General features: G+C 69.4%; 33 protein-coding genes. 20 read left to right on the top strand and 13 right to left on the bottom strand.

From position 1 onward, the window contains the following. Positions 1–1221, bottom strand: a 1221-nt coding sequence (locus HV824_RS14720; RefSeq protein WP_255208042.1) for an ABC transporter permease, incomplete at its 3' end; no start/stop codon positions are given. A gap of 194 nt (positions 1222–1415) precedes the next feature. Here HV824_RS14720 and HV824_RS14715 point away from each other — a divergent pair. The 7 genes from HV824_RS14715 (at position 1416) to HV824_RS14685 (ending at position 12781) form a co-directional block, all read left to right on the top strand. Next, a complete protein-coding gene (locus tag HV824_RS14715) occupies positions 1416–2501 on the top strand; it encodes a nitronate monooxygenase family protein (RefSeq protein ID WP_176423550.1) in 1086 nt (361 codons plus the stop codon). 129 nt (positions 2502–2630) lie between these two features. Continuing rightward, positions 2631–3272, top strand: a complete 642-nt coding sequence (locus tag HV824_RS14710) for a DsbA family protein (protein WP_176415953.1) — start codon at positions 2631–2633, stop codon at positions 3270–3272. Between the two features lie 55 nt (positions 3273–3327). After that, positions 3328–4095 carry an RNase H family protein gene (locus HV824_RS14705; RefSeq protein ID WP_176415952.1) on the top strand — a complete coding sequence of 256 codons (768 nt, stop codon included), beginning with the start codon at positions 3328–3330 and terminating at the stop codon, positions 4093–4095. A gap of 80 nt (positions 4096–4175) precedes the next feature. Then, a complete protein-coding gene (locus HV824_RS14700) occupies positions 4176–6065 on the top strand; it encodes a methylmalonyl-CoA mutase family protein (protein ID WP_176423549.1) in 1890 nt (629 codons plus the stop codon). Continuing rightward, on the top strand, positions 6065–8257 hold the full coding sequence (gene scpA, locus HV824_RS14695) for a methylmalonyl-CoA mutase (protein ID WP_176423548.1): 2193 nt from the start codon (positions 6065–6067) through the stop codon (positions 8255–8257). Before HV824_RS14700 ends, scpA begins: the two co-directional genes overlap by 1 nt. Next, a complete protein-coding gene (meaB, locus tag HV824_RS14690) occupies positions 8254–9237 on the top strand; it encodes a methylmalonyl Co-A mutase-associated GTPase MeaB (RefSeq protein WP_176415949.1) in 984 nt (327 codons plus the stop codon). Before scpA ends, meaB begins: the two co-directional genes overlap by 4 nt. Positions 9238–9313: 76 nt before the next feature. Then, the gene (locus tag HV824_RS14685) at positions 9314–12781 is read left to right on the top strand and encodes a methylmalonyl-CoA mutase family protein (protein ID WP_176415948.1); all 3468 of its coding nucleotides are present in this window, start codon (positions 9314–9316) and stop codon (positions 12779–12781) included. Between the two features lie 94 nt (positions 12782–12875). Here HV824_RS14685 and HV824_RS14680 read toward each other — a convergent pair whose 3' ends face one another. Beyond that, positions 12876–14678, bottom strand: coding sequence for a DUF4215 domain-containing protein (locus HV824_RS14680; RefSeq protein WP_176423547.1), 1803 nt, complete (start codon positions 14676–14678; stop codon positions 12876–12878). A 130-nt stretch (positions 14679–14808) separates the two neighbouring features. Continuing rightward, positions 14809–16560, bottom strand: a complete 1752-nt coding sequence (gene ybaL, locus HV824_RS14675) for a YbaL family putative K(+) efflux transporter (RefSeq protein WP_176423546.1) — start codon at positions 16558–16560, stop codon at positions 14809–14811. 317 nt (positions 16561–16877) lie between these two features. Here ybaL and HV824_RS14670 point away from each other — a divergent pair, with 317 nt between their 5' ends. Together HV824_RS14670 and HV824_RS14665 are read left to right on the top strand one after the other, a co-directional pair. Further along, positions 16878–18539 carry a hypothetical protein gene (locus HV824_RS14670; protein ID WP_255208040.1) on the top strand — a complete coding sequence of 554 codons (1662 nt, stop codon included), beginning with the start codon at positions 16878–16880 and terminating at the stop codon, positions 18537–18539. A 91-nt stretch (positions 18540–18630) separates the two neighbouring features. Continuing rightward, the gene (locus HV824_RS14665; protein ID WP_176423545.1) at positions 18631–21630 is read left to right on the top strand and encodes a DEAD/DEAH box helicase; all 3000 of its coding nucleotides are present in this window, start codon (positions 18631–18633) and stop codon (positions 21628–21630) included. 43 nt (positions 21631–21673) lie between these two features. Here the strand turns inward: HV824_RS14665 and HV824_RS14660 are convergent, their stop codons facing one another. Together HV824_RS14660 and HV824_RS14655 are read right to left on the bottom strand one after the other, a co-directional pair. After that, positions 21674–22846, bottom strand: coding sequence for an FHA domain-containing protein (locus HV824_RS14660; protein ID WP_176423544.1), 1173 nt, complete (start codon positions 22844–22846; stop codon positions 21674–21676). A 2-nt stretch (positions 22847–22848) separates the two neighbouring features. After that, entirely contained in the window at positions 22849–25146 is a 2298-nt protein-coding gene (locus HV824_RS14655) for a thioredoxin domain-containing protein (protein ID WP_176423543.1), read from the bottom strand. A gap of 512 nt (positions 25147–25658) precedes the next feature. On the opposite strand from HV824_RS14655, the gene HV824_RS14650 reads away from it, so the two are divergent. From HV824_RS14650 to HV824_RS14640, 3 genes are all read left to right on the top strand, one after another. Beyond that, positions 25659–27092 (top strand): serine/threonine-protein kinase, encoded by a 1434-nt coding sequence (locus HV824_RS14650; RefSeq protein WP_176423542.1) that lies wholly within the window; start codon positions 25659–25661, stop codon positions 27090–27092. Between the two features lie 219 nt (positions 27093–27311). After that, the gene (locus HV824_RS14645; protein ID WP_176423541.1) at positions 27312–29174 is read left to right on the top strand and encodes a S28 family serine protease; all 1863 of its coding nucleotides are present in this window, start codon (positions 27312–27314) and stop codon (positions 29172–29174) included. A gap of 236 nt (positions 29175–29410) precedes the next feature. Further along, positions 29411–30436 (top strand): phosphagen kinase, encoded by a 1026-nt coding sequence (locus HV824_RS14640; RefSeq protein ID WP_176423540.1) that lies wholly within the window; start codon positions 29411–29413, stop codon positions 30434–30436. A 27-nt stretch (positions 30437–30463) separates the two neighbouring features. Here the strand turns inward: HV824_RS14640 and HV824_RS14635 are convergent, their stop codons facing one another. The 5 genes from HV824_RS14635 to HV824_RS14615 form a co-directional block, all read right to left on the bottom strand. Continuing rightward, positions 30464–31375 carry a glycine betaine ABC transporter substrate-binding protein gene (locus tag HV824_RS14635; RefSeq protein WP_255208039.1) on the bottom strand — a complete coding sequence of 304 codons (912 nt, stop codon included), beginning with the start codon at positions 31373–31375 and terminating at the stop codon, positions 30464–30466. A gap of 14 nt (positions 31376–31389) precedes the next feature. After that, positions 31390–32223, bottom strand: coding sequence for a proline/glycine betaine ABC transporter permease (locus HV824_RS14630; RefSeq protein WP_176415938.1), 834 nt, complete (start codon positions 32221–32223; stop codon positions 31390–31392). Between the two features lies 1 nt (position 32224). Continuing rightward, positions 32225–33409, bottom strand: a complete 1185-nt coding sequence (locus HV824_RS14625) for a glycine betaine/L-proline ABC transporter ATP-binding protein (protein WP_176423539.1) — start codon at positions 33407–33409, stop codon at positions 32225–32227. A gap of 8 nt (positions 33410–33417) precedes the next feature. Further along, the gene (locus HV824_RS14620) at positions 33418–34512 is read right to left on the bottom strand and encodes a hypothetical protein (protein ID WP_176416031.1); all 1095 of its coding nucleotides are present in this window, start codon (positions 34510–34512) and stop codon (positions 33418–33420) included. 325 nt (positions 34513–34837) lie between these two features. Then, on the bottom strand, positions 34838–35398 hold the full coding sequence (locus HV824_RS14615; protein WP_217917395.1) for a TetR/AcrR family transcriptional regulator: 561 nt from the start codon (positions 35396–35398) through the stop codon (positions 34838–34840). A 109-nt stretch (positions 35399–35507) separates the two neighbouring features. Here HV824_RS14615 and HV824_RS14610 point away from each other — a divergent pair, with 109 nt between their 5' ends. Next, the gene (locus tag HV824_RS14610) at positions 35508–35951 is read left to right on the top strand and encodes an isoprenylcysteine carboxylmethyltransferase family protein (protein WP_176423537.1); all 444 of its coding nucleotides are present in this window, start codon (positions 35508–35510) and stop codon (positions 35949–35951) included. 173 nt (positions 35952–36124) lie between these two features. After that, positions 36125–36601, top strand: coding sequence for a hypothetical protein (locus HV824_RS14605; protein WP_176415934.1), 477 nt, complete (start codon positions 36125–36127; stop codon positions 36599–36601). Between the two features lie 53 nt (positions 36602–36654). Here the strand turns inward: HV824_RS14605 and HV824_RS14600 are convergent, their stop codons facing one another. Continuing rightward, positions 36655–38736 (bottom strand): WD40 repeat domain-containing protein, encoded by a 2082-nt coding sequence (locus HV824_RS14600; protein WP_255208037.1) that lies wholly within the window; start codon positions 38734–38736, stop codon positions 36655–36657. Between the two features lie 355 nt (positions 38737–39091). On the opposite strand from HV824_RS14600, the gene HV824_RS14595 reads away from it, so the two are divergent. From HV824_RS14595 to HV824_RS14580, 4 genes are all read left to right on the top strand, one after another. Continuing rightward, positions 39092–40447: an FAD-binding oxidoreductase gene (locus tag HV824_RS14595; RefSeq protein WP_255208036.1), complete on the top strand. Its 1356-nt coding sequence runs from the start codon at positions 39092–39094 to the stop codon at positions 40445–40447. A gap of 99 nt (positions 40448–40546) precedes the next feature. Next, positions 40547–41731: a bifunctional 2-polyprenyl-6-hydroxyphenol methylase/3-demethylubiquinol 3-O-methyltransferase UbiG gene (locus tag HV824_RS14590; RefSeq protein WP_176415931.1), complete on the top strand. Its 1185-nt coding sequence runs from the start codon at positions 40547–40549 to the stop codon at positions 41729–41731. A gap of 150 nt (positions 41732–41881) precedes the next feature. Further along, entirely contained in the window at positions 41882–44056 is a 2175-nt protein-coding gene (locus HV824_RS14585) for a methyl-accepting chemotaxis protein (RefSeq protein WP_176415930.1), read from the top strand. A gap of 329 nt (positions 44057–44385) precedes the next feature. Further along, positions 44386–45783, top strand: coding sequence for a hypothetical protein (locus HV824_RS14580; protein ID WP_255208035.1), 1398 nt, complete (start codon positions 44386–44388; stop codon positions 45781–45783). 44 nt (positions 45784–45827) lie between these two features. Here the strand turns inward: HV824_RS14580 and HV824_RS14575 are convergent, their stop codons facing one another. Next, positions 45828–48233, bottom strand: coding sequence for a helicase-related protein (locus tag HV824_RS14575; protein WP_176423533.1), 2406 nt, complete (start codon positions 48231–48233; stop codon positions 45828–45830). A gap of 263 nt (positions 48234–48496) precedes the next feature. Here HV824_RS14575 and HV824_RS14570 point away from each other — a divergent pair, with 263 nt between their 5' ends. After that, positions 48497–49537 carry a linear amide C-N hydrolase gene (locus HV824_RS14570; RefSeq protein ID WP_176423532.1) on the top strand — a complete coding sequence of 347 codons (1041 nt, stop codon included), beginning with the start codon at positions 48497–48499 and terminating at the stop codon, positions 49535–49537. A gap of 122 nt (positions 49538–49659) precedes the next feature. On the opposite strand, the gene HV824_RS14565 is transcribed toward HV824_RS14570, so the two are convergent. Then, positions 49660–50637, bottom strand: coding sequence for an NADP-dependent oxidoreductase (locus HV824_RS14565; protein ID WP_176415926.1), 978 nt, complete (start codon positions 50635–50637; stop codon positions 49660–49662). 171 nt (positions 50638–50808) lie between these two features. Here HV824_RS14565 and HV824_RS14560 point away from each other — a divergent pair, with 171 nt between their 5' ends. Beyond that, positions 50809–51108, top strand: coding sequence for a hypothetical protein (locus HV824_RS14560; RefSeq protein ID WP_176415925.1), 300 nt, complete (start codon positions 50809–50811; stop codon positions 51106–51108). Positions 51109–51132 lie beyond the last annotated feature (24 nt).

Raw genomic sequence — 51132 nt, 5'->3', positions numbered from 1 at the left:
CACCACCCGCTTCAGCCCATGAACCAGGTCCAGCCGCCCCGCCTGGAGCGCGGGCACCAGTCCGAACAGCAGCGTGGTCAGCACGGCCAGTCCCGCGGTGAAGGCCAGCACGGGGCCATCCAACGACACCTCGTCGATGCGGGGAATGTCCCGAGGCCCCCACGTGGCCAGCGCATCCAATGCCCACATCGCCACCAGCAACCCCACGGCCGTGCCCAGGCCGGCGAGCACGCCGCACTCCACCAACAGCTCGCGCGCGATGCGGCCACGGCTCGCGCCCAGGGCGATGCGCACGGAGACCTCCCCCTCACGCGAGGCCGCGCGCGCCAGGAGGAGGTGCGTGAGGTTCGCGCACGCGATGAGCAACACCAACCCCACCGCGCCCAGCATCAACAAGAGCGATGGACGGACGTTGCCCACCAGCATGTCGCGCAGCGGCTCCACGCGCGCGTCCTTGTCTTCGTTCGTCTGGGGGTACTGCTCCGCCAGACGGTGGGCGATGGCGGAGAGTTCGGTGCGCGCGGACGCCAGCTCCACGTCTGGGCCCAGCCGGCCGTACACCTCCAGCCAGTGCGCCCCGCGCCCCTCGGGCTTCGTCATGCCCTCTTCCCAGCGCAGCGGGAGCCACAGCTCAGAACGGGAGGGGAAGTCGAAGCCAGGCGCCATCACCCCCACCACCGTCCACGGCTCGGGAGTGCCCAGGTCCACCGAGCGCCCCAGCACGGCGGCGCTCCTACCGAAGCGCCGCTGCCACAGCGCATGGGAGAGCACCGCCACCTTCGGCGCGCCGGGCTGGACGTCATCGGGATGAAGCGCGCGTCCCATTTCCACGCGCGCGCCCAGCAGCGGGAAGAAGTCGCCCGTCACCATCCCCGCCTGCACCTTCTCCGGCGAGGTGTCCGCGCTGTCCGCCGCCAGCGTCAGCGTCACGGACGACACCGCGGACAAGCCGTCCAACGTGCGGCTCTGCTCCCGCAGGTCCATGAAGTCCAGCACGGAGGTGGGCCCCGGCCCCTGCTTCCGCTGGCTGTACACGTGCACCAGGCTCGCGTCGTCGTGCATGGGCAGCGGACGCAGCAGCACGGCATTCACCACGCTGAAGATGGAGACGTTGGCGCCAATCCCAAGCGCGAGCGTGACCACCGCGACCAGCGTGAAGGTGGGACTGCCACGAAGCCGACGCAGCGCGAAGCGGAGGTCCTGGCCCAGGGTCATCGTCATGTCCAGGACGCCTGAGCATGCCGCGTGCCACCCCCGGCGTACAGGCCCTCTGGACGAAGTGAGAAGTCCGGTTGCGCGTGCGTGGGAATCGGAGTCCCGTATCCGGACATCCCGCGCGCTTCCACGTGTCGTTTCTCCCACCGTGCCCCGCGCCCGCGGTTATCCCTCCGCCATTGCCGACCCAAGGAGCCGCGATGAGCACGCACCGACCGAACGAAGCCCTCCAGAAGCTGGGCATCCACCACCCCATCATCCAGGGCCCCTTTGGAGGCGGGCTCTCCACCGAGCGCCTCGCGGCGGCGGTGTCGAACCTCGGAGGGCTGGGCTCCTATGGGGCCTATCAGCTCCCCCCGGAGGAGCTCGGCCGCGTGGCGGACCGGATTCGGGCGCTGACGGACAAGCCCTTCGCGCTCAACCTCTGGGTCTCCGACCATGACGCGGGCGGGGACGCGCTCAGCCCGGAGGCGTTCGACCGCGTGTACCGCCTCTTCGAGCCGTACTACCGCGAGCTCGGCGTGGAGAAGCCGGCCATGCCCGAGCGCTTTCACCATCGCTTCGAGGACCAGGTGGAGGCGCTGCTCGAAGCACGGCCGCCTGTCTTCAGCTTCGTGTTCGGCGTGCCCTCTGCCTCCATCCTGGCGGAGTGCCGGCGCAGAGGCATCCTCACCTCTGGCGCGGCCACCACGCTGGCCGAAGCCGAGGCCCTGGACGGGGCCGGTGTCGACCTCATCGTGGCGACGGGCTTCGAGGCCGGCGGCCACCGTCCTTCCTTCCTCGCGCGCGCCGAGGACTCGCTGATGGGAACGCTGGCCCTCACGCCGCTCGTGGCCGACCGGGTGAAGGCGCCCGTCATCGCGGCGGGTGGCATCGCGGATGGCCGAGGCCTCCGCGCCGCGCTCACGCTGGGGGCCCAGGCCGCGCAACTGGGGACGGCGTTCCTCGCCTGTGAGGAGTCGGGAGCGACGGACACCCACCGCGAGCTGCTCTTCAGCGACCGCGCGAAGCACACCACCTTGACGCGGGCCTTCACGGGCCGGCTGGCGCGAGGCATGCGCAATCGCTGGACAGACGAGCTGGCCGCTCAGCAGGAGGCGCTCGCGCCCTTCCCCATCCAGAGCTGGTTCCTGTCGAAGCTCAAGCCCGCGGCGGTCAAGACGGGCCGCACGGACCTCGTGTCGCTCTGGGCAGGCCAGGCCACGCCCAACCTTCGGCACCGGACCGTGCCCGCGTTGATGGCGTCCCTCATCAAGGAACTCGCGCCCCTCTCTGCCACGCACTGAGCCACGCGGCATCGGGCCCGCACGCCCGGCCGGAGTCCGGGAGGGCTGGCGTCACCGGCTCCCGTGCCCGCACGAGGATGGCCAGCATCAGGGGATGTCCCTTGCCGGGGACCGCAAGGAGCCTCGCCCATGGCCCCATCGGACACGCCGGTCCGCCTCGACGTCTGGAGCGATTACGTCTGCCCCTTCTGCTACCTCGAGCTCCCCGTCCTCGAGCAACTGCACGCCCGGCTGGGCGCGGCGCTCGACATCCACTGGCGCGCGTTCGAGCTGCGCCCGGCGTCCGTGCGCCCCCTCGCCCCGATGAGCGAGCTGCCGCGGTCGGCCTGGCCCCGCGCCGTCTACCCGATGGCCGAGCAGCGGGGCTTGAAGATGCAGCCGCCGCCGCTTCAGCCGAGGAGCCGGCTGGCGCTCGAAGCCGCGGAGTTCGCCAAGGACACCGGGTCCTTCTCCGCGTTCCATGAGGCCCTCTTCCGCGCCTTCTTCAAGGACGGCCGGGACATCGGAGACCTGGGCGTGCTGGGGGACCTGGCGGAGGACGTGGGCCTGGACCGCGAGTCCATGACCCGCGCACTGGAGGCGAGCCGGTACACCGCGCGCGTGCTCGCGGACGAGGAGGAGGCCCAACGACTGGGCATCCGCGGCGTCCCGGCCATGCGGCTCGCGGGCAAGGGGCCCGTGCTGCTGCTGAACGGCGCCCAGCCGGAAGAAGCCGTTCGCGCCGCCTTCGCGCGCGTCCGGCCGGGCCCCTCCCCGAGTGCCATGCACTGAGCGCGCGGCCACCGCTGTCCTGGCGGCGGCACTTCGCGCCGAATAGGGTGCCGACATGGAGCACCGCCCGACCCTTGTCTTCGCTGATGGCGCCTGTTCAGGAAACCCCGGCCCGGGTGGTTGGGGGAGCCTCATCGTCACGCCCGACGGACTGGTGACGGAGCTGGGCGGCCACGAGCCGGAGACCACCAACAACCGGATGGAGCTGACGGCCGTGGGCAAGGCCCTGCGCCACCTGGAGCGCACGCCGGGCCCCATCCACGTCCACACGGACTCCACGTATGTGATTCAGGGCGCCACCAAATGGGCGTTCGGCTGGAGCCGGCGCGGGTGGAAGACGGCGGAGGGCGGCGAGGTCGCCAACGCCGTCTATTGGAAGCGGCTGATGGCGCTCCTGGCGCAGCGCAAGGAGCACCACGCCGCCGAGGCCGCCGCCGTGGCGTGGTTCTACATCCGGGGCCACGTGGGCGTCCCCGGCAACGAGCGCGTGGACGCCATCGCCGTGGCCTATTCGAAGGGGCGCGACGCGCGGCTCTACACCGGCCCGCTCCAGGGCTACGGCGTGGCGGTGCATGAGCTGCCGGAGGACATGTCCCTGCCACCGGAGAAGCCCAAGGAGCAGCGCGAGGCCTCGGCCAAGGCGTACTCCTACCTGAGCCAGGTGGGCAGCGCCGTGAAGCGCCACGCCACCTGGGCCGCCTGCGAGCGCCGGGTAAAAGGGGTGTCCGGCGCCCGCTTCAAGAAGACAAAGAACGCAGTGGATGAAGCCAAAGTGCTGGAGGACTGGGGCTTCAAGGGACAGGACGTCCCTTCGGAAGACTGAGGCAGCCCCTCCAAGCCCATTGCCCCGCCGGTCCATTGCGCCTATGGGTCGGGGCCACTCCCCTCCCGCGAGGACGCAGCATGGCTCAAGAGCCTCTCCATATCGCCTCGGAGTTCCCGGCCCCGTCGGTGGAAGACTGGCGCCGGCTCGTGGACAAGGATTTGAAGGGCAAGCCCTTCACCGCGCTCCAATCGCAGCTGGAAGGCGGCCTGTCGCTCCAGCCGCTGTACACGCAGCAGGACGCCGCTGCCTCGCCGCCCGAACCGCCTGGCGTGGCCCCCTACGTGCGCGGCACCCAGGCCCTGGGCCTCACCGAGGGTGGATGGGTGGTGTGCCAGGAGTACAGCGAGCCGGACGTGTCACAGGCCGCCGAGGCCATCCGCACGGACCTCGAGCGCGGCGGCTGGGGCGTGTGGCTCCACCTGGGCGACCCGCACGGCGTCCGCGTACCGGATGCAGAGGCGCTGCGGCGGCTGCTCGCCCATGCGCCGCTGGATACGACCCCCGTCTACCTGGAGCCCGGGTCTGACCCGCTCGCCTCCGCCCAGCACCTGCTCCACGTCGCGGAGCAGGCGGGGGTGTCCCGCGCGGCGCTGAAGGGCAGCCTCGGCGTGGATCCGCTCGGCGTCCTGGCTCGCACCGGCGCGCTGCCCGCGGGGCTGGACGCGACGCTGTCCCAGGCCGCGCCGCTGGTCACCTCGCTGCGTGAAGCCGCGTCCGGCCTCCGGGTGCTGCTCGTGTCCACGCGGGCCTACGCGGACGCGGGCGCCACGTCGGTACACGAGCTGGCCTGGGCCATCGCCACGGGCGTGGCGTACCTGCGCGGGTTGGAGCGCGCGGGCGTCTCCCCCGACGTCGCGGCGCGCTCCATCCAGTTCGCGGTGTCTGTTGGCGGACAGTTCTTCCCGGAGATTGCCCGGCTGCGCGCGGCGAGGCTCTTGTGGTCCAAGGCCGTGGCGGCGTGTGGCGGCTCACCGGAGGCCCAGGCCATGGCGCTGCACGCGCGCACCGCGAGCACCACGAAGACGCAGCGGGACCCGTGGGTGAACATCCTCCGCGCCACCGCGGAGTCCTTCGCCGCCGTCGTCGGTGGTGCGGACAGCGTCAGCACCTCGCCCTTTGACGAAGCCCTGGGCACGCCCGACGCGTCCGCCCGCCGGCTGGCGCGCAACACGCAGCTCATCCTGCGCGACGAGTCGAGCCTCAACCGCGTCGCCGACCCCGCGGGCGGCAGCTACTACCTGGAGCAGCTCACGCAGGACATCGCCCGCGCGGCGTGGGCCGAGCTGCGGCGCATCGAGGCGCTGGGCGGCATGGCTCAGGCGCTCACGAGCGGCGACGTGACCCGCGTGCTCGCGGAGACGCGCGCGGCGCGCGACAAGGCCGTGCGCACCCGCCGCCTGCCCATTGTCGGCGTGAGTGAGTTTCCCCACCTGGGCGAAGCGCCCGTCCAGCGGCAGTCCCGCGCCGCGGCGTCCACTGCGCCCGACACGTCGGGCCCCCTGCCCCTGCGCCCGGTGCGAGCCGCCGAGCCCTTCGAGACGCTGCGCGACGCGAGCGACCGCCACCTCGCCGCGCACGGTGCGCGCCCCAAGGCCTTCCTGGCCAGCCTGGGCACGGTGGCGGAGCACACCACCCGCTCCACCTGGACGGCCAACGTCCTGGCCACGGGGGGTATCGAGCCGGTGGACGCGCACGGCTTCGCGGACGTCGCCGACGCGGCGGCCCGCTTCGCGGCGTCGGGCGCGACGCTGGCCGTCATCTCCGGACCGGACGCGCTGTATCCCGACTGGGTGCCCGCGCTGACGGCGGCGCTGAAGGCGAAGGGCGCGCGCGCGGTGGCGGTGGCGGGCCGTCCCAGTGACCACGAGGCCGCCTTCCGCGCGGCGGGCGTGGACGCCTTCTTCTACGCGGGAGCGGATTTGTTCTCGCTCTTGTCCTCACTGCACCAGCAGCTCGGAGTGGCCTGATGCGCCCCCACGTACCGGACTTCTCGGGCATCGACTTCGACGCCCCCGAAACGCACTCCGCCGCGCCCGCGCGCGACCAGCAACTGCGTCAGGCCGCCGAGGCCACGCGCGGCGCCGAGCGCTGGGACACGCCCGAGGGCATCCCCGTCAAGCCGGTGTACACGCGCGAGGATTTGGCGGGCGTGGAGCACCTGGGCTCGCTGCCGGGCCTGCCGCCCTTCGTGCGCGGCCCCTACTCCACCATGTACGTGCAGCAGCCGTGGACGGTGCGGCAGTACGCCGGCTTCTCCACGGCCGAGGCCTCCAACGCCTTCTACCGCCGCAACCTCGCGGCGGGGCAGAAGGGCCTGTCCATCGCCTTCGACCTCGCGACGCACCGGGGCTACGACAGCGACCATCCTCGCGTGGCGGGTGACGTGGGCATGGCGGGCGTGGCCATCGACTCCATCAAGGACATGCGCATCCTGTTCGACCGGATCCCGCTCGACCAGATGAGCGTGTCCATGACGATGAACGGGGCCGTGCTCCCGGTGCTGGCGCTCTACGTGGTCGCCGCCGAGGAGCAGGGCGTGCGGCCCGAGCAGCTCAGCGGGACCATCCAGAACGACATCCTCAAGGAGTTCATGGTCCGCAACACGTACATCTACCCGCCCGGCCCATCGATGCGCATCATCGGCGACATCTTCCGCTTCACTGCGGAGAAGATGCCGCGCTTCAACAGCATCAGCATCAGCGGCTACCACATGCAGGAAGCCGGGGCGACGCAGGACCTGGAGCTGGGCTACACGCTGGCGGACGGCGTGGAGTACGTGCGCGCCGGGCTCTCGGCGGGCCTGGGCGTGGACGCCTTCGCGCCGCGCCTGTCCTTCTTCTGGGCCATTGGCATGAACTTCTTCATGGAAGTGGCCAAGATGCGCGCCGCCCGCCTGCTCTGGGCGAAGCTCATCAAGGGCTTCTCCCCGAAGACGGACAAGAGCCTGGCGCTGCGCACCCACAGCCAGACGTCCGGCTGGAGCCTCACCGCGCAGGACGTCTTCAACAACGTCGTGCGCACCTGCGTGGAGGCCATGGCCGCCACCCAGGGCCACACGCAGAGCCTGCACACCAACTCGCTGGACGAGGCCATCGCGCTGCCCACGGACTTCAGCGCGCGCATCGCCCGCAACACCCAGCTCTATCTCCAGTTGGAGAGCGGCACCACGCGCGTCATCGACCCGTGGGGCGGCAGCTACTACGTGGAGCGCCTCACGCACGAGCTGGCGCGCAAGGCGTGGGCCCACATCCAGGAGGTGGAGGCGCTGGGCGGCATGACGAAGGCCATCGAGGCCGGGCTGCCCAAGCTGCGCATCGAGGAGGCCGCGGCCCGCACCCAGGCGCGCATCGACTCCGGCCGCCAGGCCATCATCGGCGTGAACAAGTACCCGCCCGAGCGCGAGGACTCCATCGAGATTCTCAAGGTGGACAACTCGGCGGTGCGCGAGGCGCAGATCGCGCGCCTGCGCGAGCTGCGCGCCGAGCGCAACGCGGACGATGTCCGCCGCAAGCTGGACGCGCTCACCGAGGCGGGCCGGCGCGGCGACGGCAACCTGCTGGCGCTGGCCATCGACGCGGCCCGCGCCAAGGCGACGGTGGGCGAAATCAGCGACGCGCTCGAAAAGGTGTTCGGGCGCTACGAGGCCACAGTGCGCAGCGTGTCAGGTGTGTACTCCAGCGAGGCGGGCAAGGACGCCCAGGGCATCATCGAAGCGCGCGCGAAGGCGGACGCGTTCCTCGCGCGCTTCGGCCGTCGGCCGCGCATCCTCATCGCGAAGATGGGCCAGGACGGGCACGACCGCGGCCAGAAGGTCATCGCCACCGCGTTCGCGGACCTGGGCTTCGACGTGGACATCGGCCCCCTGTTCCAGACGCCCGAGGAGTCCGCGCGGCAGGCCGTGGAGAACGACGTGCACGTCGTGGGCGCCAGCTCGCTCGCCGCTGGGCACCTGACGCTGGTGCCGCAGCTCAAGCAGGCCCTCAAGGCGCTGGGCCGCGAGGACATCATGGTCGTCGTGGGCGGCGTCATCCCCGCGCAGGACTACGACGCGCTGCGCGCCGCGGGCGCCGCGGCCATCTTCGGCCCCGGCACGGTCATCTCCAAGGCGGCCATCGAGCTGCTCGACAAGCTGGCCGCGTCGCTGGAGGAAGAGGCGTGAAGCTGCTGCCCGCGGACGCGTATGTGGACGGCGTGCGCGCGGGCGACCGTGCCATGCTCGCGCGCGCCATCACCCTGGTGGAGAGCGAGCTGCCACGCCACGCCGCGCTCGCCCAGGAGGTCCTCACGCGGCTGCTCCCCGCCACGGGGGGCAGCCGGCGCGTGGGCATCAGCGGCGTGCCGGGCGTGGGCAAGAGCACCTTCATCGACGCGCTGGGCATGCACCTGGTGAACGCCGGGAAGCGCGTGGCGGTGCTGGCCATCGACCCGTCCAGCACCGTGTCCGGCGGCAGCATCCTGGGTGACAAGACGCGCATGGCGCGGCTGGCGCGGGAAGAGGCCGCGTACATCCGCCCCAGCCCCTCCAGCGGCACCCTGGGCGGCGTGGCGCGCAAGACGCGCGAGACGCTGCTCTTGTGCGAGGCGGCGGGCTTCGACGTCGTGTTGGTGGAGACGGTGGGCGTGGGCCAGTCGGAGACGGTGGTGGCCGACCTGGTGGACTTCTACCTGGTGCTCATGCTGGCGGGCGCCGGAGACGAGCTGCAGGGCATCAAGCGCGGCATCCTCGAGGTGGCGGACATGCTCGCCATCAACAAGGCGGACGGCGACAACAAGCCCCGCGCCGAAAGGGCCCGCTCCGAGCTACGCGCCGCGTTGCACCTGATGCGGCCGGGCGCCGAGCCGGAGATCACCACCTGCAGCGCCCTGGAGGGCAGCGGCGTCGAGAAGCTGTGGACCTCCATCGAGGCGCAGCTCGGGCGGAGCGTGGCCTCGGGCGCGCTGGAGCGCCGCCGCAAGGCGCAGCAGGTGCAGTGGATGTGGACCATGGTGCAGGACGGCCTCCGAGCGGCCCTGCGTGCGCACCCCGAAGTGTCCGCGCTGGTGCCCACGCTGGAGGCGGACGTGCGCGAAGGGCGCGCGACACCGACGTCGGCCGCACTGCGGGTGCTGGGCGCGTTCCTGCCTGAAACGAGGGCCTGACGGCCCGCGTCGTGGAGCGGTCAGTCGCGCTCCAATCCCTTGCCTCGACGTAAACGGCGCTCTTACTGTACGCGCCGTGCGAAACGTCCAGCAGACCCCCGTTCCCCAGCCCTACAAGCCTCGTTTCCACGTCCGCATCGTGACGGCCGCCTCCCTGTTCGACGGGCATGACGCCGCCATCAACGTGATGCGCCGCCTCATGCAGGCCTCGGGCGCGGAGATCATCCACCTGGGGCACAACCGCTCGGTGGCTGAGATTGTCGACTGCGCCATCCAGGAGGACGTGCAGGGCATCGCCATCACGTCCTACCAGGGCGGTCACGTCGAGTTCTTCAAGTACATGATTGACCTGCTGCGCGAGCGGAAGGCCAACATCAAGGTCTTCGGCGGCGGCGGCGGCACCATCCTCCCCTCGGAGATTGAAGAGCTCCACCGCTACGGCGTCACGCGCATCTACTCGCCGGACGACGGCCGGGCCATGGGCCTGCAGGGGATGATTGACGACCTCATCTCCCAGTGTGACTTCGAGAAGCGGCCAGAGGACTTCGCGCCCCTGCTCGACACGCCGTCGCCGCGCGACCCGTCCCGGATTGCCCCGCTCATCACCATCGCGGAGAACTTCGCCTCGAAGGGAGCGGAGCTGCGCGAGGCCATGTCGCACATCCAGGCGAAGGGGCCGCGCGTGCCCATCCTGGGCATCACCGGCACCGGCGGCGCGGGCAAGTCCAGCCTTGTGGATGAGCTGGTGCGCCGCTTCCTGACGGACTTCCCGGACAAGACGCTCGCCGTGCTCTCCGTGGACCCGTCCAAGCGCAAGTCCGGCGGCGCGCTGCTGGGTGACCGCATCCGGATGAACGCCATCGACAACCCGCGCGTGTACATGCGCTCGATGGCCACCCGCCAGAGCAACCTCGCCCTGTCCAAGCACGTCGGCGACTCCATCGAAATCTGCAAGGCCGCCGGCTTCGACCTCATCGTGGTGGAGACCTCCGGCATCGGCCAGTCCGACACCGAAATCACCGAGCACTCCGACGTGGCGCTCTACGTGATGACGGCCGAGTACGGCGCGGCGACGCAGCTCGAGAAGATCGACATGCTCGACTTCGCGGACGTCATCGCCATCAACAAGTTCGACAAGCGCGGCTCGCTGGACGCGCTGCGCGACGTGCGCAAGCAGTGGAAGCGCAACCACAACGCCTTCACCACCGCCGATGACGCGGTGCCCGTGTACGGCACCATCGCCTCGCAGTTCAACGACCCGGGGATGAACCAGCTCTACCGGGCGCTCATGGACACCCTCTCCGCGAAGACGGGCGCGCCGCTGAAGTCCGGCTTCGAGCTCACGCCGGGGATGAGCGAGAAGAAGTGGATCATCCCGCCCGAGCGCACGCGCTACCTGGCGGAGATCGTCGAGGCCTGTGAGTCCTACGACGGCTTCGTGAAGGCCCAGGCCGCCATCGCCCGGCGCATGTACCAGCTCCACGGCACCATCGAGGCGCTGCGCACCAACGTGGGCAGGAAGCGCCTGGAGATCGTCGAGCCCAAGGACCCCTCGGACACGGTGCAGGTCACCGAGCACGTCGAGGGCGAGCCCGCCTACCTGAGCGAGCTGGTGGAGCTGTACAAGGACTTGGAGTCGCGGCTCCACGCCGACTGCCGCCGGCTGCTGGCTGAGTGGCCCGCGACGAAGCGCCGCTACGCCGCGTCCAAGTACCAGTTCCAGGTCCGCGACAAGGTCATCGAGCTGGACTTGTACGCGGAGACGCTCTCCCACCTGCGCATCCCCAAGATCGCCCTCCCCCGTTATGAGGACTGGGGTGACATCCTCATCTGGCTGCTGCGGGAGAACGCCCCGGGCGCCTTCCCCTTCACCGCGGGCGTCTTCCCGCTCAAGCGCGAGGGCGAGGACCCCGCGCGCATGTTCGCCGGCGAGGGCGGCCCGGAGCGCACCAACAAGCGCTTCCACTACGTGTCGCGCGGCCTGCCCGCCAAGCGCCTGTCCACGGCCTTTGACTCGGTGACGCTGTATGGCGAGGACCCGGACCACCGGCCGGACATCTACGGCAAGGTGGGCAACTCGGGCGTGTCCATCGCCAACGTGGACGACGCGAAGAAGCTCTACTCCGGCTTCGACCTGGCGGACCCGTCCACGTCCGTGTCCATGACCATCAACGGCCCCGCGCCGATGCTGCTCGGGTTCTTCCTCAACGCCGCGGTGGACCAGCAGTGCGAGAAGTGGATCCGGGAGAACGGCCAGGTCGACGAAGTCGAAAAGAAGATGGACGCCCTCTACCGCGAGCGCGGCCTGCCACGGCCCCGCTACCAGGGGGACCTGCCGCAGGGCAACGACGGGCTGGGCCTGCTGCTGCTCGGCGTGTCCGGCGACGAGGTGCTCCCGCGCGACGTCTACGAGCGCATCCGCGCGAAGACGCTCCAGTCGGTGCGCGGCACCGTGCAGGCGGACATCCTGAAGGAGGACCAGGCGCAGAACACCTGCATCTTCTCCACCGAGTTCGCCCTGCGGGTGATGGGCGACATCCAGCAGTACTTCATCGACCAGAAGGTGCGGAACTTCTACTCGGTGTCGATTTCGGGCTACCACATCGCGGAGGCCGGGGCGAACCCCATCTCCCAGCTCGCCTTCACCCTGGCCAACGGCTTCACCTTCGTCGAGTACTACCTGTCGCGGGGCATGGACATCGACGACTTCGCGCCCAACCTCTCGTTCTTCTTCTCGAACGGGATGGACCCGGAGTACGCCGTGCTGGGCCGCGTGGCGCGCCGCATCTGGGCCAAGGCCATCCGGGACAAGTACGGCGGCAATGACCGCTCGCAGAAGCTGAAGTACCACATCCAGACGTCTGGCCGGAGCCTGCACGCGCAGGAGATTGCATTCAACGACATCCGGACCACGCTGCAGGCACTGCTCGCGCTCAACGACAACTGCAACTCGTTGCACACCAACGCCTACGACGAGGCCATCACCACGCCCACCGAGGAGAGCGTGCGCCGCGCGCTCGCCATCCAGTTGGTCATCAACAAGGAGTTCGGGCTCTCCAAGAACGAAAACCCCAGCCAGGGCGCGTTCATCATCGAGGAGCTGACCGACCTGGTGGAGGCGGCGGTGCTGGCGGAGTTCCGCGCCATCTCCGAGCGCGGCGGCGTGCTGGGCGCCATGGAGCGCATGTACCAGCGCTCCAAGATTCAGGAAGAGTCCCTCTACTACGAGACGCTGAAGCACGACGGGACGCTGCCCATCATCGGCGTGAACACGTTCCTGGACCCCAAGGGCTCTCCGACGGTGACGCCGCCCGAGGTCATCCGCGCGACGACGGAGGAGAAGAACTACGCCATCACCGCGCGCGACGCCTTCTGGAAGCGGAACGAGGCGACGGCGCCCAAGGCCCTGGAGGCCGTGCGCCGCGCGGCGCTGGACAACGGCAACATCTTCGCCGCGCTGATGGACGCCTGTAAGGTCTGCACGCTCGGCCAGCTCTCCCGCGCGCTGTACGAGGTGGGCGGGCAGTACCGGCGCAACATGTAGCCCTGACGCCGCGCCCCCATCCGGGCGGACGCGGCGATGAGACTCACGGGCCGAGGCGCTTGCCGCGCCTCGGCCTTTTTCATGTCACGACGCCTCAGCCCAGCTCCAGCATGCAGGTCGCGCTGCAGCCGTCGCGGCTGGTGGTGTTGCCGTCGTCGCACTCCTCTCCCTCGATGTACTGGACGACGGAGTCGCCGCAACGGGGCGCCAGCATGCATCCAGGGGTGCATCCGCCGTAGACCCCGTCGTTCACGCCGTCATCACACGCCTCGCCCTCGTCAATGATTGCGTTTCCACAGAGCGAGCGGCACTCCGTCCGGCGCGTGCCGAAGCTGTTGAGCGTGAGCTGATAGGAAGAGCCCGTCGTGTGGCGCTCTGCCTGGAAGAGGGCGACCTCATAGCTTCGGCCAGGCACCAGCCCCAGCTCCTCGGCCCGAGCGGAGAGCGTAACGGCTCCCGCCTCCGCCCCATGGATGCCGCCCAGGTCCAAGGCCAGGCGGCCGTTGATGAACACCCACACGTCATCGTCGCCGCGGAACGACAGTACTTCCGTGCCCTTGTATTCGAACCAGGAGCGCGTCTCGCTGGTGAAGTGGAAGTTGCGCGGTGCCGAATCGGAACCGGGGCGCGTCGGCTCGAATCCCGCGGCCACCCAGCCCAGCGCATCCAGCGGGAAGAAAGTCGGGTCTTCGAACCGGTAGGCGCCATTGCCCGTGTGCGCCAGAGTCATTGAAGAGACCACTGCGCGGTTCACCCCATGGGCGTCGCGGTACCACTGGTCGAACGCAGTCCGGCCGTGGGTCGTCGCGGAGCTCTGCCCCTCCTTCGCGTAGACGGGCTTTCCGTCCACGCCGAGCGCGCTCTGGACGATGCCCCGCTCCACGCCACTCTTGTTCTGGAAGTCGATGTGTCCACGCGGCAGCCCCTCCCCGGCTGGCAGGTCGTACCCTCGGAAGTCCCGGTAGACGATGGGGAAGGAAATCTCCTGGGGCGGCTCCTCCTCGATGCTCACACAGGCGAAGCCCGGCTCGAGCTTGCACTCCGGCGAACAGCCATCATTCGCGCGGAGGTTGCCGTCGTCGCACTCCTCCGTGCTGCCCGGCAGGATCACCCCGTCGCCACAAACGTCCTCGCAGCTGCCGTCGCTGCAACGCGGCTCGCGTCTGCAGTCGGGCAGACAGCCGTCACCAAAGTCGTGATTGCCGTCATCACAATGCTCGGTGCCCTGGACCTGAAAGTCACCACAGACGGTGCGCGAGCAAAGCGCGCCTACCGCGGGGCAGTGCCAGCCATCTTCCAGTCGGCACGTGGAGTCGCAGCCATCACCATTGATGATGTTTCCGTCCTCGCACTCCTCGGCACCAGCGGTGACGCCATCACCACACATGGCCGCGGAACAGGGCCCACCCGCGACCGGACAGGTCCACCCGGGTTCAATGTCCTGGCAGGTGGCAGAGCAGCCATCGCCGCTCTCGACGTTGCCGTCGTCACACAGCTCCGAGCCCAGCACCACGCCGTCACCACAGACGAGCGAGCCCGCATCAAGCTCGGTGCCCGCGTCAGGCTCCGTCCCTGCGTCGGACTCGGTGCCAGCATCAGGCTCGGTGCCCGCATCGGGCTCGGTGCCCGCGTCAGGCTCCGTGCCCGCATCGGGCTCTGTCCCTGCATCACCCTCCGACCCGGAATCGGGCTGGGCACCCGCATCCGGCTCGGCGCCAGCATCGACGTCAGCGCCTCCATCCTCCGGCTGTTCGCCAGCATCGGCGGGGATGGACGCATCCGGCGTCGCACCGCCGTCTGGCTCCGGGGACGTGTCTCCACCACACGCCGAAAGGACCAGGGCCAAGACCGCAAGCATTCGCTTTGCGGCCGACAATCGACTCTCGCTGTTCACCATGGAACCGATGGTGAAAGCAGCCCATACGGAATGTCAATGACAGCGGCTGACGGTCAGCGACCACACGCCGGGCGGGGCGCCTGCACGCCCGACGTCTCGAGTGGGAACAGCGCCCCAGTTCCCGCGGGCCTCAAGGAATCACGGCGTCCGCGGGCGCCGGCAGCAGCGGCCGGGCCTTCAGCGCGGCCAGCCGCTCCAGCACGTAGTCCAACATGCTCCGCGCCAGCGCGTGCTCGCCCATCACCACCCGGGCAACGCCCAGCGACTCCAGGTAGTCCCGCTCCTCGTCGCCGTGCGTGCGCACCACCGCGGGGAGGGACGGATTCACGCCCTTCACCTGCTCCACGATGGCGCGAGCCTGCAGTGCGTCCGGCGTGGCGATGATGAGGATGGACGCCGTGTCCAGGTGCGCGTGCTCCAGGATGCCGGGCACCGCGGCGTCCCCGTAGATTGCGGGCACACCCTCCTCACGCAGGCGCTCCACGTACTCGCGGTTCTGTTCAACGACGACGAAGGGAATCTTGCGCTCCGCCAGGCTCTGGCCAATCACGCCGCCCACGCGCCCGTAGCCAATCAATACCGCGTGCTCGCGCAGTTGCACGTCCCCCATGCCAATGGGCAACTCAGACAGCTCGTCCTCCTCGGGGTCCATGCGCGCGGCGAACCGTGGCTGTCGGCGCAGCCACGCCAGCAGCGGATCAATGGCCTTGAAGACGAGCGGGTTGAGGGTGATGGACAGCAGCGCCCCCGACAACACCAGGCTCTGCCCCTCCTTTGGCAGCAGCCCGAGCGTGACGCCCAGCCCCACCAGGATGAACGAGAACTCCCCAATCTGCGCCAGGCTCGCGGACACCGTGAGGGCGGTGTTCACCGGGTAGCGGAACGCCAACACGATGAAGAAGGCGGCCAGCGACTTGCCCAGGACGATGATGCCCAGCACGACGAGGACCTGGAGCGGCTGCCGCACCAGCACCATCGGGTCGAAGAGCATCCCCACCGACACGAAGAACAGCACCGCGAACGCGTCCTGGAGCGGGAGCGAATCCTCCGCCACCCGGTGGCTGAGCTCCGACTCGCTGACGACCACGCCCGCGAAGAAGGCGCCCAGCGCGAAGGAGACGCCGAAGAGCGCGGCGGCCCCGAAGGCAATGCCCAGCGCCACCGCCAGCACCGACAACGTGAACAGCTCGCGGGAGCCCGTCTTGGCCACCTGGGTCAGCAGCCAGGGCACCAGCCGCTTGCCAGCGACCACCATCACCACCACGAAGAGGCAGACCTTCCCCAGCGTGACGGCCAGGGTCCAGACGAGGCCGTCTCCAGCGGCCGCCGTCGCGGGCGTCTGCGTGTCGGCGGTGCCAAGGACGTTGCCCAGCGCGGGGAGGAGGACCAGGGCGAGCACCATCGCCAGGTCCTCGACAATCAGCCAGCCCACCGCGATGCGGCCATTCACCGAATCAAGGGCGCCCCGCTCCTCCAGGGCGCGCAGCAGCACCACGGTGCTGGCGGTGGACAGCGCCAGGCCAAACACCAGGCCCGCGCCCAGGCTCCAACCCCACCAGTGCGCGACCGCGGTCCCCATCACGGTGGCGGCGGCGATCTGCACGATGGCGCCCGGCACCGCGATGTTGCGCACGGCGAGCAGATCCTTGATGGAGAAGTGAATCCCCACGCCGAACATCAACAGGATGACGCCAATCTCCGCCAGCTGCCCGGCGAGGCCCCCATCCGCGACGAAGCCCGGCGTGAACGGCCCCACGGCCACGCCCGCCAGCAGATAGCCCACCAAAGGTGGCAGCTTCAGCCAGCGAGCGACGAACCCACCGACGAAGGCCAGTCCGAGTCCAACGGCGATGGTGGCGATGAGCGTGGTGTCGTGAGGCACGGCGGAATCTCCCTGGGCGCTACGCGGAAGGGGGTATGAAAAAAGCGGCGCGGCGAGGAATCCAGCCGTGGGGGCAGGAGCCTCGAACACCTTTCGTTCATGGGTGGTCTTGAGCGGACGCTCGCGCTGATGCAGTGAGCTTGCGCCGGGCGGCAATCTACTACGCGGCGCGCCCGTTCCCAACCTTCATTGGCACGCGGTGAGCGATGTGCTCGCCAAGCATCACTTCGAGCGAGCGACGCGCCATGTCACCCCGTGGGCGGTGCCTCACCGCGTCCCCAGCTTGAGGAAAGAGCACATTTTCGCGGAGGTCCCTCATGCGTGCTCCCCTGCCCTTTGTCTTGATGTTGGCCCTGGCGCTCGCCGGCACGTCCGCCGCTGCCGCGGAGCACTCGGCCCCGACCCTGGATTCCCTGGCGGACGGCGCGCTGCTGCTCGACGGGCTGGGGACGCACGAACGCCAGGTCACCACGGCCTCCCCTCAGGCCCAGGCCTTCTTCAACCAGGGCCTGCGGCTGGCGTATGGCTTCAACCACGATGAGGCCGCGCGCTCGTTCGCCCGAGCCACGCAGTTGGACCCCACCTGCGCCATGTGTTTCTGGGGCGTCGCGTTGGTGCTGGGCCCCAACTACAACATGCCCATGCTGGCGGAGAATGCGCCCGCCGCCTGGGACGCCCTCCAGCGCGCTCGGCAACTCGCCCCCCGCGCGACGCCGGTGGAGCAGTCACTCATCACCGCGCTCGTCCAGCGTTATCCCGGCCCGGAGGCCCTGCCGCCGGAGAAGATGGCCCCCTTCAACGAGGCCTATGCCAATGCCATGGCGGGCGTGGCCAGGCGCTTCCCGGAGGACCTGGACGTGCAGACGCTCCACGCCGAGGCGCTCATGGACCGGAACCCCTGGAAGCTGTGGTCGCTGGACGGGGCGCCGGCTCCCGGCACGGAGCAGATTGTCGCCACGCTGGAGTCCGTGCTCGCCAGGGACCCCCTGCATCTGGGCGCGAACCACTATTACATCCACGCGGTGGAGGCCTCGCCGCATCCAGAGAAGGCGGAGCCTTCCGCGGACCGACTGGGCGCGCTGGCGCCCAATGCGGGGCACGTCGTCCACATGCCGGCCCACATCTATCAGCGCGTGGGCCGCTACGCGGATGCCTCGGAGAGCAACCGGAAGGCGGCGGCGGCGGACCTGGCCTACCTGAAGCAGGCGAAGCCGCGCGGCCATGTCTATCCCATGTACACGTCCCACAACTTCGGCTTCCTGGCGTTCTCCGCGTCCATGGAGGGGCGGAAGCAGGAGACGCTGGAGGCGGCCCGGGACTCGGCGAAACACTTCCCGCCGGAGCTGCTCACGATGATGCCGGGCATGGACTTCTTCGTGGCCCAGCCGCTCTTCGCCATGGTGCGCTTCGGGGACTGGGAGCGCCTCCTCGCCGAGCCCCGCCCGGATTCGAAGTACCCCGTCCAGGAAGGGCTCTGGCTCCACGCGCACGGCATGGCGCTGGCTGCCACGGGGCAGGTGCCACAAGCCCGCGCGGAGCTGGCCGAGCTGCGGCAACTGGCCCGCACCGTGCCTCCGACGATGGCCGCGAACCTCAACACCGCGAAGGACGTGCTGGGCGTCGCGGTGCGTGTGTTGGAGGCCCGCGTGGCCCAGGCCGAGGGCCGGCCCCAAGCCCTGACGCTGTGGCGGGAAGCCGTCGACGCCGCGGACCGGCTCTCCTACGCCGAGCCCGCGGACTGGTTCTATCCGGTGCGCCATTACCAGGGCGCCGCGCTGCTGGAGGCCGGGCGCAGCGAGGAGGCGGAGGCCGTCTACCGCGAGGACCTGCGGCGTAACCCGAAGAATGGCTGGGGCCTGTTTGGCTTGACGCAAGCGCTCGAAGCGCAGGGACGTCAGGAGGAAGCGGCTCGCACCCGCGCCGCTTTCGAGACGGCCTGGGCGCGCGCGGACTTTCCGCTCACGACGACCGCGCCCTGAGGGCCAGGGACACACCCTGACACCCCGCCGCACCTGGAGCGAGGCCCGGGTTGCACGAGGCTCCGCATGGGGATAGGGAAGCAGGCCTCGTATGTCTGCGACCGCGGAGCTGCTCGATGCCGTCCGGGAGGAAGCGCGCCCGGACACCTGGTCTGCCGGCACGGGGCTCGCTCGCGCGGGCGCCGTCTCGGTGCAGTCCGTGGATGAGGAAGAGGCCGTGCTGCGGGTGCGCATCCCCAGCCGGCCCACCCCCGTGAAGACGGTGCTCTACCTGGATGAAGCCATCTGGGAGTGCGACTGCCGCGGCCGGGTGGACCCCTGCGAGCACGTCGTCGCGGCGGCGCTGATTCTCCACCAGCACGCCACGGCACGGCGAGCCCCCGCGCAGCGCCCGGGCGCGAACGCCGTCACCAGGCCCGGCGCACCCGCGGCTGGCGCGCCGAAGCCGGAGCGCATGGTGTACCGGTTCAAGCGCGTGGACGGCGGGCTCCAGTTGGAGCGGCTGGTGGTGCGCCCGGACAACACCGCGCGACTGCTGGCGCGCAGCCTGGCCTCGCTGCTCACCAACCCCGTGGAGGCCGCTCGCATCCAGACGCAGCCGTGCGACTTGCTCGCGGACAAGCTGCTGCTGAAGCCCACCCGGGGCGCCCTGCCGCCCGAGCGGCTCAACGCGCTGCTGCGCGTCCTGGAGCCCGCGCGCACCGTGCTCTTCGACGGCGTGTTGGTATCGATGACGAGCGAGCCCCTCATGCCCCGCGTCACCGTGGAGGACCGCGGTGAGAACACGGTGCTCAAGGTGGAGAAGGACCCGCGCGTCACCGAGGTGGTGAGCCCCGGCCTCGCGCTGTGCAGCGGGACGCTCTGTCCCCTGGGGGAACAGACCCTCACGGGGCCCTGGTTGGAGAAGCTGCCGCAAGAGCGCGCCTTCGCCCCCCACCAGATGGGAGATTTGACGGGGAAGGTGCTGCCGGACCTCGCGCGGCGCATGCCGGTGGACGTGCGCAGCCAGCGGTTGCCGCCCATCGACCGCACACTGAAGCCTCGCATCTCCCTGGAGCTGAACCAGCTCGACGCGGGCCTCTCGGTGCTGCCGACGCTGGTGTATGGCTCGCCGCCTACCGTGCGTATCGACAGTGGACGCATGGTGTACCTGAAGGGCGCCGCGCCCGTGCGCAACGAAGCCGCCGAGCAGCTGCTCATCCACCAGCTCCGCGACGAGCTGAACATGGCGCCCGGGCGGCGCGTCACGGTGCAGGGCAAGGAGGCCGTCCAGCTCGCCGACAAGCTGCGGCGCTGGCGCGGGGGCCTCACGGGGGATGGCGCGGCGGTGGTGACGAACCCGAACGTGCAGCTGCGCCCGGTGCTGAAGGTGGACACGGGCGCTGGCGCAGAGGGCGTACCGCACGTGGGCTTCTCGTTCGACTTCCAGGTGGAGGGGGAGGACCGGGAGTCACCTCGCACGGTGGATGCGGCGGCGGTCATGCGCGCCTGGGAAGAAGGAATCGGGCTGGTGCCGCTGGAGGGCGGCGGCTGGGCGCCCCTGCCCGCGGAGTGGCTGAAGTCCCATGGCCAGCGCGTGGCGGACCTGCTGTCCGCGCGAGGCCGGGATGGCCGGCTCGCCAACCACGCCATTCCGCAGCTCACGGGCCTGTGTGAAGCGCTGGAGCACCCCTCCCCGCCGGGCCTGGAGCGGCTGGCGCCCCTGGTGAAGGGCTTCGAGAAGCTGCCCGAGCCGCAACTGCCGGAAGACCTCACGGCGACGCTGCGCGCGTATCAGCTCCAGGGCGTGAGCTGGCTCACCTTCCTGCGACAGGCGGGGCTGGGCGGCGTGCTCGCGGACGACATGGGCCTGGGCAAGACGCTGCAGACCCTCTGCGCGCTGGGCCCAGGCACCCTGGTGGTGGCGCCCACGAGCGTGCTGCCCAACTGGGAGGCGGAGGTGAAGCGCTTCCGTCCCTCGCTGAAGGTCTCCGTGTACCACGGCCCCGGACGCGCGCTGGATGAGGCGGCCGACGTGACGCTGACGACGTATGCCCTGATGCGCCTGGACGCGGAGGTCCTGGGCGCGAAGCAGTGGAGCACCGTCGTGCTGGACGAAGCCCAGGCCATCAAGAATCCAGACAGCCAGGTGGCGCGGGCCGCCTATGGCTTGCAGGCGGACTTCAAGCTGGCGCTGAGCGGCACGCCCATCGAGAACCGGCTGGAGGAGCTCTGGAGCCTGATGCACTTCACCAACCAGGGCTTGCTCGGCGGACGGAAGGACTTCGAGGAGCGCTGGGCGCGGCCCGTGGCGGACAACCACAAGGGCGCGGCGGAGCGGCTGCGGGCGCGCATCCGGCCCTTCATCCTGCGCAGGCTCAAGCGGGACGTGGCGCCGGAGCTGCCGCCCCGGACGGACGCCGTGCGCCACGTGACGCTCACGGAGCGGGAGCGCGCCGTCTACGACGCCGTCTACGCGGCGACGCGCGAGGAGGTGGTGTCACAGCTCGAAGCGGGCGGCAGCGTGTTGAAGGCGTTGGAAGCCCTGTTGCGGCTGCGGCAGGCGGCGTGCCATCCGGCGCTCGTTCCGGGCCAACAGGCCAAGACTTCGTCCAAAGTGCAGGCCCTGGTGGAGGCGCTGGGCACGGCGGTGGAGGACGGGCACAAGGCGCTCGTCTTCTCACAGTGGACGTCGATGCTGGACCTCATCGAGCCCGCGCTCCAGGAAGCGGGCATCGGCTTCATCCGGTTGGACGGCAGCACCGCCAACCGGGGCGCGGTGGCGGCGTCCTTCCAGGACCCGAAGGGCCCACCGGTGATGTTGATTTCCCTCAAGGCGGGAGCGACGGGGCTCAACCTCACGGCGGCGGACCACGTCTTCCTCGTGGACCCATGGTGGAACCCGTCCGTGGAAGCCCAGGCCGCGGACCGCGCGCACCGCATCGGGCAGCAGCGGCCCGTCATGGTGTACCGGCTGGTGTCTCAAGGAACGGTCGAGGAGAAGATCCTCACGCTTCAGGCGAAGAAGCGGGAGCTGTTCGAGGCCGCGCTCGGTGGCGGCTCCGGGGCCACCGCGATGACGCGTGCGGACTTGATGCAACTCCTTGCGTAGCCGTCTCCGCGCCGCGCAATGCACGCCGCAACTCCCGTGGAAATCAACTGCCCACAGGACGCATCGTGAAGGAAACAGCCTCCGTGCCGAGCATGTACTCATCCCCGTCCGAGACCTGCTGCCGGGTGATGCGCTCATTGTTGAACCAGGTTCCGTTCGAAGAGTTCAGGTCTTCGATGAAGACCTCGTCCCCCACCCGCGTCACGACAGCGTGCTCACGCGAGACACGCTCCGATTTCACGACAAGGCTGCAACGAGGGCCTCGGCCAATCGTGAAGCGCTCCGTGGAGACGGCCACCGGCGTGCCTTGCGCCCACCGGACGAAGACCTCCAGCGGCGCGGGAGCCTTCACGATGTTGGTGGTCTCCGCCGACTGGTCCTCCAGAATCGTCGCGGCTTCGCCAAGCGGCCGGAGCTTCGGTACAGGACGCGCCACCAGTGGACGTGCCGCAATCGGCGTCGCGACGGGGGCCTCTGCCTGAGCAGCCTCCGCGGGCTCCTCCACGATGCCCAGTGCCGCAAGCTCCTCGGCAATGTCGTCACTGGACACGTCCCCCTTCACGCCGCTGCTCGCCGGTGCCTCGGCCTCATCATTCGCAGCTTCTTCGGACTCCGAATCGTCTGAGTCTTCGGCGGACTCATCGCCTTCCGAGTCCTCAACCGACTCCTCATCATCGGCTTCGTCGGACTCCTCATCGTCGGCGTCATCGGACTCCTCGGCATCAGAGTCGTCGGCCTCCTCATCATTGGAGTCGTCCGATTGGGCGGCCAGCCCCTCTGACGGCTGCACGGAGGCCTCGACCTCCGCGAGAATCTCCTGCATCCGCGCGAGCACCAGCTCGGTCGAGTTCACCTGCGCCACGGACAGAGGAACCGGGGTGACGCCAGGAGGCTCCGTCGCGGGCTCCTCCGTCGCGTCGTCCGCCGAGAAGGCGCCTACGGACAGAGCAGCCGCGGCCGGGGCAGCCGGAGGCGAGCCCCCGCTCGGAGCCTCCACCACGGGACGCGCCGCCACGGGTGCAGCGGCCTGGGCCACGGGCGCCACCACCCCGCCCAGCGACACCACGGAGGGGGACACGTAGCCGTTCTGGCGCGCGAGTTGGAACAGGGCCTGCGCCACCAGCGCATCCCGGTCCACCCCCATGTCGCGGCTCATCAACTCCAGCGCCCGCCACAGGGGCTCGGCGACTTCAATCGTCTGACGAATCCGCTTCATGACTACCCCCTCAGATTGTTCTGCCACGGCGACACATGGTTCGCGTCGGTCAGCCAGAAGAACATCGCCTGCGTCTCCGCGTACTGCTCTTCGGCAATCCCCGCCAGGTTGGGATGCAGCTCCTGGAGGGCAACTCCTTCGAAATCAAACGTCGGCAGGTCCGGGTCGATGCGACCTTGGGTCCGCCGATTGCGGCACTGCCACAGCCGCTGCGTGGCCTGCCCCGCCGCGTGACCGAAGTCCGCCGGAGGCGTCAGCGCATCCGGCATCCGAAGCGCATCCTCCCCGCACGCCCACAAGAGCCAGGTCAGCGCGCTCCAGTCCCCACGGACCGCTCGGGACAGGGCCGGCAGCCCCAGCCCCTTCAAGGACAGCGTCTCGTCGATATCCACCGAGTCACCTTCCTCATCCTCGACCTCCGTCTGCTCCAGCTCGACGGGCCCGTCCGGCAGCAGGGCCGACACATCGGGCGGCAGCCAGGGCACGTTCGCGCCGGGCTTGAAGCGGGAGAGAATCTCCGCGCGCAGCAACTGGAGCCGCGTGGCGTACTTGCGGACCACCGCCTGCACCGCGTCCAGGTCCTTCGTGGGCCCGTCGGGGACCTCGTCGAACGTGCAGTGAACAGGCTCACGCCCCGGCCAGAACTCGAAGCGCGGGAACAGCACCCGCCCATAGGCCGAGAGGAACTTCCACGAATCCGGCTCCGACGGCGCCAGCGCCTCCGCGTCCTTCCGCATCTGCTCGCCCAGCCCCAGGTTCGCCAGGATGAGGCTCCGGGTGAACAGGTACGCCGAGCGCTCCGGCGCGAGCAGCATCGCGGCCAGGATGAAGTCCAACGCCGCCCGGGGCCGGTCCTGCTGGTCGTGGAGCACCGCGAAGCCCCGAAGCAACGTCGCTGCCTCCGCGCCACGCATCAACGCATCCGCCAGCGCCGCCCGCTCATCCCCCGCGCTGTTCATCACACCTTCGGCATGCTCGCGAGCGCTCGCCTCCGCGCGAGGCAGGGTGAGCGCCTCCAGCCACGCCTTCAGTGTGCCCGCATCCAGCGACACGGCGCTCGCACGCGCCATGGCCAGCAGCGCCTCCCGGTACCGCCGGTCCGCCCGAGCCTGCTCGGCGAACGCGCGCCACGCGTCAGCGCTCCTTGGCAGGTTCGAGAACACCTCCGAGGCATCCAGTGTCTCGTGGTCCTGGACAACGCCCAGGTCCCGGGTGGCGACGGCGTTGCCCTCCGCATCCAGCAGCTTCCACGTGCCGCACGCGAAGTCGTCCTCCATCTCCCCTTCGTCGAACCGCACCCGAGCGTCCGCGTACTCGTCCACGGCGCGGGAGTGGTAGCGCCCTTGCCGGCTGCCCTCGCGGAATTCACCCTCCCAGAGGAGCTGTCCCTCCCGGTCCCAGAACCGGCACAGCCCGTGGCGCTCGCCGTCCGCGTTGAGCGACACGGACGCCCACTGGTCCTGGTCCTCTCGGTACTCGGCCTTCTCCGGGAGGTTCGCGGGCCGCGTGGGGTACGGCACGCCGGTGGAGGGCACCACGCGCTCACCGGCGCCGTTGTAGTGCAGCACCTGCGTCACGCGGCCGTGCGCGTAGACCATCACCGTGCGGCGGACGTTCTCGCTAAGGCCAATCTCATGCATCCGCTCGGTGGTGAACTGGTCGGACGCGTACCAGGTGCGCGGGCCGTGCAGGTTGCCCTGCTCGAAGGCCCCGTCCTGGGACACCTCCCCGCTCTCATGAAAGCGCTTGAAGGGCCCGTGGGGCTTGCCGTGGACGAAGATGCACTCGTTGCAGAGGGTTCCGTCGGCGCGCCAGTACTTCCAGGGGCCGTGCTTCTCACCCTCCTCGTCAGTGTCGCCGAAGCACCACTCCTTGTCGCCGTCGTCCCATTCCGCGTGGGGCGGGATGCCAGGCGGCGGCGTCCCCTCCTCCGTCAGCTTGCGGTTCGCGGCCCGCTGCTGCTCGACGGCCAGGTCCACGGAGTCCAGCATGCTCAGCCAGGTCGCGAACGCCGAAGCCGACATGGCACCCGAGGCGCGCCGGACCTCGACGCCATCCTTGAAGGCCACCAGCGTGGGAATGGAGCGAATCTCCAGCCGGCCGGAGACCTCCTCCTGCGCCTCCGTATCGAGCTTGCCGAAGGTGATGTTCGGGAACTCCTTCGCGGCGGCCTCGAAGGTCGGCGCGAAGCCACGGCAGGGGCCACACCACTCCGCCCAGAAGTCCACCACGCACACCCCCGCCTCCTGGGTGATGCGCTCGAAGTTCTCCTGGGTCAATTCAACGGTCTGTCCCGCCACGGCGACTCCCTTGCGAGGTGCGTGGGGCGATAGAAGTGAGTGGGAGCCCTCACGTCAACGGCGCAGTTCAAGAACGGCTCGCGCGACGCTTGAACACCGCCAAGCCCGGGAATTCACACGTGAATCCCGTCTCAGAAAACGAAAAAGCCCAGGCCTTGAGAAGAGCGCGCCCACGGAATACGGCCTCAGCCCCACGGGGCGAGGAGCACCGCCAGAAGACTCGGTGGATGCAAGCCGACGACGCGCCCTACGTCCTCTTCCGGCGCGCGCCCCAGGTCCTGACGACGGAGGTCGTCGGGAAGAGGCTGCGTCCCTGGCTTGATGGGGTCCGTCCCACCTGGGAGAGGTCACCATGACCCCGGGTGAAACAGCTCCGCGAAACTCCTGAAACAATTACAATCCCGGCAGGTCCCTGAGCGAAGGGCCTTCCGCGAATTCAACAGCGGCTGCATCCGTCATCGGGAGGATCGACGCCAACGTTCTTCATCAGGCTCGGGTATACACGTTGCGGCATGAGTCGCTCATCCTTGGTCGAAACAGTGCTGGGGCAGCAGTATCGAGTGCTCCGGCGGATTGGCGTGGGGGGGATGGGCACCGTCTACGAGGCGGAGCAACTCAACGGAGGCCGCACCGTGGCCGTCAAGGTGCTCCGGCAGCACCTCCTTGGCGAGCCGGCCGTGCATGCGCGATTCCGCCGCGAGGCCCAGGCCACCGCGGGCTTGAAGCACCCGAACATCGTCGAGGTGATGGACTTCCACGACGCCCCGGATGAGCCACCCTTCCTGGTGATGGAGCTGCTGCAGGGCCAGACGCTGAAGTCGCTGATGAAGAAGGAAGGCCCCCTGCCCATGGAACGCGCGGCGGCCATTGCCCACCAGGTGGCGACCGCGCTGGTGGCGGCGCATCAGGCCGGCGTCATCCACCGCGACATCAAGCCCGACAACATCTTCCTGGTCGACACGGGGACCGAGGCCCTCCAGGTGAAGCTGCTGGACTTCGGCGTCGCGCGGCTCATGCATGAAGACGACGCCACCGCGCTGGGCACGGAGTCCGGCGCCTGGGTTGGCACGCCGTCGTACATGGCCCCGGAGCAGATCCGCTGCCGCCCTGTCGACGGACGCGCGGACATCTACTCGCTGGGCGCCTGCCTGTATCACATGGTGACTGGACAGCGGCCCATCGACGTGGCGGACAACGTGGCCCTGCTCTCCGCCGTGCTCCACAATGTGCCCGCCCCGCTCAGCGGCGTGCGCACGGACGTGCCGGATGGCTTCTCCCAGGTGGTGGAGCGCACGCTGCAGAAGGACCCGGCCGCGCGCTACGCGGACTCCCATGAGCTGGCCCAGGCGCTCGAGCCTTGGATTCGCGCCGCCCCCCCGGAGCCCGCGAACCCAGCACCGGTGCCCCCAACGCCTGTCGCGGCGGAACATGTCGCCACACCGCACACGCCCGGACCGCAGCACGCCTTCGTCGCGGGGGAACACGTCCCCCCGCCGCACCCGCGCTCCCGCCTGCAGACCATCCTCATGGTCACCAGCGCGCTGGCGGTGGGCCTCGCCGCGACGGGAGGGCTCGTTCTGACGGCCTCCGGGATGACGCCCGCGGAGGAGCTCGCCCGCCTCCAGGTCGTCGAGTTGCCCCGCCTGACGGTGAACGGCGCCGCCGCGCCCCGCGGATACAGTGACGGCTGGGTCGCCGAGTCCATCGAAGGGCGCATGCCCGCGCTCGACAGCTGCTACGCGCGAAACGGCGAGGACGCCGCGTGCCGTCAGGACACCTACGCCCTGGTCTACTCCCCCGATGGCGTCGTCCTCGGGGCGCGCATGCAGCCGCCCCAGCCCATCCCGCTCGCGCGGTGCATCAACAAGGTGCTCCGAGGGCTCGCCCTGGGCAAGCCACGCGAAGCCATCGCCGGCACCGCCACGGTCCTGCTCAGGCGGGAGTAATCCCTCCCAAGAAAATCCGAACCTCAACGCCGCGAGCGCGCCCGGCGTGAAGCAAGCGCCTCTGCGAGCGAGAAGGCAGACAACGCTTCGCCTGGAAATCTCCAGCGACACGCGGGAGCTGGCGCCCGCACCATGACGAGATACGGCGACGGCAGACCGATGCGCTAGTGTCTCGCGGCAATTGCAGCCACGGCACCGCGTCCATCGACAGAGGGGTTCATGCTCAGTTCAAGAAGGTCGTCCCACTCCATCCTGCTTTTAGTCCCGCTGCTGCTGGCCCTGACCCAGACGGCCTGTGGCGACGACACGCCCGAGCCCAGCCAGGACGCAGGCATCCAGACGCCCGATGCTGGCAGGGACGACGCGGGGCCTTCCCCGGACGACGCAGGCACCGACGATGCCGGCACGGAGCCGGACGACGCGGGCACCGATGACGCAGGCACCGACGATGCCGGCACGGAGCCGGACGACGCGGGCACCGAGCCAGACGACGCGGGCACCGACGATGCTGGCACCGAGCCAGACGACGCGGGCACAGACGATGCCGGCACGGAGCCGGACGACGCGGGCACCGATGATGCCGGCACCGAGCCGGACGACGCGGGCACGGGTGAGGAGGACGGGGGCTCGGACCCGACGGACGGGGGCAGCGGTGACGGAGGCACGGAGCCACCGGAGTGCCCGTTCGGGCCACCGGATGGAGGTGTCTCGAACCCGGGCGACCCGACCGTCGTCCAGGACCCGACCGCGGACATCCTGGATCGGCTGCGGGCCATTCCCGGCCTCACCGTCGCGGAGAACCCCAACGGCGTCACGGTCCCCGCGGGTCACCGCTTCTTCGTCATGGAGTACGACCAGCCCGCTGACCACGCACGCCCCGAGTGCCAGCGCTTCAAGCAGCGGTTGGTCCTGCTGCACCGCTCCGTCACCGCGCCCGTGGTCTTCTACACGAGCGGCTACTACGTCTCCCTGAGCGCGGGCCGCCGCGAGCTGACGACGTTGCTGGCCGCCAACCAGCTCTCCATCGAGCACCGCTTCTTCCTGCCCAGCCGTCCGGAGCCCGCGGATTGGAGCCAGCTCACCATCAAGCAGTCGGCGGACGACTTCCACCGGGTCGCCCAGGCCCTCAAGCCAATCTATTCCGCGTCCTGGGTGTCCACGGGCGTCAGCAAGGGCGGAGAGACCATGGTGTTCTACCGCCGGTTCCACCCCGAGGACGTGGACGCGACGGTGGCCTATGTGGCGCCGCTCGTGCTCGGCGAAGATGCGCGCTTCCCCGACTTCCAGGCCACCGTGGGAGGCCCGGAGCTGGCGTGGTGCCGCGAGCAACTCCACACCTTCCAGCGCGCCGCGCTGAACCGCCGCGAGGAGTTGGTGACGCTGCTCCGTACCTACGCCGCGAACCGGGGCCTCACCTACAACCAGCTCGGCTTCGAGCGGGCCCTGGAGCACGCCGTCATCGAGACGTACTTCGCCTTCTGGCAGTACTCCGTCCCCCAGTACTGCGACGCGTTCCCGGATGACACGGCGTCGAGTGAGCACCTGCTGGAGATGATTGACTGGGCGGTGGGCCTCGCCACGTTCTCCGACAACGGCAGCTCCGGCATCACCCCGTACTACCCCTACTACTACCAGGCGAGCCTGGAGCTGGGCTGGCCCAAGCCCTACGAGGCGCACCTGGGCGACCTCATCCAGTACCCCGGCACCAACATCGCGCCGGTGTACTCGACGCCCAGCGTGCCCGCCGTGCTCCGGCCCCAGGCCATGCAGGACATCGAGGCCTGGCTCGTGGCGCATGGCCAGCGGGTGATGTTCATCTATGGCGACCTGGACCCGTGGACAGCGGCGGCGTTCCCGCTCGGCAACGCCCAGGACTCCTTCGTGTTCACCGTTCCGGGCGGCAACCACGGAAGCGCCATCAACCAGCTCCCCACCACCCTGCGGGTCCAGGCCCAGGACATCGTGCGGCGCTGGGCAGGCGTCCCATCACTGAAGCACGCCCCGGTGCCGCTCCCGGAGGCAGACACCGTCGAGTTTGGCCCCCACCTGCCGCCCCGGCTGCAACAACCCCCGGCCCGGTAGCCCGCGGCGAACGCCCCTCACTGGAAGCAGCCCTTCCGGCGAGGGGCTGAACCCATCCAAGCGGCCCCAGGGGCCGGCACCGCCCTGGTGTCCGGCGCGCTGACGCTGACGTGTCATCTCTCCGGCTGACGTGTCAGCGTCGCGTGTCACGCGGCGCCGCCATTGCCAAACATCGGAAATCACATCCATGTGAGCAGCAACCGCCGTGGCATGTGTCGTGCTCAAGCCGCGGAGCGATGCTGCTCCACAAGCACCTCACCCCCGAGCTGAAGTCCCGGCTCGACATGCTGACGACAGGCAACGGCTGGACGCTCCGGAAGGCCATCCAGAGTGGCCTGGACCACGAGGACTCCCAGATGGGGGTCTACGCGGGTGACAGCGAGTCCTACGCGCTCTTCTCCCCGCTGCTGCATCCCATCATCCGGGACCACTGTGGCCATGACCTGAGCGGACACACGAGTGACTTCTCACTCGACGGGCTGCCCCAGGACGACCTGGACCCCACGGGCGAGTTCATCCTCTCCACGCGGGTCCGCGTCGGACGGAACCTGGCCCGGTACGCCTTTCCTCCAGCCATTGGCGCCAGGGACAGGGCCGCGCTGGAAGCAGAGGTCGTCCAGGTCCTCTCCGGCCTGAAGGGCAGCCTCGCGGGCGACTACTACCCGCTGGCCCGCCTCTCCGAGGCGGAGCGGCGGGAGCTGGTGCACCACCACGTCCTGTTCCAGCAGTCGGACCGCTTCCTGGACAGCGCGGGCGTCAACCGCGACTGGCCGCGCAACCGCGGCATCTTCCACTCCGCGGACCTGCGCTTCATCGTCTGGGTCGGGGAGGAAGACGCCCTGCGCATCATCAGCATGCAGCCCGGCGCGGGGCTGGCGCAGACCTTCCTGCGGCTCCAGACAGCGCTCGAGCAGTTCGACGGGCAGCTCGACTTCGCGCGGGACTCACGGCTGGGCTTCCTCACGGCGTGCCCCACCAACCTGGGCACCGCCATGCGCGCCTCCGTCCTCATCCGCCTGCCCCGCCTGTCACGGCGGCCGGACTTCCGCGCGCGGTGCGCCCGCCTGGGGCTCGCGGTGCGGGGCCTGCACGGCGAACACTCCGAAGCGCATGAAGGCATCCATGACGTCTCCAATGCCGTCCGGCTGGGCGTCACCGAGCGGGACATCTACCAGCGGCTTCGGACGGGCCTCCACGCGCTCATGGAGCTGGAGTCCGCGGCGCGCAAGCGCGGACACCCGGGCGCGGCGTCCGGGAGCTGAGCGCCCCCGGAGCGCCTCGCTTCACGCTCAGGACTTGGGAATCCAGCCGTCCACGAGCGCCTGGTTCTTCTTCACCCACTCCCGGACGGCCTTCTCCGGCGTGTTCTCTGCTTCGGCGACGGCGCCCATCAGGCTGCCGAGCTGCTGGTCATTCAGCTTGAAGTTGCGCAGCAGCGTCGCGACCTCGGGCAGGTCCTGCTCCAGGCCCACGCGGGTGAGCGTGTGGATGGACTCCTTGGCGCCGTAGACGCCCTTCGGGTCCTCCAGGAACTTCAGGTCCCAGCGCGCGAACTTCCAGTGCGGCTTCCAACCCGTGACGACCACGGGGCGCTTCTTGGCGATGGCGTCCTTGAGCTCCGCGGTCATCGCCGGGCCGCTGGAGGGCACCAGCTTCAGGTCCAGCTTGTACTCCGCGATGGCCTTCTCCGTCGTCGTCATGATGCCCGCGCCGGAGTCGATGCCCACGATGGACTGGTTGAAGTCCTTCGCCTTGCCGTTGAGCTGCTCGATGCTGGTGATGTCCAGGTCCGCCGGGACGACCAGGCCAATCTGGGCGCCCTCGTAGGTGGTGCTCAGGTCCACCACCTTGCCCTTGAAGCGCTCCATGTAGCTCTGGTGGGTGAGGGGCAGCCAGCTATCCAGGAAGATGTCCGCGTCGCCGTTGGCGAGCGAGGCGAACACCGGGGCGACGTCCGCCATGGTGGTCGTCACCTCGTAGCCCATGCGGTCCTCCAGGATGGCCTGGACCAGGTTCGTCATGGCCACGCATTCAGCCCAGTTCACGTACACCAGCCGGACCACGGGCTTCTTCGCGGGGGCGGGCGCCTGGGTGTCACTGGCGGCGGGCGCCTTGTTCTCCTCCTTGCATCCGGGGGCGACGAGCAGCCCCGCCACGGCCGTGAGCAGCAGGGGCAGGCGGGAGAGAGAGGAAGTCTGCATGGGACGGGTCTCCTTCATGATGAGCGCGTCCGGGGCTTGCCCAGCGCGTGAGTCAGGCGGTCCAACACGATGGCCAGGATGACCACCGCGATGCCGCTCTCGAAGCCCAGTCCGATGCGGAGCTGGGTGATGCCCTTCAGGACCTGCTCGCCCAGTCCCCCCGCGCCAATCATGGCGGAGATGACCACCATGGACAGCGACAGCATGATGGTCTGGTTCACCCCCGCCAGCAGCGTGGGGACGGCGATGGGGAGCTGGACGTTGAGCAGCGTCTGGCGCGGCGTCGCGCCGAACGCGATGGCGGCCTCCACGACCTCGGCGGGCACCTGCCGGATGCCCAGGTTGGTGAGGCGCACCGCGGGCGGCATGGCGAAGATGACGGTGGCCACCACGCCGGGCACCTTCCCCAGGCGGAAGAAGAGCACCGCGGGGATGAGGTAGACGAAGGCGGGCATCGTCTGCATCAGGTCCAGGGCGGGCCGCAGCACCCGCTCCACGACGCGGCTGTACGCGGCCCAGATGCCCAGGGGGATTCCCAGCACCAGCGCCACCATCGCCGAGCTGAGGACCAGCGCCAGCGTCTCCATGGTGGCCTTCCACAGGCCCATGTCCTGGATGAGCAGCATGCCCAGCGCCGTGAAGACGGCCGTGCCCAGGCCGGACAGGCGCCAGGCGAGCACCATCAACACCGCGATGATGGCGTAGCTGGGCGGCAAGAGCAGCGCGCTCTCCAAGCCGTTGATGCAGGCCGTGAGCACCGCGCGGATGGCGTCGAACACCGGCGCGCCGCGCGTGCCCAGCCAGTCAATCAGCTCCTCGAAGCCTTGGCCGATTTTGAGTGTGCTCATGTCAGCTCTGCTCCCCTGCGATGCTGGCCAGCAGCGTGGCGCGGCTCACGATGCCCAGGAACGACTGGTCCTCGGCGACGACGGCGATGGGAATCTGCGTGGTGGCCGCCACCGCCACCAGCTTCGCCAGCGGCGTGTCCGGTGACGTGGTGGGCAGGTCGGTGACGAGCGCGCCGTCCAGGCTGTGCTTGTTCTCCGCCAGGAGCCGCAGCGCGTCTTCAATGCGCACCACGCCCACCAGCTTGCGGGCCTGGTTGGTCACGAAGAGCGTGGAGGTGCCCGATTCGCGCATCCGCTTGACGGCCAGGGCCGGCCCGTCCTTGGGGTGCACCACCGACTCCGGCCGCCGCATGATGGCCCGCGCGGTGAGGACCTTGGTGCGGTCCACGTGCTCCACGAAGGCGCGCACGTAGTCGTCCGCGGGGCTCGTGAGGATCTCCTCCGGAGTGCCGAGCTGCGCGATGCACCCGTCCTTCATGATGACGATGCGCCCACCCAGCTTCAGCGCCTCATCCAGGTCATGGGTGATGAACACGATGGTCTTGTTCATCCGGGACTGGAGCTCGAGCAGCTCGTCCTGCATCTGCCGGCGGATGAGCGGGTCCAACGCGCTGAAGGCCTCGTCCATGAGCAGGATTTCCGCGTCGGTGGCGATGGCCCGCGCCAGGCCCACGCGCTGCTGCATGCCGCCGCTGAGCTCGCGAGGCAGCTTCTCCTCGTAGCCCTTCAGGCCCACCAGCTCCAGTGCCTGCATCGCCTTGGGCCGCGACTCCCGCCGCTCCAGGCCCTGCATCTCCAGCCCGTACTCCACGTTCCGGATGACGCTGCGGTGAGGCAGCAGGCCGAAGTTCTGGAACACCATGGCCATCTTCCGGCGCCGGACGTCCAGCAGGCCCGCCTTGTCCGCCCGGGTGACGTCCACGCCGTCCACGTGCACGCTGCCGGCGGAGGGCTCGATGAGGCGGTTGAGGCAGCGGAGCACCGTGGACTTGCCGCTGCCGGACAGGCCCATGATGACGAAGATCTCGCCGGCCTTCACCTCGAACGAAGCCTCCTGGATGGCGACGGTGCAGCCCGTCTCCTCCAGGATCTGCTGCTTGCTCTGCCCCTTCTCCAGCAGGGCAATGGCCCGCTCCGGGTTCCCGCCGTAGATCTTCCGCAGACCGCGGACTTCAATCTTCTCCATGGGGCCGCTCAGAAGTAGTAGCCGACGTTGATGTTGAAGCGCGTGTCCCACGAGGCGTTCGGGTCGCCCTCCGCGAGCGCGTTGCCATAAGCAGGCCCCAGCCAGGGCTGGTTCTTCCCGCTGGCCACGTCCACGTAGGTGTAGACGGGCCCCGCGGTGACGAGCATGCCGAGCACGTTCTGCATCGACGTCTCGAACTCGGCGTTGGCCTTGTCGAAGAGGCTGAAGCTCTCGTAGAAGGTCAGCTTCGTGACGGGTCCCCACGCCACCGGCACGTCGTAAGCAAGGCCCGCCACGTAGACGGTGCCCCGGGTGGCCATCTTGTAGGGCGCGTCATAGGCACCCATCGTCACGATGGAGTCGTCGTGGCCCTCCGGGTTCTTCAAGTCGTAGCCGTAACTGAGGACCTCCATGCGCAGGTTGAACGGGCCGTAGTAGCCGTCCAGGTGCACCGCGCCGGCCCAGTTCAGACCATTGCGCCGGGTGACGCTGTTGTAGATCTGCGCGGTCTGCGCGGAGACGCCCACCTCCGTGCGGCCCAGGTCCCCGTGCTGAAAGGTATACGCCGCGCGCGCGTTGACCTTGTTGCTCTCGTGGTTCGCGCTGTCCACGCCCAGGTAAGCCTCGCCCGGGTTGGCGCTGTTCACCTGCACCACGTCGTAGGAGTAGCGCGCGCTGTCCGTGCTCCGGCCGGTGAAGTTGCCTTCGTCGCCCTTGTAGAAGGCGAACTGGAGGTCCCACGGCCCACTTGTGTGGACCAGCTTCAGGCCCATGTCGTAGTCGTCCTCCATACCCATGTAGTAGGGCAGGGAGAAGAACCAGCTGTGCGAGGCGTACGGCAGCGCGCCGAAGGGCACCCGGTGCACGCCCAACTGGAGCTGCGTCTCCTTCGTGAACTCATAGCCCACCCAGCCGTGGTGGAGCATGGAGTATCCCGAATAGAGGCGGTACTCGGCGGACAGCAAGACCTTGGAAAGCCTGGCGTCGACGTTGAGCCGGAAGGTATCGAAGGCCACGTCGCCACCGCGGTTGCGGTTGTCTTCTTCTCCAGACCACGTCTTCAAGAAGGCATTGAGGCGCAGCGCACCACCGACCTTGAGCATGTCCGGGTCTTCCACCACCTCCTCCTCGGCGCGTGCGGCGGGCGCGAGCAGGCAGGTCAATCCGGACAGGAAAAGCGCATGCGAGAAACGAGTAAGACGGGTGGACAACCGCGACTCCTGGCAATGGACGACAGGCGCGAGCGGACCGGAACGGGCCTCACTCGTCCTGAGCGCCAGACTTGGCACAAGGGGCGGTCCTCTCCCGGCCACACACAGCGAGGACGCTGGCGCGCGAGACAGTCCACCCAGGGAACAGTGCGGCCAGTCGTTAACAGGTCAGGCGGAACACGTCTAGCCCTTTGGGCTCAAACAATGTGGGCGCGACTCAACGCCGGAGCAGGAGGTAGCCCTCCACCGCCTCGGTGATGGCCGCTTCGAGCGCGCCCGCGGCCGCGACCGGCGGATCAAGCACCGCCGAGTGCACGAGCGCTTCGACCATCCGCAGCACCATGTGCGTGGCGAGGTCCAGGTCATCACGGCCGACCTGCTCGCGATGCGCCTCCAACACGGCCCTGGTGCGCTCGAACAGGCGTCTGGCCGATTGGCTGACGTCAGCCGGTCGCTCGAAGAAGGGGTACTCCACGTGGAGGATGCGCTGGAGCCGGGGCTCTGCCCGGTGAACGGCCAGCGCAGCCGTCATGACGCCCTCGATGACCTCCCGCAGCGTCCCGCCATGCGCCGCCGCCAGGGCACGGTCCACGACAGCCTGCATCTGCAGATGGTGCCGCTCATGCAAGGCCGTCAGGAGGGCGTTCTTGTTTGGGAAATATTGATAGACGGACCCCACGCTGACGCCGGCACGCTCCGCGACCCGGTTGGTCGTGGCGCCCTCATAGCCATGCTGGTCGAAAACGCGAGCCGCCGCCTCCAGGATGACGTCGACCATGTGCTTGGAGCGTCCTTGTCGAGGCTCCTTCCGAGGAGACTCGGGACCCTTTGCGGGCTGGCGAGAACGCGAGTTTCGAGCGGCAACCGCGGTTTCTACATTGCGAGGCATGCAAAGACTCCTTCCTCCGCGTCTCGCGCTCATCCTGGCCGCTTTGATGGCCGCCTTCGACAGCTTTCTTCCCGGCCCCGCGCTGGTGCCCTCAGCATTCCAATGGCTGGGCCTGCCGCTGGTCGTCCTGGGCCTTGGCGTCGCCATCGCCGCGCGGGCCCAGTTCGCGCGCGCACGCACCAACATCTACACCTTCAGCAAGCCCGACTACCTGGTCACGGATGGGCTGTTCCGCTTCACGCGAAACCCCATGTACCTGGGCTTCTGCCTGGCGCTGACGGGCCTCGCCGTCTTCCTGGGCTCACTCGCGCCGGTGCTGTGCGCGCTGGCCTATCTCGTCATCTCCGACCGCTGGTACATCGCGTTCGAGGAGGAGATGATGCGGGCCCGCTTCGGCGAGGCCTACCAGCGCTATGCGCGGCACACCCGCCGGTGGCTTTGACCCGCTCCTCGCTGAGCCCCCACGCCCTCCCGTGACATTGAGGCGCGGTGCGCATGATGTGTGTCCAGGCCTGCCAGCATGCTAGAAGCCGGGGTCGCCGGATTCACACCCAAACCCGAGTAACCACCATGACCTTTTTCTCGCGAAAAGTGTTCGCCCTGCTTGTGTTCTTCATGTCCTCGACCGCGCTCGCCGGTGAGACGTGGGTCCAGGGCCGCGCGGTGCTCCACGCCTGTGTCTATGCCAGCTCCTACGAGGCCCAGCTCGAGCTGAACTACCGGAACTACTCCCTGCCCTGGGGCACCTCTGTCTATCTCATCCACGGCTGGGGGGGCCTCGACAGCTTCGTCCCGTTCGACTGGGAGAACACGCAGACCCTCGAAGTCTCCGCGTCCGCGCCGTACACGTGGAGCACCACGGTGACGAGCATCATCTCCAACCGCACGTCGCCCAAGTGGTACGAGCACTTCGACTTCGTCTGGAAGGTCGTGCTCCCCAACGGCCACGAGTTCTACGAGAAGGGCAACGGCTCCACCTGGGGTTACTACGCCGCCAGCCTGCTGGACATCACGGAGCGCCCGTGCACGTCGGACGGCAACTTCGTGGGCCCCTTCTACCCGCTGTCTGTCACCTCCATCGAGAAGTGGTAGCCATTCCATGACGCTTCAGCGGCGGGAGCGCCAACTCCAGACGCCCCGCCGCGTCAGTGGAGGGTGAACACGCGCCGCGAGTCATCCCAGGACATTCCATGGCGCCGCAGCACCCGCGCCAGGTCCAGCTCCACGGGCGGCGGGTGTGCGAAGTCCTCGAAGCGCAGCAGGTGGAACGTCCGGTCGGAGGCCGCCGCCGCCAGCCACGCCCCGTCGGAAGAGAAGGCCACGGCGGAGACGAACCCCTGCTGCCCGGGTGCCTCTCCCATGAGGGCCCCGTCAGGCAGCCGCCAGACCTTCACCTCGCCCCCCATTCCACCGGACGCCATGAACGCCCCCTGAGGCGCCATCGCGAGCGACAAGACGCCCACCGTGCGCGCATCCATCGATGTCAGCACGCGGCCGTCCTCTGGATTCCAAAGCCGGATGGGCTGACGCATTCCCGCGGTCAGCAGCGCCCCGGACGCGAGGAACGCGACGGCGCGGACCCGGTCGCCCGCCTCCAGGACGCGCAACACCGCGCCCCGCGCCACCTCCCAGACCCGCACCGTGTGGTCCGCTGAGCCGGAAGCCAGCCTTTGCCCCGTGGCATCGAACGCCAATGCCCACGGCTTCCCGGTGTGCCCTGTCAGCCGGGCCACCTGGGTCGCGGAGGGGACTGCCCAAAGCACGACGTCCTGCGCCACCCCGGCCGCGAGCAGCGCGCCGTCCGGGCTGAAGGCCAACGCCCGGATGGACTCACGCGCGGCGGGAAGCACCATCACCTGGCTCCCGGACCGGACGTCTCGCACACGCACCTCCCCCTTCAACGTTCCCACCGCGAGCAACCGCCGGTCCGCGCTCACGGCCACGGCCCCCACCGCGTCAGGTGTCTCCAAGCGGGAGTGGAGTTCGCCGCTGGACGACACCGACCAGCTCCGCAGGCCGTCCTCCCCACCCGACACGAAGGCATCTGGTCCCACGGAGGCCAGCACCTCAGGCCAGGCGGGCAGCTCCCGCAGCAGGACGTCCGGAGGTCGCTCGGGCCGTGACCAGACCTTGAGGACGCCGTCCATGCCACCAGAAGCGAACGTGCGTCCGTCCGGTGACAGGGCCACGGCCATCACGAAGGTCCGGTGCGCATCCAATCGCTCCAGGACCTCGCCACCGCCGCGCACGTCCACACGCTGCACGCGTCCCTCCCAGCCCGCCTGCACGAGCTGCTGGAAACCGGCAGCGATGGCCACGGCCGAAAGCGTCCCCGGGTTGCGCTGCACGTCGAGCAGCGCGCCGGTCCGGGCATCCCAGAAACGAATGGCCCGGTCCGCGGACGCGGTCATCACCCGCTCGCCATCCGCGGAGAACGCGCAGGACGCCACCATGTCCCCGTGTCCCGTCAGCCGGTGCAGCTCGCGCCGCGCCGGCAGGTCCCACACCCGCGCGGTCCGGTCCATGCTCGACGACACGAGCCGCGCTCCGTCGGGGGAGAAGGCCACCGCGATGACGATGTCGTCATGCATGAACCGGAGCACCTCCGCGCCGTCACGGAGACGCCAGACACGAACCGTCTGGTCCAGGCCACCGCTCGCCAGCCACTCACCCTCCGGGGAGAAGGCCAGGCCCCGCACGACCTCCGTGTGCCCGGACAGCAAGGCCACCCTGCGGCCCTGCTTCCAGTCCCAGAGCCAGAGCGCGCCGGGCCTGCCAGCGGCGGCCAGCCAGCGACCATCCGGCGAGAACGCGAGGGCATGGAGCTCGGCATCGTGGCCCTTCAGCTCCGCCACCTGCGCTCCGGCCTCCACGTCCCAGACACGCACGACCGCGTCATACCCTCCCGACGCCAGCAGCCTGCCGTCTGGTGAGAAGGCCAACGCCAGCACCGAACCCTCGAACTGCTTCGCCCATTCGAGCGACGAGGCGCGCTGCTCCGCCCAAACCTGCCCCCAGCGCGCCATGGGTGAGTCCTCCGTGTGTCTCGCGGCCGCGAAGGAGCCCGCCGCCAGGGCCCATTGCTTCGTCTCGATGGCCGCGTCGCCGCGGGCCCGGAAGAGTTCGGACCGCCCGTCTCGCACCACCGCGGCCTCCGGCGAGGACCGCCGCCCCGCGCAGGACACCGTGAGCAGGACCAGGACCCACCACCACGAACGCAGGCGCATTCCGGAGTCATCACCCGGGACGCGGCCCCGGCACAATCCCCTTCGTCCAGCGCATGAGGCCGTGGCGGAACCGACACTGCGCATTGTCAGCCCCCTCTCCCCTATCGAGCCTGCCAAGCGCCACGTCCGCGCCCATCCGCCAACGCGTGCCTGGGCGCCCCTTCCCGCCCACCTGCCATGAGCGCTCCTCCGCGCTCGCCAGGCGTCCCTAGCTTGGCGGTAGGGGGCCTCTCCCATCACGGGCCCCACGGAGGAGAAAACCATGCCCCTGGACCCTCGAAGTGAGCCTGCGCGAACAGGCGAAGGACGACCGCCCGGGCTGCCCCCGGGCCGGGTCGAGCAGCTACGGGCCCGCTTGCGCGGCCGGCTCGTGCGCCCCGAGGACACGGACTACGAGGAGCACTGCCGCGTCTACAACGCCATGATTCACAAGCGGCCGGCGCTGATTGCCCGGTGCGCCGACGTGGCGGACGTCCTCGCGGCGGTGGAGTTCGCGCGCGAGCAGGGCCTCATGCTCGCGGTCCGCGGGGGTGGGCACAACGGTGCCGGCCTGGGCACCTGCGACGGGGGGCTCGTCGTCGATCTGTCGCTCATGCGCGGCGTCCGGGTCGCCCCCGAATCGGGCACCGTGCGCGTGGCGGGAGGATGCGTCTGGGGCGATGTGGACCATGCCACGCACGCGTTCGGGCTCGCCGTCCCCTCGGGAATCATCTCCACCACGGGCGTGGGTGGCCTCACCCTGGGTGGCGGCCTGGGCCACCTCACGCGCCGCTACGGCCTCACCATCGACAGCCTGCTCGCCGTGGACATGGTGCTGGCGGACGGGCGCTTCGTCACCGCGAGCGCCGAGCAGCACCCCGACCTGTTCTGGGCCGTGCGCGGCGGCGGCGGCAACTTCGGCGTCGTCACGTCCTTCCTCTTCCAGGCCCACCCGGTGGACACCCTCCTGGGAGGCCCGACGCTCTGGCCCCTGGAGCGCGCCGAGGAGGTGATGCGGTGGTACCGCGAGTTCATCTCCACCGCGCCCGAGACACTCACCGGCTTCTTCGCCTTCATGGTCGTCCCGCCCGCGGCGCCCTTCCCGCCCCACCTGCACTTGCAGAAGATGTGCGCGGTGGTGTGGTGCTACACCGGAGACCCGGCCCAAGCCGATGCGCTCTTCAAGCCCGTGCGCGCCATGGGCCCCGCGCTCGACGGCGTGCAGACCCTGCCCTACCCCGCGCTGCAGAGCATGTTCGATGCGCTCTATCCACCGGGCCTCCAGTGGTACTGGCGCGCGGACTTCGTGCGGGAGCTGGGGGACGAAGCCATCTCCCGGCACGTGGCGTTCGCCCACCGCCTGCCCACGATGCACTCCACCATGCACCTGTATCCCATCGACGGAGCGGCGCACCGGGTGGCTCCAGGCGACACCGCCTTCAGCTTCCGGGACGCGCGGTGGGCGGAGGTCATCGTCGGAGTGGACCCCTCTCCCGCCAAGGCCGGGGACATCACCTCCTGGACGAAGGACTACTGGGAAGCCCTGCATCCCTACTCCGCGGGCGGCGCCTACGTGAACTTCCTCATGGACGAGGGCCAGGAGCGCGTCCAGGCGACGTACCAGGACAACTACGCAAGGCTGGTGGAGGTGAAGGACCGCTACGACCCGGACAACCTTTTCCGCGTGAACCAGAACATCCGCCCCAGCAGCGGCGCGCCGCTTCGCCATTAAGCCACCATTCCCTCGCGCCCTTGCTCGCCCGGAGCGGCCTCGGTTGGTACCTTCCGTGCCCGCAAGTTCGCTCCACCCCAATCGCGAGGAGAATGCGGCATGGCAACGGGCTTCGAGGCTTACAGGATGGAGGACCCCACGCTCCTGGCGGGTGTGAAGGAGGCCCTGCTGCAATCCTACTTCGCGGACTTCGACCAAGGCTTTCTCCAGACGTCGGCGGGGCAATCGGACATCGCGGACCACGTGGATGGCCGGTACAACCGATGCGTTGACCACGTGCTGCCCTGGCTCGCGAGGTACGCGCAGTTGGGCAAGGCGGACATCGTCGAGCTGGGCTGCGGCACGGGCTCCAGCACCGCGGCCTTCGCCCAGGTCGCCCGCCATGTCACGGGGTACGACATCCACGCGCCCTCCGTGCGCGCGGCCGAAAGCCGCATGAAGGCCCTGGGTTTGCGCAACGTCGCCATGAGCGTCGTGGAGCCCGCGCGGCTGCTGGAGACCCTGAAGAAGGAGAACCCCAACGGCGCTGACGTCTTCGTGCTGTACGCGGTGCTCGAACATCAGACGCCCGCCGAGCGACTGGAGACGCTCCGCACCGGATGGGACCTGCTGCGGCCAGGGGGCCTGCTCGTCGTCGTGGATACGCCCAACCGGCTCGTGTACTTCGACGCGCACACGTCCCTCATGCCGTTCTTCCACTTCCTGCCGCCGGAGCTCGGGTGGCCGTACGCCTCGCGCTCCCCTCGTGAGAACTTCCGCGAGGCCATGGCGCAGGTGTCCGCCGAAGACGCCCCCATGCTGTTGACCCGATGGGGCCTGGGCGTCAGCCACCATGAGCTCGAGCTGGCGCTGGGGGACATCGACCCCGTGCTGGTGGGGACGGGCTTCGAGCCGGAGGTGCTCGACATGTTCCCCGTCACACTCGACGAAGAGCTGCTGCGTTTGTACGTGGAGAAGAGCGGCGCGCGCGTCCCCCTGGCGTTCACCCGGAACACGCTCAACTTCGTCCTGCGCAAGGGTGACAACGCCGGCCTCATCGCCCGCCGGCCTCCGCCGCCTCCGGTGCGACACCTCGTCAACGAGACCTCACACGCAGCCCAGGCGCAACGCGTCCACGCGCTGGAACAGCGCGTCCGGGAGCTGGAAGCGCACATCGCCACCCCGCCCCTGCGGCACCAGCTCGCCGACAAGCTCAACGGCGCCCTCAAACAGACGGCCCTTCACCGTCAGGCCCGGAAGCTCGTCGAATGGTCGGTGGACCGCGTCAAGCGCGGCGCGCGCTGAGCCTTGGCGACGAAGCCCGTGAAACATATAATCCTGGAAATTCAGCACCCAGGAATCACCGACCGTCGATGAAACACATACGGACAGAGGTCGAGCGGCCGAGCGGGGTGAAGCAGACCCATTTTACAGGAGCGTCCCCCGCACCCGAGGATGGACGCATCCATGCGTCACCTCCGCATTCCGACTCACGCGCCGGCGCTTCACGTATCCTCCGGTGTTTCACCTGTCTCACCTGCCGTCGCACGCCTGTTTTCACGACGTGCGTCGTGGTGCTGGGTGCTGCCGTTCCTCCTGATACTCTCCACCTCCGCGTGGGCGGACACCGGGCGGCCCAGCGTCGACCTGAATGAGGGCTGGCGATACCGCTGGGGAGACTCCCCGCCGGGCCCCGCCGAAGTGCCAGCCTGGGCCCTGGAGTCAGGGGATGAGCAGGCGTGGCAGCCCGTGGCGGCCCTCCGCGAGCCGCCGGGCCGGGGAGCGCGCAACTTCCTCTGGCTGAGCATCCCCATTCCCCAGGAGCGGTGGCTGGAACCCGCGCTCTATCTGGGCACGGTGGCCAATGCCTTCGAGGTCTACGCCAACGGCCAGCGCGTCTACACGAGCGGGCGGCTGAATCCCTCGGGCACGGAGCAGACAGACAACCTCGCGTGGCGGCTCATTCCCCTGCCACCCACGGTGGAGGGCACGCGCCTGCTGCTGCGCATCCAGAGCAGCGGCCCGCTCATCGGCGTGGGAGGCGCGGCCCGGGTGGGGGCGCACCATCAACTGCTCGCGACGGTGACGCGCACGGGCCTGGCGCCCTTCGTCATGGGCGTGCTGCTGTTCATCATCGCCGGTGCCGCCGCCGTGGGTGCCCTGGTGCGGCGCCAGGCGCAAATGCTCCTGCCGCTCACGCTCTTCGCGGGCGGCTCGGCGGCCATGCTGCTGGGCACGAGCGGCCTGATTCCCGCGCTCTGGGGTGCCTATCTGCAGGGGAGCCAGCTCACGTTGGTGGGCTCGTACTGCATCCTGCCCGCGCTCGCCTGGTTCATCTCCGACAGCGTCCTGGAGAACCGGATGCGCTGGTTCCGTTGGAGCGCATGGGCCACCTGTGTGCCGGCCGCCATTCAGGTCATCATCGTGATGGCCGACCTGGGTCTGGCGCAGCGGTACCTTGGCCTCTTCGTCGTCTATTCGGTCCCCTGCCTGCTCGGGTGCGTCATCGTCGCGGGTATCTCTGCGTGGCGAGGCAACCCCGACGCGCGCATCTTCTCCATGGGACTGGCCGTGTTCTTCGCTGTCGTCCTCCACACCACGCTGCCGGTGTTCGGCCTGGTGGAGTCCACGGACTCGCTCATGCACTGGGGCTTCGTGGCGCTCACGCTTTCGCTGGTGGGCATCGTCGTCCGCCGCTCGGCGTTGATGGTGCGCGCGCTCGAATCGCACACGCGTCAACTCGAGGAGCGCCGTCATGAGGTGAAGCGGCTCGCCCAGGACATGGGGAGCGGCGCCGGTGAGCTGGCCACGGTGGCGCAACAGCTGCGCACGTCCAGCGAGCTGCAGACGGTGGGTGTCAGCCGGCAGGCCGCGGCGCTCCGGGAGGTGGAGCAGACGGTCCAGGAAATCCGGCAGGGCTCCCTGGTGACGGCGGACAAGGCGCGGCTGCTCGCGGGCTCCATTGAAACCGCCGAGGAGGCGGGGCGCGACGGCGGCGCGGCCATCACCCGCACGTTGACCAACCTGGAAGCCATCCGCCAGGAGGTCTCCGAGATGGCGAGCAGCATCCTCGCGCTGGACACGCGCACCCGTGAAATCTCCAGCATCGTGGACACCGTGAAGGGTCTGGCGGACCAATCCAACATGCTGGCCATCAACGCCGCCATCGAGGCCGCGCGCAGCGGGGAGCACGGCCGGGGCTTTGGCGTCGTGTCGCGCGAGGTCCGCAGCCTCGCCGACCAGTCCATCCTGGCGACCCACCGCATCCGCGAGGTGCTCGACGGCGTGAGCCTGAGCATGCGGGAGACCGCGAAGATGAGTGAACAGGGAGAGCAGCGCGTGAAGGCGAGCCTGGACGCGGTGCGCGTCTCCGGCGCCCAACTCCAGCGGCTCACGGCCATCATCGACGACACCGGCACCAGCGTTCGGCAGATCTCCGCCGCGGTAGCGCAGCAGGACGCGGGCACCTCCCAGATTGCCCTGGCCATCCAGGAACTGTCCGCGCAGATGCAGCACACGCTGCGCACCGTCGAGGAGACGCAGAAGGTGTCGGGCTCGGTGCAGACGCTGGCGGAGAACATGGCGGGCACGGCCCGCACCGCGCTCCAGACGGGCACGCTCGACGACTGAGCAACGCCTCTACCGCGCCATGTCCCGGCGGCAAGCCGTTGTCGCGTGCGGCGGGACACGCTCGCCTTCGACTTCAGCGGACGCAGCGGGTAGGCCCGGGGCCCGAGCCCCTGCCTGGCCTACCCACGCATGAAGCGGCGCCTCCCGGGACACCGGCTCCGGCTTGCCGGGCATTGAAGCGTCCTGCGCACGGATGCGTGGAGCCCTCCCAGTCAATGGCAGCCCCTCCGCCGTGTCCTCACCCTGGCCTCGCGTCAAAGGGGAGGAAGCTCATGAAGGGTTGGCGGCTGGGTTGTGCGGCACTCGCGGCGTGGTGGTGGGTTGGGTGCATGGGCGGACCCGACGAGCAGGCGGCGTTGGAGGCTGTCGAACAGGAGCACGTCGAAGCGCAGTGGAAGGACGCGGAGAAGAAGGTCTATTCAGAGAACTTCGGGAAAGGCGCGGGCCCCGAGTGGAGCCACCGCACCGTGTCCCGGACGAGGAAGGGAGAGCGGAAGTTCCTGGGGCCCTTCAGCGAGCAGGAGGTCACGCTCAGCCTGGCCGGCCTGCCGGACCATGACGAGGTCGAGGTCCAGCTGGAGCTGTTCGTCTTCAAGTCATGGAACGGTAGCCCCCCGACGAAGGGGCCGGACCGCTGGGTCGCGAGCGTGGACGACGGTCCCGTCCTGGTGGATGCCACCTTCGCCAATGACGACGCGCCGCTCGACGCACGCCACGGCAACCGTGGGTACGCCATCCATCCCCTGTCCTTCACCTTCCGGCACACCGGAGACCGGCTGACGCTCCGCTTCGCGGACTCGCCTCGAGGCGAGGCCAAGAAACGGTGGGGCCTGGACTCGGTGAAAGTGAAGGTCCGGAAGAAGGTGGGCGACCTGCTGGTCAGCAACAACGTGGACAGCAGCGTGCTGCGCTACGACGGGAAGACGGGCGACTTCGTGGGCGTCTTCATCCCGCCTGGCGCCGGCGGGCTCGACAATCCGCAGGAGCTCCTCTACGGCCCTGACGGCAACCTCTACATCGCCAGCTTCACCAGCAGGGAGGTGCTGCGCTTCAACGGGAAGACGGGCGCCTTCATCGACGTCTTCGTGCCCGAGGGCAGCGGCGGGCTGGGCTTCCCCGGAGGCCTCATCTTCGGTCCGGATGGCAACCTGTATGTCGCCGACAGCTTTGGCGGCACCAACAGCGTGCTGCGCTACGACGGGACGACGGGCGCCTTCATCGACGTGTTCGCCTCGGGCGGCGGATTGTTCGTTCCCCAGAAGATGGCGTTCGACAAGAAGGGGAACCTGTTCGTCGTCAGCATCCTCGGCAACAACGTGGTGCGCTACGACGAGAATGGCGCGCCCTTCCCCGCGGCCGGACAGCCCGGTGCCATCTTCATCCCAGACATCGAGTCGGTGACGATTGCCATTGGAAAGGACCACAAGCTCTACGTTGGCACCACGCCCGGAGAGGACGTCCTGCGCTTCAACGCCAGGACGGGTGCCTTCATCGACGTCTTCGCCGAACCGGGGAGCGCTGGACTGGTTGACTACGTGGACATGGAGTTCGGTCCCGATGGCAACCTGTACATCCCGGACTTCCTCCCGGCCTCGGTGTTCCGCTTCAGCGGGAAGACGGGGAACTTCATTGACGTCTTCGTGCCGGCTGGACGCGGCACCGGTGCGGCCACCCTGACGTTCATGCCCTCGCAGCGAAAGAAGCCGCATGGGTACGAAGCGGACTGAGCGCCGCCATATCGACGCGTAGGGTGCCCGTGAGGGCCAGCCCCTCATGACTCCGAGGGGCCGTCTCGAAGCTCCGGCGCCTTCCGATGCGCGCCGCGCTTGCCAGCCGCGGGCGCGGTGCCGCCACGTCGTCGGCGGCGGCGCCGCGGCGGAGGGCTTCCAGTGGCGCCTCCCAGCTCGCGCAGCACCCGCGCCCGGACTCCCCCCTCCAGGCGGAGCTCCTGCATGAGCGCCTGCACCTGCCGGCCCCCGTGCGGGTGGCGCAGGGCCTCGCACAGCCGCTCGACGATGTCGATGCGCAGCGCCACGCTCCCGAGCACCTCGTACCCGTAGTCCCGTGCTTCCCGGCGGTCCAGCTCGGAGCGCTGAAGCACGGGCTCTCGTGGCACCCCGGTGGGACCTGGCCGCTGGAGGAACAACGACGTCAGCATGCAGCGCCGCTCCAGCGCATGCGGGGTGAGGGCCTCCGCGACATGGACGAAGCGGTGTCCCTCGCGGACGCCTTGCTCCGCCAAGCGCGCGCGGGCCTCCTCATCCAACAGTCGCCACTGCTCATGCGCCTCGCCCCGCGCAATCACGCCCAGGCCCTCGGACAGGCGATACGCGAGCCCACGCGCCGCCGCGTTGCGCCCCGCTCCGGAGAAGGACTCGGCGGGAAAGCCGCCCATGGCCTCGGTGACGAGGTCCCGCGCCAGCGCCAGCAGACGCCGCTCCAGCCGCTGCCGCGCGCCGCCCGTCCAGACCTCCGGCTCCGCCAGCGCCAGCAAAGGGGCGCGACGGTCCGTCCCGCGAACGAGGCGCGCCAGGGGCTCGCCTTCGAAGGAGATGGCGCCCGTCGCATCCACCTGGAAGGCGTCATGGCCCGCGTCCACCACCCGCTGGACGAACTGCTCCTCCGTCATCGCGAAGCCCTCGGCGCCCGGCAGCGCCTCCAGCAGCTGCCCCAGCCTGGCGAAGGGGCTGGCCGAGCCGGACGGAGGCCGCGCGGGGGCCTTCACGAAGCGCCGCGTGCTGCGCCTCGCGGCACGCTGCACGAAGCGCTCGACGAGCCGCTCATGGAGCGCGTCCCCCAGCGCATCCTCGATGCCGCGCGTCCGCTCCTGCCAGTGCTCCGCCTCGTGCAACCACCCCGGCCGCTGGCTGATGTACGTCCAGATGCGGATGGCCGCCAGCCGGTCCATCAGCGTGTGGAGGTCTCCGGACACGTCGTCGAGCGGCGCCACCTGCCTGTTCAGCCAGACGGCGTCCAGCTTCCCGTCCCCCGCGGTGAGCTGCAGGAAGGTCTCACGCAGCAACGCGACATGCTGGCCAAAGAGCCCCTTGCGGAAGTCGGGTATCTGGCAGACCTGCCACAGCAGCTCCACCATGGCGGGCCCGGTGGCCACGGCCTGGATGGCTGGGACGCGCGAGAGGTCCTTGAGCGCATCGAAGTCATCCGCGCGCTCCACCCGGATGAAGGCCGTGTGGCCCGGCGCGCGCGCCAGTGAATCCAGCAGGGCCTCCGGGCTCGAGAAGTCGAGCGCGGCATTGCGCCAGATGAGGCTCCGGACCGCCGGGAAGCGGTGCGTCTCGATGGCGGAGACCACCCGCGGCGACAGCTCCGACAGCGTGTTCAGCGTGCCGAAGCTCCCGTCGTTCAAGTGGCGTCCGGCGCGGCCCGCGATCTGCGCCAGCTCGTCCGGGTAGAGCTCGCGCTGGTCGGCGCCGTCGAACTTGGACAGCGCGGCGAAGGCCACGTGGTCGAGGTCCAGGTTCAGCCCCATGCCAATGGCATCCGTGGCCACCAGGTACTGCACCTCGCCGGACTGGTACATCGCCACCTGGGCGTTGCGCGTCCGGGGAGACAGCGCGCCCAGCACCACGGCCACGCCGCCCCGGAGGCGCCGGAGCGACTCGGCCAGCTCATAGACGCGGTCCGCGGAGAACGCGACCACCGCCGACCGGGGCGGGAGGCTCTTCAAGGAGCGATGCCCGGAATACCGAAGCTGCGACAGACGGGTGGCGCGCTTCACCGACGCATGGGGGATGAGCGTCTGGACCATGGGCCGCATCGTGTCCGCGCCCAGGAACCAGGTCTCCTTGCGTCCCCTGGCGTGGAGCAGCCGATCCGTGAAGACGTGCCCGCGCTCGCGGTGAGCGGCGAGCTGGATTTCATCCACCGCGAGGAAGTCGACGGGCCTGTCCGTCGGCATCGCCTCGACGGTGCAAATCCAGTAGTCGGGGCGCGGGGGCACGCGCTTCTCCTCCCCCGTCATCAGCGCCACGCGGCCCTCGCCCACCCGAGCAGTCACCCGGTCGTAGACCTCACGGGCGAGCAGGCGGAGCGGCAACCCCATGATGCCCGAGCCGTGCTCGAGCATCCGCTCGATGGCTCGGTGCGTCTTCCCTGTGTTCGTGGGCCCCAGCTCCGCCACGACGACGGGCGGCCGGCTGGATGGGCTGGAGTTCATTCGCGGATTCTAACCTCGGGCGGTCCCCTCCGCCCGGCTCCACGGCAGCGTGACGTCCAGCCCACCCCCGGCCTTGAGGCTGGCGCTGACGCCGTTCGCGCATTGACACGTCACGCGCCCCGCGAAACGCGTCAACGGACACGCCCATGCGCGGCGCCGCACGCCAAAGGGCGGAAAGCACTGGGGCACTCCGATAGCAGCACATGGCACGCGGAGTGCTTTGGCCCAGCCCAACGCTGACACCTCTCCACGGAGCTCGCCGCATGTGTACGAACTTCCTCCTCGTCGCGAAAGATTCGAGTGCCGTTGTTGGCCGCAGCATGGAGTTTGGCGTCGACCTTCACGCCAGGCTGAGGGTCCATGCGACCGGAGAGACGTTCCACTCTCCCGCGTCCATGGTGAACCCGAAGGGCCTCACCTGGACCTCGAAGTACGGCTACGTGGGCGTCACCGCCAATCTCCACGGCCTCACCGTCATCGCCGATGGAATGAACACGGAAGGCCTGTCCGCTGGCGCGCTCTGGATGCCCGGCTCCCAGTTCCCTTCCGCCACCGACGCGTCCAAGGCCCTGGCGCCGGAGCTCTTCGTGAGCTGGGCGCTGGGGAACTTCGCCACCGTGGACGAGCTGCATGACGTCCTCGTGCGCAAGCAGGTCCAGATCTGGCACAGCGACTGGCTGTCGAAGCTCGCGCCGCTGCACTTCCCCATCCACGATGCGAAGGGCAACAGCCTGGTCGTGGAGTTCATCGGCGGGGAGATGAACCTCTACACGGGCAAGGACAATCCCGTGGGTGTCCTGACCAACCACCCGACCTTCCCCGAGCAGTTGGAGAACCTCAAGAACTACGCGCAGCTGACGGCGTATGACATCGACAAGGTGACGCTCGGCTCCGCCACGTTCGAGCCCCATGGCTGCGGCAGCGGCATGCTCGGACTGCCGGGCGACTCGACGCCGCCCTCGCGCTTCGTCCGCGTCACCTACCTCCGCCAGGCCGCGCTGCAGCCCACCAACGCGAGCGAGGCCCGCCTCCTCGCGTTCCACCTGCTCAACACGGTGGACATCCCGCTGGGGACCAGCCGCAAGCACGCGGACAAGCCCGAACATGAGAAGCGCGACTACACCCAGTGGGTCGTCGCCAAGGACCTGACGAACCGGGTCCTGAACATCCGCTTCTACGACAGCCTCGCCGTGCAGTCGGTGGACCTGAAGTCGCTGGACTTCGCCGTCGCCGCGAAGCGGAAGGCGGTCGACGTCCCGCCCATCAACGAGGGGGTCGACATCACCCAGGCGCTGGCGGGCTGAGCCCACCTCACGGCCGCTGACCTCCCGATGCGTGACGCCGGGCATCCAGCGCTGGATGCCCGGCCGTCCTCGTGCGTCCCCGCGAGTCCCACACACGCGCCCTGGGTGTAGCGCGCGGCATCTCAGTGAATGCGCAGGGCCAGCTTGCCCAGGTGGTGCTTGCTGGCGGCTTCGAGCGCGCGGCCCGCCTCGTCCAGCCGGTACACCTGGAAGACTTCGACATGGAAGGGCGCTGCTTCAATGAGCCGGTTGAGGCGCGTGAGGACCTCGGCGTTCGACTCGCCATTGTAGGCCGTCAGCTTGACGCCTTCGGGGGCCCGTGGCTCCGGCTCGACGCCATGCGGGTAGGCGATGTGGCCTCCCTTTTTCACGGCTTGCAGCGCCGGCTCCCGGCCCTCGCCGCCCGCGAGCACCAGCGCCGCGTCGAGCCCGTCCGGCGCGAAGTCGCGAATCGCCTTCGCCACGTCCTCACCACCTCGCCCGTCCACCACCTTCTCCGCGCCCAGGCGCTTCACCAACGCCACGCCGTCCTGCCCCGAAGCCACCGCCAGGACCCGCGCCCCCAGGCGGCGGGCGAGCTGCACCGCCAGATGGCCCACGCCGCCGCTCGCGCCGTACACCAGCAGCGTCATGCCCTGTCGAGCGTTCAGCGCGTCCTGCACGCCTTGCAGCGCGGTGATGCCGTCCGCCGCCAGGACGCCCGCCTGTTCCGCGCTCAAGCCCTTGGGTACGAGCGCCGTGTTTTCGGCCTTCACCACCGCGTACTCGGCGAAGAACCCGCCCTTGTCGTTGAGGAAGCCGGAGCCGTACACCCGGTCGCCCACCTGACGGATTTTGACGCCCTCGCCCACCGCCACGATGGTCCCGGCCCCATCCGTCCCCAGCACGTAGGGGAAGGACGACTTGCTGGGCTTGAGCGACTCCATCTCACCCTCGCGCTCCGCGGCGTCCCAGCTGCCGACGCCCGCGGTCTCCACCTGGATGAGCACCTCCCCCGGGCCCACGGGTGGGACGGCCACCGTCTTCATGCCCAGCACCTCCGGCCCACCGAAGCGGTCGATGGCGGCGGCCTTCATCTGCGACGGAATGGATGTCTTCATGGCGGCTCCTCGCGGGCGGGGTGCGCACGCCCCGATAGGGTTCTTCCGGAGCGTGGGCATGCTTCCCGCGAAATGCAGAGGCCTCCCACGGCGCCGCGAGCCAGGGGCCGCCCCCATGCCCGCCCCTCCGGCACCTTCCGGCGAAGGTCCGGCGCGCTATCGTCGCACCACATGCCAACGACGACATCCTCCAAGGGCCCTCGGGGTGACATCGACGCCCGCGACTTCGTCAAGAAGGGCGTGAACCGGGCCCTGCGCGCCGCTGGGAGCAGGCGCGGTCCCGCGGTGCGCATTGCGGCGCGCGCGCTGGCCACCGGGCTTGCGGCCAGCGAAGGCGCCACCACTCGCTGGATTGGCAGGGATGCGCTGCGCGCCTTCGCCAGGTTGGAGGCGAAGCCGCCCAAGCCCGCCGCCAAGGCGCCCCGTGGGAAGACGGCGACGCGGCCCCCGAAGCGCTCGCGCGCTCCCTGACCTGCCATGCCCTCCACCTCCCCC

Origin of the sequence: Myxococcus sp. AM009 (assembly GCF_013372605.1) — a bacterium.
Classification (GTDB): Bacteria; Myxococcota; Myxococcia; order Myxococcales; family Myxococcaceae; genus Myxococcus; species Myxococcus vastator.
Note: the sequence above shows the minus strand (reverse complement) of the source record. Positions and strands in the feature narration are given on the sequence as shown.

Coding starts and splice junctions, on each gene's coding strand:
- HV824_RS14640 (WP_176423540.1), top strand. CDS start 29,411: ATGCTGCTCCACAAGCACCTCACCCCCGAGCTGAAGTCCCGGCTCGAC.
- HV824_RS14625 (WP_176423539.1), bottom strand. CDS start 33,409: ATGGAGAAGATTGAAGTCCGCGGTCTGCGGAAGATCTACGGCGGGAAC.
- HV824_RS14560 (WP_176415925.1), top strand. CDS start 50,809: ATGCCAACGACGACATCCTCCAAGGGCCCTCGGGGTGACATCGACGCC.
- HV824_RS14715 (WP_176423550.1), top strand. CDS start 1,416: ATGAGCACGCACCGACCGAACGAAGCCCTCCAGAAGCTGGGCATCCAC.
- HV824_RS14575 (WP_176423533.1), bottom strand. CDS start 48,233: ATGAACTCCAGCCCATCCAGCCGGCCGCCCGTCGTCGTGGCGGAGCTG.
- HV824_RS14665 (WP_176423545.1), top strand. CDS start 18,631: ATGTCTGCGACCGCGGAGCTGCTCGATGCCGTCCGGGAGGAAGCGCGC.
- HV824_RS14570 (WP_176423532.1), top strand. CDS start 48,497: ATGTGTACGAACTTCCTCCTCGTCGCGAAAGATTCGAGTGCCGTTGTT.
- HV824_RS14660 (WP_176423544.1), bottom strand. CDS start 22,846: ATGAAGCGGATTCGTCAGACGATTGAAGTCGCCGAGCCCCTGTGGCGG.
- HV824_RS14600 (WP_255208037.1), bottom strand. CDS start 38,736: ATGCGCCTGCGTTCGTGGTGGTGGGTCCTGGTCCTGCTCACGGTGTCC.
- HV824_RS14630 (WP_176415938.1), bottom strand. CDS start 32,223: ATGAGCACACTCAAAATCGGCCAAGGCTTCGAGGAGCTGATTGACTGG.
- HV824_RS14650 (WP_176423542.1), top strand. CDS start 25,659: ATGAGTCGCTCATCCTTGGTCGAAACAGTGCTGGGGCAGCAGTATCGA.
- HV824_RS14590 (WP_176415931.1), top strand. CDS start 40,547: ATGGCAACGGGCTTCGAGGCTTACAGGATGGAGGACCCCACGCTCCTG.
- HV824_RS14585 (WP_176415930.1), top strand. CDS start 41,882: ATGGACGCATCCATGCGTCACCTCCGCATTCCGACTCACGCGCCGGCG.
- HV824_RS14610 (WP_176423537.1), top strand. CDS start 35,508: ATGCAAAGACTCCTTCCTCCGCGTCTCGCGCTCATCCTGGCCGCTTTG.
- HV824_RS14700 (WP_176423549.1), top strand. CDS start 4,176: ATGGCTCAAGAGCCTCTCCATATCGCCTCGGAGTTCCCGGCCCCGTCG.
- HV824_RS14670 (WP_255208040.1), top strand. CDS start 16,878: ATGCGTGCTCCCCTGCCCTTTGTCTTGATGTTGGCCCTGGCGCTCGCC.
- scpA (WP_176423548.1), top strand. CDS start 6,065: ATGCGCCCCCACGTACCGGACTTCTCGGGCATCGACTTCGACGCCCCC.
- HV824_RS14635 (WP_255208039.1), bottom strand. CDS start 31,375: ATGCAGACTTCCTCTCTCTCCCGCCTGCCCCTGCTGCTCACGGCCGTG.
- HV824_RS14565 (WP_176415926.1), bottom strand. CDS start 50,637: ATGAAGACATCCATTCCGTCGCAGATGAAGGCCGCCGCCATCGACCGC.
- HV824_RS14680 (WP_176423547.1), bottom strand. CDS start 14,678: ATGGTGAACAGCGAGAGTCGATTGTCGGCCGCAAAGCGAATGCTTGCG.
- HV824_RS14605 (WP_176415934.1), top strand. CDS start 36,125: ATGTCCTCGACCGCGCTCGCCGGTGAGACGTGGGTCCAGGGCCGCGCG.
- HV824_RS14615 (WP_217917395.1), bottom strand. CDS start 35,398: ATGGTCGACGTCATCCTGGAGGCGGCGGCTCGCGTTTTCGACCAGCAT.
- HV824_RS14710 (WP_176415953.1), top strand. CDS start 2,631: ATGGCCCCATCGGACACGCCGGTCCGCCTCGACGTCTGGAGCGATTAC.
- HV824_RS14620 (WP_176416031.1), bottom strand. CDS start 34,512: ATGCTCAAGGTCGGTGGTGCGCTGCGCCTCAATGCCTTCTTGAAGACG.
- HV824_RS14580 (WP_255208035.1), top strand. CDS start 44,386: ATGGGCGGACCCGACGAGCAGGCGGCGTTGGAGGCTGTCGAACAGGAG.
- HV824_RS14705 (WP_176415952.1), top strand. CDS start 3,328: ATGGAGCACCGCCCGACCCTTGTCTTCGCTGATGGCGCCTGTTCAGGA.
- HV824_RS14645 (WP_176423541.1), top strand. CDS start 27,312: ATGCTCAGTTCAAGAAGGTCGTCCCACTCCATCCTGCTTTTAGTCCCG.